Raw genomic sequence first — 46,352 nt, forward strand, 5'->3', positions numbered from 1 at the left:
AGATATAGAAAAATTACGAGAATATTTAAAAAACATGCCTAGTATTCCTACTTCTGATAGTGATTTTACTCCTAGTGCTCCTAATTTTTCTTTAGTTAATGATTCTATTCCTAGTGTTTCTCGTCCTTACTTATTTGATAAGGAGGGGTATATGGCTCATTTTTTATTACTTTTTTAAATTTACACACAATCTTAGACTTAACCTAATTTGTTTGTTTAATTTTCTGTCAAATGATTTTGAATTAGATTTTAATCTTTAGTTTTTAATATTAGAATGTATAGTATTATGATACCTTCTAGGGTATTATTTTAATCTTAGGTTGAAACATAATCATAAGATAATTTAGGAAATATGAATTAGTTTGAACAAAAGAAAAACTAAAAACATGTCAACAAACATTTTAAATCACTTACTAAAAGTAAGTAAAAACTTATTGTTGATAGACAATAAACGAAAATATTTATATAATATCTTCATAAACTAAATATAAGTTTACTACCTAATTGCTTTAATTTTAAGTAAATAGGTTTTTATTTTGAAAGGAACAAATATAAAATGAAATTGAAAGATATTAATAAAGAAATAGAAACAATTTCTAAAGAAATATATCAACTAACAGAACAATTAAACACTATTAAGAATAATAAAAACTTCAACTTGTGAAATACGATTATTCCTATTATTAAAACTAATATTTTAGGAGGCATCTGTACCTTTTTATATGTAACTACTACAGGATATAATATAAATTATATGCTTTTTATTTCCTATGACAGTTGTATCAATTCATTCCCTGATTACTATGACTTAAAATCAAATGCTGTTTTTAAAGAAACATTTAATACTTTTATGACTGGTGTTACATTTTCTGTTCCTTTAACGTTCGGTGTTGCTAGTTATAATTTTTATAAAACTTATAAAAGTTTAATTAGGAATGAAGAATTTTTTAAAGAAAGCGTAGCAAAAATTTCAAAAGAAATAAATATACGAACAGAAAAAGTTAAAACCTTAAACGATAAACTCGAAAAACTATTAGTTGAGCAAAAAGAACAAGCAACAATCACAGTTGAATCTACTGAAAACACAAACTCTTCCTTTGATTTAATAACTAAATTGAAAATTGAAGAACAACAAAAAAAAGATAACCATAGAAAAGAATTAAAAAAAGCTAAGATAACTACTAAGTTGTAATAATTATAACCTCAGATTTTATCAAAAAAAATGAGCAACTGCTCATTTTTTGCCACTAATTATAATCTTTAAAACGATAAATTATTAGGTGTTCTTGGAAAGGGAATTACATCTCTAATATTACTAATTCCAGTTATGAACATTAGTAAACGTTCTAGTCCTAAACCAAAACCAGCACTAGGAGCATAACCATACTTACGTAAATCAAAATATCATTGCAAATCATCACCTGCTATTTTAAATTGTTTCTTATTACTTAATAACTGTTCATAATTGTCTTCACGAACTGAACCACCAATTAACTCACCAATTCCAGGTACTAATAAATCCATAGCAGCTACTGTTTTTTGTTCAGGATGGTTAATATCCATAGCATTTAATTTCATATAAAATGCTTTAATGGATTGTGGATAATTAATAACAAATGTTGGTTGTTTGGTAATTTCTTCACATAAATATCTTTCATGTTCAGATTGTAAATCAATTCCTCATTTAATATCTTTAAACTCAAATTCTTTCCCTGATGTTTGAGCATTAATTAATAAGTCAATGACTTCACTATAAGTAATAACTTTAAAGTCAGATTTTGCACCAGCAACAACTTTTAATTTTTCAATTAATATTTGTCCCTTAGTTACTTGTTTCTGTTCTAATCAAGTTAGTTCTGGTAAACAATTATCTAGCACATCGTTAATCACACTTTTAATTAATTGTTGGGCTAATTTAATATTATCTTGTAAATTGGCAAATGTAAATTCTGGTTCAATCATTCAAAATTCAGCAGCATGACGAGAAGTATTAGAATTCTCAGCACGGAAAGTAGGACCAAAAGTATATACTTTTTGTAATGATTGGGCATAAGCTTCTGCATTTAACTGACCACTAACAGTTAATGACGCTTTTTGACCAAAAAAATCATCTTGATACTTGTTATTAGTAATTGTTGTTACGATAAAGTTTTCACCTGCTCCTTCAGCATCATTGGCTGTAATAATGGGACTGTGTAAATAGACAAAGTTTTGTTCATGGAAAAATTTATGAATAGCTCATGATACTTGGTCACGAATTTTAAACACTGCTAAAAAGGTATTAGTACGACCACGGAGATGGGCATTATCACGTAAAAATTCATTAGTGTGTTCTTTTTTTTGAATAGGATAATTAGTATCAGCAACATTATAAATAATAATATTAGTTATTTGTAATTCAAAGGGTTGACTTTTGCCTGGTGTTAATAATAAGTTACCACTAACACTAACAGCACTTCCAGTAGTAAGATTCGTACATGCTTTTCAATTTTCAATTTTCATATTATAAACTGCTTGTAAGTTATTAACAGAAGAACCATCATTTATATCTAAAAATCCAACATTTTTACCATTCCGATTAGAGCGTATTCACCCATTAATAGTTATTTGTTCTGGTAATTTTGTTTTTGATTTTTCATTAGTATTAATAAATAAATTATTAATGGTATAAATCATTGTGCTTCCTCCTTATAATTTTAGATAGTAAAATAATTATATATTAACTATTAAGAATAGTATATTAACTATCCTAATTATTTTTAATAAATGGGGAATTTAATAACACTAAAAGTAATTTGTAAAATTACTTTTCGTTTTTTAACAACAAGTTAATGTTATAATTTAGTTAACAATTAAAGGAGGTACATATTTTATGCATAAATTTTTAGAAATAATTAAAAAAGATGGCATGGAAGGAGTTAGTGAACCTTGGTGCGATAATGAAGGTGTAGCTATATTACCATTTGTGTTCCAACATAATCAATATTGATTTTTATTAATTAATGAAAAAAATCCTTTATTTGAAAATAAATTAGAAACAAAATACGGAACTTTAACTGGTGGTTGTAAAAAACAACAAACAGTTTTAAAAACAGTTATGGATGAACTAGTAGAAGAAACAGGTATTGATATTACATCACTTCATAAAGAAAACATTTATGCTGTTGGTAACTACTATGCTAATAAAACCTCTATAAAATTATGACATCTATATGCCATTGACATTTCTAGTTTAAACTTGGATTTAAAAGAAACTTATCTTGGTCTTGGTGACAATACTGATTATGAGCGCGGTATTAGTGGTAGTTTTGTTAATGAAAAAGAATTTGCTACCGTTAATGATACACTTGCACTAGCAATTTATGCCAAATTATGTTTAAATAAAATAATAATCCATCCACAAATTATGTAAAGGTAATAACTAAATGTTTAAAAATAAAAAAACAATAGTAAAACAAAAAGTAAAGAGTATTCAACAATTTTTATTAACTATTCCTCGTGATTTAAAAGCTATTCCTTTTTCGGCGCAAGTAGCCATTATTTGCTTAGGAATATTTATGGTTTGAAATACATTCTTTGATTTTAACCATTTTTTTAACCCTAAACAGTTTCCATCAATTTGGAAAATTATTAATAATAAACAAGCAGCAGTTTGAAAACAAGTATTACTAACGCTAAATGGAATGGCCGCCTTTACTAATATAATTTGTGTCATTTTAGTCGCATTAGGGAAAATATCTAACTATTTTTGAGGATTTATTGCTGTAACTGTATATGGGTTATTTGCTTTAGCATGAGATTACGTTGGCGATATGCAATTAAATTTATTTTTCTTTTTACCATTCCAATTTATTGGTTATAATTTATGAAAATTTAACTTAGATTCCCAGCAAGACATTATTTCAAAACGTCTTAATTTAAGAACAAGTATGGTAACAATTTATTTTTCCGTTATCTTAACTGTTTTCTTTTATTTTGAAATTCCTGAGTTTTCTCGTGTTGTATTGGGAACTTACGATTTTGAAGGAAAAAGCTGAACCAAATTATTACCACATGTTCTTGATTCTTTAACTAATGGTTTGAGTATTGTTGCCCAAATTTTAATGTTAATACGTTTTCGTGAACAATGAATTTTTTGAATTATTGTTAATATACTACAAATAACAATGTATTCTGGAATTGCTCATAGTACTATAGATATTAATGTATTAATTATGTGAATAGTAGCACTTGGTAACTCATGTTTTGGATGCTACCAATGATACTTTGTTCGTAGTCGTGAGAAATTAGAAACAAAAACTAAAAAGGCATTAAAATATGAAACATCAAAATAATTTGGAAAGGATAATATAAAGTTAATGAATAATAATTCTTATTTTTTAAATGATCTAAAAGATACCAAACAATTAGCTACAATAATTGCTAATATTGCCCAACCCAATTTAATCTTATTATTAAACGGAACACTTGGTAGTGGAAAAACGCAATTAACAAAACTAATTAGTGAAATTCTTGGCGTTAGCGATGTTATTACTTCGCCAACCTTCATTATTTGAAATCAATATACAACTAAACATAAATGAAACTTAATTCATATGGATGCTTATCGTTTAAATAATGTGACCCAACTTGATGAATACTATGAAATCATGGCTAATAATTTTATGATTATTGAATGACCTGATAAACTACCTATTAATTGACAACACCATATGCATATAGAAATTAATTTTACAATTACTAGCGCAACAAAAAGAATGATAACTGTTAATACTAATTTACTGACAAATAAAGATAAAAAACAACTAGAATATGACTTAAATTGCTTATTTACTATTAAAAATAGTACTATGTTATAATCTTTTTAGTTTTGAATTTTATTCAAACTAATTTAATATTAAGGGAATACCTCTAAGCGTTTATATAATGCTAGAGGTTTTTTATGTTCAAAAACGAAAAGGAGGAAAAATAATGAATGACATAGAAGAATCATTATTAGATACTAATAATGCAACTAGTTGTTTATCAACTAGTACTGTAAGAAAGCATCTTTCTAATACAATAAGAAAGTTATCATATGTAACATATACTGTTGGTACAGGACTTATAGTTTATGGCGTAGGTTTTTACATTTATGGGTTAATTGAAAACAAAGATGATGAAAATAAGAAAACTTTTGATGATTCTAGTTTAAAAGTATTTCTATCTGGAGCTGCAACAATTGTTATAGGTAAAGTATTAGAAGTCTCTGCTAAATTTTGTGATAATAGTAATAGTATTGAAAATAGATTGGATCAACCACTACCAAATGAAGATGCAACATCAGAAAACTCGTTTGAAATTATTGAAAACAACGAAATTCTATCACCATTTAGACATACAAGTAGAAATGATTCACCTCCACCATATGAATCACTAAACTTTCCAGATGAATTAATAAGGGCAATAATTATTCAAAGTGAACTATCAACACGTGAAGAAAACTCGTATGAAATTACTAAAAACAATGAAAGAAATACAAATAGAAATGAAACACCTCCACCAACATATAATGAGGCTATTAAAAATAATAGTAATAATGAAAGCAATTTTCCTGACATTATTATACATTCAGCAACTACAGAAGCATATACACAATCTCTCTAATCAAACTCTAAACAACAATTAATCATAAACTAAAAGTAGATACATAAATTGCATCTACTTTTTAATATATCTCTTACTATCAATTATAATGGAAAAAATTATTCATAATACTATTAATAGTATCTTGACTAATTAAACCATACAACTTATACTGTTCTAAAACAGTTCACGTATAATTATTATAATCAACGGCATAATAATTATTTAATAAGTATAATAATACAGCAAATAAAAGTACAGCACCCAATGCTACAGGACTAAAAGCATAAAATACTGTCATCTTACGATTATGATAACCAACAATGGAAGCAAATAATCACCCTAAAGCAAATGCCATCATTCAATATAATAATGTTACTACTTGTTGGTCAAAGAAAAATCAGAAGAATAGCATTAAAACAACAGTTATTGCAAAACGACTCATAATTGGTGTTTTAAATAATTTATAATTTCAAATGAAAGGTAGCATGGCTCCTAATGAAATTCAAACAAACACTCAAAATCCAGACATTATGTTATATTGATCAACAACACTTTGTAAAATCCCTGTCACGACCATAGCACCAAATCAAATAATAATTGATTTTCATCATCCGTAAAATCCTTCAACAAATCTTCCGATTCGGTAAAACATTAACAATGAGAAAATCAAATTAATAGGAACACCACCATTATCATTACCAGCAAATGGATAAATTAACCACCTTCAATATTCATGAGCACCAAAAATTAAATTATGATAATTAGCACCAAAAATTAATGCTTGTAAATTAAAGTTAATACTCAATCAAGCATCTTTACTAAAATTAATAATTATTAAAAAAGCAAAGTAAGTAACAATCGGAATAATAAATAAAAATCATGTTGCAGCTAAATTAGCATTAGTACATTTCTTTAAAGTATCACTTAAATAACGACGATTTTGAAAATTTACTTTTTTTCATTTTTCACTTAAATTAGAACCGCTACCATCAGTATTTTTATTATCATCGCTATCTTCATCATCACTACTATTATTTTCATTATTACTAATTTCTGATAAATCAACTTTAACTGATTTAGTAACACTTGGATAAAATTTAGCAATTTCATCTACTATTTTATCAGGAGTAGCAATAATTACATCAACAGCAGATGATGAACGATTTTCATTTTCATTATTATCATTTAAAATAATCATTAAAAAGCGAATTTCTTTAATACCATCTTTTTCTAATTGTTTATGTAATACTTCATAAACTTCATCTTTAATTTTAAAATGTTGGGCATTAAAATTATCTTCTTTAATAATTTTAATAATATGGTAAGTATTACTTTCTTTATTTGTTAAATAAACTTCACCTTTAATGTAGGGTTTTAATTCCTTAGGAACATTAAATGGAATATATCCTTGCTGACTAATGAAATAATCAACTAATTGTAGGCCTAGATTGTCTAAAATTTTCTCATCCATTATTTAACACTTTCCTTTCGTAGTAATTGTAATTTATTTTCAAAAAAATCGGGTAACTTACAATCAAAAGTCATTTCTTGTTTGGTAGTTGGATGAATGAAAGAAATCGCTTTGGCATGTAAGTATTGTCCAATATTAGCATTTTCCACTTTAAATTTACTATATAAAGGATCATTAACAATGGGGTGACTAATTCATTCAAAGTGGACACGAATTTGGTGTGTTCTTCCTGTTTCTAACTGACATTGCACTAAAGTATAGTTTTTAAATCTTTCAAGCACTTCAAAATGGGTTGTTGCATCTTTACTATTTTGTTCATTAACCATCATTTTTAAACGATTACTAGTACTTCTAGCAATTGGCGCTTTAATAGTTCCTGTTCTACCTTTAATTGTACCATGAACTAAGGCAATATAAATTCGTTTAATTTCATGATTTTTCAATTGCTGTGCTAATCGATTATGACTAATATTATTTTTGGCAACGATTAACAAACCTGTTGTTTGTTTATCAATCCTATGAACTATTCCTGGTCGTAAATTATTATCATTCACATCAATCTTTGCTTGAAATAAAAGTCCATTGACTAACGTATTATCTCAGTTACCAGCCCCAGGATGGACAACTAAGTTATTTGGTTTGTTAACAACAATAACGTCATCATCTTCATAAACAATTTCAAAGGCAATTTCTGTTGCTTGTAAACTACTAGGTGTTGCTGTTTTAATGGTAATAGTAATTTCATCATTAAGTTTTAATAATGTTTTAGTGCCAAGCACAATCTTATCGTTAATCGTCACTTGTTCATTAGCAATTAAGGTTTGAACAAAACTTCGTGAATAATGGTATTGTTCTAAAGCAGAAGTTAGATACTTGTCAAGTCTGATACTTGATGTTTCGTGATATGTTATTTTTATCACTTGCATGTCCTTGGTTGGTGATGGTTGTGAATCCGTAGTTAGTGATGTCATTGCTTTGTTCTCCATTTTTTTCTTGATAGTAGTGAATTATTGGTTCAATAATTAGTTGTAAAATAATAATGATAATGCCGATAGTAATAAACGTGTCAGCAGTATTAAAAATAGTATAGGGAGGAAATAGTTGTCATAATAAAAAATCGACAACACCACCATTATGTAAAAAGCGATCAATTAGATTACCCAAAGTACCAGCAATAATAAAACTTAGGCCTAGTGTTCTAGTTATTGATTTTGCAAATAACAATCAAATTATACCAGTAATACTAATTAAAAAAGCAAACGTTGTTAAAAAAATACGTTGATTCTGAAAGAAACTAAAAGCTGAACCGTAATTAATAATATATTTGAAATTAATAAATCCTGGTAAGAAACTATATTCTTGTCCTTGTTTCAAATCAGTTTGGACTGCAAGTTTAACCATTTGGTCAGTTACTACTAAGGCAATAATAGCAACTAAACAAATGATTTTGGTTAATCACTTTCAATCACGAGTTTTTAATTTATTTTTAATATTTATGCAAGAGAATTCCATAATTACTTCTTTCTAACAATTACTATTATTTAAGAATAACACTTCATAACAACGATTACAAACATCATCTTTAATTTCATCAACAATTAATCAACAACGGGGACATTTAGTACCGACTTTAGCGCTAATAACAATTGTTCATTCTTTAGTAACATCTGCTGGATGGGGGATAAAGTTCACATCACTAACAATTAACAGTTGTGCCATATCTTTAATCGAAATAGTTGTTAAAATACTATTTTTTTCGAGAAATGAAATAGTAACCATCGTTTCTAAAGCACTTTTTACTACTTTATCTTTTTTAGCTTCTTCAATCGCCTTATTGACATCGTTTTTAAAGGCAATAAAGTATTCTCATTTATCAATGATTCGTGGTTTTAGTTTTCATTCTCAACTCGTAGGAAACGGTTGACTATGCAATGATTGATTAGTAGTTGCTAGTTCTAAATTAAATAATGAATGAAAACTTTCTTCGGTTGTGTGTGGGAGAATGGGAGCTAAGAGTCCCATTAATATTTTTACTAGCAAAAACATTGTCGTTTGAACTTGTTTTCTTCTAATATCATTTTTATGGTTAACATATAAAATATCTTTCGTAAAATCACAATAGAAAGCAGATAAATCATTAGTAATGAAATTCAAAATTAATTGATAAATCGTATTAAATTCATAGTTTTGATAGTAACCATCAATTTTATTAACTAAAACATTTAATTTATTTAAAATGAATTGATCAACTTCACTAAGATTAACAATAAGTTCTTCAGGAATAGTATTATTAATTTTTTTAATATCTAAATCAAAACAGTTACCTAATAAGAACCGGAAAATATTTCTAATCTTACGATAGTTTTCACTAACTTGTTTTAAAATTTCTGTTCCAATTCGGGTATCATCTTGAAAGTCAACACTAGCTACTCATAACCGTAAAATGTCAGCACCATTAGTTTCACAAATTGTTTTAACACTAATAACATTACCGATTGATTTAGACATTTTATTACCTTTAGCATCGGTAACAAAACCGTGAGCTAATAAGTTTTTGTAAGGACTGTGACCATGAGTAATAACACCTGTAATTAAACTAGAATTGAATCAACCACGAAATTGGTCGTTTCCTTCCAAGTATAAATCAACTGGTCATGGTAATTTATGATTTTTAATAACAGCTAAATGAGAAACTCCACTATCATATCAGACGTCCATAATATCTTGTTCTTTATAAAAAATACCATTGGGACTGTCTTTATGTTTATAGTTAGGTGGTAATAAGTCTTTAACATCTTTTTCAAATCAAATATTTGAACCACTTGTTGCAAACAATGTTGCCACATGATTAATTAATTTACAATCCATAATTGGTTGCTTATTTTCACTATAGAAAATCGGAATTGGTAAACCCCAAGCACGTTGACGGGAGATACATCAATCAAAACGATTATTAGTCATTAAGAGCATCCGTTTTTTAGCCCATTCTGGTAAGAAATTAACACTATTAATATTTTTGGTAAGTAATGGCTTAATTTTTTCAATCGCAATAAATCATTGTAAAGTAGCACGATAAATAACTGGTTTTTTCGTTCTTCAGTCATGGGGATATTGATGTTTATATCATTTCATACCGATTAATGAACCATTATCTTTCAATCTTGTAACGACAATTTTATTAGCATCATCATAAAAGTTACCCTCAATTTCAGGGTCATTAATTTCACTAGTAAAGTATCCTTGGTCATTAATCGGGCATAGGATTTTAACATTATATTTTTTTGCTAAATCAAAATCTTCCTCACCAAAACTAGGAGCAATATGAACAACTCCGGTTCCATCACTTGTCGTTACATGTGGTCCATGAACAATTGGGGTTTTACGACCATATAATGGATGTGATGCTGTTAAACCAACTAACTGGCTACCAGTAATGGTTTTGACAATTTCAAAGTCAGTAATATTATTAGTTGTGATAAAACTTGTTATTAAATCTTGAGCAACAATAAATTGATGGTTATTAAACTTTAAAATTGTATATGTAACTTCTTCATTAACTGCTAACATTTGATTAACCGGAATAGTTCATGGGGTTGTGGTTCAAATTACTAGTGATGTAGGTAAAACAAATTGTTTTTTATCATCATTTAATAAAAAAGCAACATAGATAGCAGCACTAGTTTTTGTTAAATATTCAATTTCAGCTTCTGCTAAGGCACTTTCACTAGAAGGTGATCAATATACTGGGTATAAATTACGGTAAACTAAATTCTTTTCCACCATGGTCGCAAAAACTTTAATTTGCTCAGCTTCATAATTTTTATCATAAGTTACATAATAGTCTTGAAAATCAGTTAGTAAACCTAATGTTTTAAATTGACTAATTTGATTAGCAACTTGGATTTGTGCATAGTTTTGACATTGTTTTCGAAAATTACTAACAGTAGTAGTTTTACGGTTAATTCCAGAATTAGTAACTGCTGTTTCAATCGGTAATCCATGGGTATCCCAACCAGGAATGTAGGGAGCATAATAATTATTACTATTGTAATAACGAATAATTATATCTTTTAAGATTTTATTTAAAGCATGACCTAAGTGTAAATCACCATTAGCATAGGGTGGTCCATCATGTAAAATAAAAGTTTTACCAGAATTTTTATTCTTAGTAACTAGATTTTGATAAATGTTTTGTTCTTGTCAAAATTTTTGAAATAGTGGTTCTTTTTCTATTAAGTTAGCACGCATTTCAAAGTTGGTCTGGGGCATTAACAAGGTATCTTTATAATTTTTAGTCATTTATTATTCTCCTTTGAAATAACTAGTTATTATTTAGTGTCAACATTTAAGGTTGTTGATTAGTATTAAATAAATTATTTATAATGCTAATTATACTAATAATTTATTGTAGTTAGTATAATATTTACTTAATAATTTAATAATTTCTATTATGGCATCGGAATGGTTTGAAATATACTAAAACCATTTATAAATTTTTTAGTTTAACAATTAATGCAATTAACTCCATACTGTATTAATCAAAAATATAGAAACTAAATATTATCTTTGATATACTTTTTAGGTGATAAAGAAATTAGTTTTAAATTATAATAGGAATGAGTTGTTTTTATGGGAATTTTGTTTAAAAACAAAAAATTTTATTGAAATTTTGGTACAACTTCTTTTAGAAATAAACAATTGAAAGAAAATAATATTATTATTTTAAAAGAATTAAACTCATTTTGAAATAAATCATTATTTAGAAAATGGGATAATTCTGCTCAAGAACAATTTTACAAAATATTAATGGAGAAAGGAATTACTAAAGGAACAGCAAAAAATTAGATATGTTGATATTTGTCCTATAAATGCTTTAATTTCTTTACTACTGAAAAATGAAAAAATTTCATTTGATTTTGCAAAATATTTTTTACCTTTAATTACTACTAGTGAGAAGTATGACTTAATTAGTAAACTGAAAAAAATAAATTTGTCAGAAGAGTATATAAATGAAAAATTATCTGAATTAATTTTTTTAGAAGATAATTATAAAAAAATTGCTAAATATTTTGTTTCTGAAAAATGAAAAAATGTTAATCTTTTTTCAGAAGTTGTTATAGACAGAAAATCATCTACAGCCAGTTCCCAGTTTTATTTAGATTTGTATGAATCATTAATAGAATTTTATAAAACAGGTTCAACTAATGACATTAATAAAGTTTTTTTAAAGCATCAAGAATTAATTCAGTTAAAAAATGAAAAAAATTATTATATATATAAAAAGAAAAATAAATTTGGATTATCTTTCTAAAATTTCATGAGACGAATTTGATAATTATTTTATAAAAACACTACATTGTTTAAGAATAAAAAGTACTTTAGAAGATTATTTTGATTTAAATTGTTGACATCTAAGAATGACTGATATATTTAGTTTTGACTTAAAATTAATTTCTTTAGTGTCTAACGTAGAAAAAGTTTTTAGAATTATTGAGCCTCAATTTAATTTATTAAATGATTCTGAAAATTTAGAAAAAATGGTAGATATTATTAAAATTAATAATTGTTTTAAAAATATAAATAATAAAATTTTACAGTATTATAATATTAATGAATCTGGTTCAAATTCATTAAAAAAATTTGCTCAAATCATTAATGTTGAAAAAGAACAAAAATTTTTGAAATTTATTAATGAGAAATTTACAGATGAATTTTTAATTAATGTTATGACATTATTTGAAAATAGAAAAAATGATAGTAAAATATGAAAATATATTAGTGATGAAGCGACTATTCCAGCAATATATGAATATATTATTACAATAGTATGATGAAAAATATTAAAAAAAGAAGTTAATATATATGATTTACTTAAGAATAAAATAGACGCTGATTTTTTGCCTATTCATCATACAACAGGATTAAAGGCTGATATATTTTTTGAAATTGAAGGATTATATGATATACCTAAACATACATTATTAATTGAAGTAACACTCAGTGAAAACAAAGGTCAAAGAAAAATGGAATTAGAACCTGTTCATAGGCATACATTAGATCAAGTTATTAAAAATATTGATTTAAATAAAACAGTCCTTACTTATTTTATTTCACCTAATGTTGATACAATAATTTCTCAAATGTTTAGAAATTATTCAAAATTCCCAATAATTATTAAGGATAAATTGATAGAAGGAGTTAATATTATGTCGCTTACAAATCAGTTACTAATTAAAATATTACAAAAAAATATAAATTATAAATTTTTATACGATTTAACAATTAATACTATAAACAGTTCATATAATCAAAAAGACTGATTTAAAAAGTTTGAAAATAATATTTTTAGTTACAATGAAAAAAATATATAATCGCAGATACATGGGAGGAAAAAATAAAATAATTCCTCATATTATTAATATTATTAATATTATTAATAATTTAGATATTAATTTTTTAAGTTTTTATGAACCTTTTGGCGGAACAGGGGTAGTATCATATGAATTGGCTAAAAATTTTCAATTAAACTGTATACATTAATGATTTTTTGTTTTCAAATTTTACTATATATAATGCAGTTTTTAAATATAAAGAATGTGATTATAATAAACTAAAAAAATAATAGAAATTTTTAATTCAAATGATTATTTTGATAATTATTTTGTAACTAATTTTGGAAATAAGTTTTTTTCTAATAAAAATGCTAATAAAATAGGTGGAATTAGACAAAAAATTCAAGAACTTTATAAAGAAAAAGAAATTAACTACTATGAATTTTGTTCTTTGATAACTTCACTTATATATTCTATGGACAGAATCGCTAACACAGTAGGTCATTATGACGCTTATATTAGAAATGGAGTGTTAGATAAAAAAATATTTTTGGAGTTAGTTGAACCATTAGTCAATAACTCAGAATTTCTTATTTCAAATGTAGATATTACTTTAGAAGAACAATTACCTTATGCTGACATAGTATATTTAGATCCTCCATACAACTCTAGACAGTATAGTTCTGCTTATCATTTATTAGAGAATATTGCAGAATGAAAGAAAAAAAATGTAGTGGGAGTTGCTAGTAAAGTTAATTTAAAAAGGAAAAATAGTAAATTTTCTTTAAGTACAGCTAGAAATGAATTTGAAAAATTAATACTTAAAATTAATGCTAAATATGTAATTGTTTCGTATAATGATACATATAAAGAACAAAGAACTCGCTCTTCAGCAATTATGAGCAGTTCTGAAATTATCAATATTCTTAATAAACGAGGAAATGTTAAGCACTATGATATTAAAACTAATGCATTTAATACTGGTACAACATTAGATAAAAAAATAAATGAAAAACTATTTGTATGTGAGGTAAAAAATAATGAAAATTAAATCTCCATTAAACTATACAGGAGGTAAGTTTGCAATAATTGATGAAATTAAAAACTTTTTTCCTAAAGAAATTAATACTTTTTATGATGTATTTTGTGGAGGTGGAAATGTTTTGATAAATGTAAACGCTAAAAAATATGTAGGCATTGATAATAATTCCAAATTAATTGATTTATTAAATTTTTTAACAACTAAAACAAAAAATGATATTAATAAAATGATTACAGATATAGTAGAAGAGTATAATTTAACTAAATCATGAGAAAAAGGCTATTTGTATTATGGTGTTAATTCAAGTAAGGGACTTTCACTTATAAATTCATATAATTTCATAAGGTTACGAAATGATTATAATTTCTCTCAAAGTATAATAAAATTGTTAGTACTATTATTTTATTCTTTTAATAATCTTTTTAGGTTTAACTCTAAAGGGCAATATAATGTTCCTGTAGGAAAACGAGATTATAATAAAAATATTCAAAAGAATTTATATTTATTTATAGAAAGAATGTATCAAATAAAACCAACTTTTGTTAACTTAAATTTTATAAATTTAAAACAACTAAGTATTAAAAAAATGATTTTGTGTACTTTGCCACCATATTTAATTACTGAAGCTGAATATAATTTAATATGAACACAAGAACATGATAATGAATTAATGAAATTATGTAATTTTTTAAATAAAAAAAATATAAAATTTGCAATGTCAAATGTTATAAAACATCATGAAAAAACAAATATTAAATTAATGGATTGAGTTAAAAAAAATAATTATAATATGCACATAATTAACAAAAATTATAGTAATTCTTGTTATAATAAAAAAAATAAAAATTCTGAAAGTATTGAAGTTTTAATAACAAATTATTAAAATATAGTATAGTATACCGTAATATAACATTTATATGTATTTAAACATAAAGTAGGTTTATCCCTTTTGTATTTCATTCGTGCGCTGACAATAACAATATAATTGAAAACTTAAACTAAATGAATAATTTTTAAGATACAAGAGATTAAAATTAATAATCCAATTTTATAAGATGCCATCCAATATTTTACTGGGTACGTTAAAAACTAATACTAATCTTAATATTAACAAAACCATTCTAAATAAAACTACCACCAACTTAGCATATCAATGCTTTCATGGTTATAAAACTCATGATGAAGACTTATGAGATGAAATTGACCAAACATTAACTATTCATGTTGCTAACTTATTTGAACAAAATAAACAAACTGCTAGTGAAACACTACTGTCGTTTGCTTAAAAACATTAAGTGAATTTGTCATTAACAAAGTCCAACAACGATTAATTAAAAACCAAATTCAAGTCTTAACGCAATAAAAAGGAGAGAAACACAATGGTAAATATAATCCCAGTTCCCATATGAACAACACCCTACAAAAAGCAGTAGATTACTTTATTCTATCACTGATTTATTTGGATTTTCTGATAATATTATTGTTATTGGTGTTAGTGGTAATGAGGATAGTCTTAGTGATATTGAAATTGAAGTTCCTGTTTTATTCATTGGTGACTATTTTAAAAATAAAGTTTAAAAGAATTTGCATGAATGGGCTTTAATTATACAGTTGGAATAGAATTTATTGATAATTTTGCTTTATTTGCCAATATTTGTTGCTGAAATTTGTGCGTGAGCATTTGCTAAAATGACTAAAATTCACAACTCTGATAATAATGAGTTCAGTCTATACTTTAAAAAACGTAAATATCTAATTAAAAATATTTACGTTTTTTAAATTCAATTTTGTATGCTTCGAAACTAATTTATGAACAAATAAAATAATCAAATTTAACCTTGGTTTTCTACTTGTAAAATTATTACTTTGTAAGATTCTTTAATGCCTTTAACATCAACAGTTTCTCCTATTGTAGCATTCATAATTGAAATTGCTAAAGGACATTCATTAGAAATTCATCCTTCAAACGGGTTACTTTCAATACTTCCAACAATTTTAAACTTTTGTTGAGTTCCATCAACGGGTTTACCATCTTTACTTTTAGCAATAGTTACTCAACTACCAACACGAACAGCTTTTACGTTAGTGTTTTTACGATTTTGTTGTTCTTCAAGAATAACAGCATTATTAATAATAGCTTCTAATTCTTGGATTCTTGCTTCATTTTTAGCTTGTTCTTCACGAGCACTAGTATAATCAGCATTTTCAGATAAGTCACCATCGGCTCTGGCTGCTTTTAAACGTTCCTTAATTGATTCACGCTCTACTTCGACAATCTTTTTTAGTTCGGCTTTAATTTTTTCTAATCCTTGTTCAGTAACAATGACTTGTTTATTTTTGTTTATTTCACTCATAAAAATTCCTCCATTAATTATTAATAAGATAGTATGCTAACAACGTAGTTAATTATATCATAAGGGAATTTGGTTTTAAAAAAAGTATTCATAAAGAATACTTTTTTAAGATAAATTAATTGAATTATTTGATTAATTTTTCTTCAAGTAAAACATTATGAATAGCTTTTTTGACAGCTTCAGAGTCACCATTAATAATAATGAAGGCCATTTTATTAAGGTGTTTAACACCTAATCCAAGTAAACTAAGTACTGATTTAGCGTTACCTTCAACTTCATTACTTAAGTCTTTACCACTAACGAGTTTGCCATTTATGTCAGTTCCTGTAAGTTTACCATTTTCAATAGTAATATTCTTAGTAACATCAGCATTATCATTTAATTTTATAGCTTTTACTGTAGTTTCTTTAAACGCAGCAAGTTTACCAGTAATTTTTGATACTGGTCGTGCATGTAAACCAATCTTTGCTTCGTCAATAATTTGTACAGCATATATAATAGAATTCATTTTTACCTCCAGGTATGTTTAAAAAATAATTGTAATATAATCACAACTTATTTATAACACATTTTTTGTTTTCTTTTGAAAAAAATTTTATTAAAAAATTTTCTTTGATATTTAAAATATTCCTCCTTTAAGAGTAAATAATACTTTCATAGTTAATTATTGAAAAACTTACAATTAAATGTCTTAAATTTTTTAATAATTAATTACGCAATTTATAAAATATTGCGTATAATTTATATAATGTCAAAATTTTAGAACAATGGAGAATGTATAATGTCTGAACAAGAAAAACTAGTTGCTGACCAAAAAATTATTAATATTGCCGTGATTGCTCACGTTGACGTTGGCAAGTCAACATTAGTCGATGCTCTACTAAAACAATCAGGAGTCTTTCGTCAAAACCAAGTTGTTGTTGAACAAGTTATGGATAGTAATGAACAAGAACGAAGACGTGGAATTACTATTTATGCCAAAAACTGTTCTATTATGCACGGTGATGTTAAGATAAATATTGTTGATACACCTGGTCATGCTGACTTTTCATCAGAAGTTGAAAGAATTATGAAAACAGTTGACTGTGTAATTTTGCTAGTTGATAGTGTTGAAGGTCCAATGCCACAAACACGTTTTGTTTTACAAAAAGCCCTCGAACACAATTTGAATCCCATTTTAATGATTAATAAAATTGATAAAAAAGACCAAAGAATTGATGAAGTAAAAGATGAAGTTTTAAACTTATTCATGGAACTAAATGCTAATGATACACAATTGGACTTTCCAACACTGTATGGAATTACAAGACAAGGAATTTGTCAGTATGAGTTAGATAAACCAAGTGATAACTTAGAACCATTATTTGAAACAATTATTAAACATGCTAAAGTTTCTACGCTCATCAAAATTAACAAACCCTTACAAATGCAAATTAGCTCATTAGACTATGATAATTTTATTGGACGGATCGGAATTGGACGTATTTTTCAAGGTACGATTTCTGAAAACCAAGAAATTGTTGTTGTCGATGATTATGATTTAAAACGGAAAGCACGTATTAAATATCTGTTTGTTTACCAAGGTTTAAAACGTATAGCAGTTAAAACTGCCATCGCTGGTGATATTGTATGTGTAGCTGGAATTGAAAATATTACCATTGGTAATACTATTTGTGATAAAGATAATGTTAACCCCATGGATCCGATTACTATTCAAGCACCAACGATGTCAATGAACTTCTTAGTTAATAATTCACCATTCTGTGGTACAGAAGGAAAACTAGTTACAAGTAATAAAATCAAAGAACGTTTAACGCGCGAATTAGAAACTAACGTCGGATTAAAAGTTGAACAACTTGCTGGCAGCAATGCTGATGGTTTTAAAGTCTTTGGTCGTGGTGAATTACATTTATCAGTTTTAATTGAAAACATGCGTCAAGAAGGTTTTGAATTAGGCATTTCAAAACCAGAAGTTGTCTTTAAAAAAGATGAAAAAGGTCACACTACTGAACCAGTTGAAGAAATTACTCTAAACCATCCAACTGAATATAGTAGTACTATTATTGATAATCTAAATCGTCGTAAAGGTATTATGACTAATATGGACTCTGATAATGTTCGTGATAAAATTGTTTTCCATATTCCAACTAGAGGATTAATTGGATTTGGTCGTCAATATATTAACATTACTCGTGGAACTGGTGTAATGGTTCGTAGTTTCCTAGCTTATGAACCATTAAAAGGTGAAATTGGACATAGTCGTAATGGTGTGTTAGTAAGTATGGTGACAGGAATCACTTTACCTTATGCTTTAAATTCTTTAGAAGAACGTGGAACGCTATTTGTAAAACCACAAACTAAAGTGTATGAAGGTATGATTATTGGTTTAAGCAGTCGCGATAAAGATTTAGATGTTAACCCATGTAAAGCAAAACAATTAACTAATACTAGAAGTTCAGGTAATGATGAAGCAGTTCGTTTAACACCACCAATGTTATTTAGCTTAGAAGAAGCTTTAGAATTTGTTGATAATGATGAACTTGTAGAAGTAACGCCAGAAAATATTCGTATGCGTAAACGTTTCTTAACCGAAAATGAACGTAAACAAAATAGAAATCGTAAGTAATAACTTACGATTTCTTAATCTAATTATTTATTTTCTATTCTGTGCGTTTATAACGAGGATTTATTTAAAATACTATATTATTAGCATTTAATTAATAAGTTAAAAGTTCCTTGTGCTTCACTTGAAGTAATTGATAAATAAACATATTCTGCTATTAGTGTTTGTGATAAGTCAACATCAGCACCTGTTTGAAAACTATTATTAATTTCAACTGCTGTTACTAATTTATTAACATGAATATTTTTTAAGTCTAAATTAGTAACTTTAATAACATAGAATAAGATATCATTATGATATTGATCATTGTTAGTAAACATATCTTTAATTTGGTGACCATAATATGCAAATCCTAAATCAGGTAGTTTGATGTCTGAATTAAACTGATGGTCTGTATGATCTAACTCTGATTTTTGATAATTAAGGTCAGCTTCTAATCGAAAAGAACCATTATTTAATTGGTATTCATTAAAATTAGTAGTAAATGTATTCATTTCAACCGTTTTGATTTCAGATGTATTTGTTGTATATTTAGCAATAATGTTTACTTTATAATTGCCCTGACCAGCAGCAGTAGTTTGATAAGTTTCGCTTACCACTTGGCCACCACTACTAATAATATCTTTAACAACATGCATTAATACATTATTTTTGGCAGTTAAAGCTGTTGAAGTTAAAGATAAATCAACATTACTTAAGTCTCAAGTTAATACTCCCAATTCTGTTAATTTATTTTTTGTATTTGTTACAAATGATTGCAACAATGTACTAGCAACAGGTTCTGATTGAATTCCTAATGGACTAATTCCACCATATACTTTATCTGTTAATTTTAACATCTTGCTTTAATGTTTGCACATTAGTGTTGACATCATGAGTAGTATTAGCAACAATTCCAATACCTGCTGAACTGCTGACTGCTAATACACTTAACATTGATAATATCATAACTCTATACTTTTATTATAACTTTTTTTAAAAAGTAATTATTTTTTTGCTTAATTTTTAATTTCGTAGAAAAAAAATTAATTTATAACAATTAATACTCATCTCATGCTCCTTACAAAACATAGATTTTAAATAATAATTATTTTGATAATGATTTACTTTTTAAAAAATATAGTGTATCATTAATACGTTGTTGATTAATTCACAATTTTCTTTTAAGATATGATTGATAAAAATTTATCAAAGAGTTGTTAATGATGTCAAAGAAACAAGCAATCAAAATGAAATTACTTAACAACTTTTAATTTTAGAAAAAATTAGATGAATTAATACTTTTAAATATAAGTATATAAAATAATAATTAATTTAAAACCTAATATTTTTTAGAGTAACCCCTTTTTATTTTTACGAGGTTATTTTTCAAATTATATTTATCACTGTCTTTTCTAAATTTATCCAAAATTTACTTTTTAAGGAGAAAAAAATATATGAGTTTTACAGAACTAAACTTAAAACAAGAACTAACAGCAGCCATTGCTAAATGAGGGTACACAACTCCAACGGCAATTCAAAAGAAAACAATTCCTGTTTCTTTACAAAATAAAGATATCATTGGAAAAAGTCACACTGGAACTGGAAAAACCGCTGCTTTTGTTTTACCAATCTTACATAATTTAGATCTTAAATTATACCGTAACCAAGCAATCATCGTTTGTCCAACAAGAGAACTTGCCATTCAAGTTGCTAAACAAGTAAAGAAATATGCCTACTTTTTAAATGGTGTAAATGTCGCTTTACTATGTGGAGGAGCTAACATCAGAAATCAATTATATGATTTAAGAACAAGTAATATTGTTGTGGGAACACCAGGCCGTATTACTGACCACATTAACCGTGGAAGTTTACGTTTAAACACTATCAAAACCATTGTTTTAGATGAAGCTGATGAAATGTTAAAAATGGGATTCAAAAAAGATATTGATTTCTTATTTGAAAACTCACCAACTGATATTCAAACTGTGCTTTTCTCAGCTACTATGTCAAAACCAGTTTTAAAAATTGCTGATGACTACCAAAACAATCCAGTAAGTATCAGTGTTGAAGATGAATCATCAAAACTACAACAAGAAAATATTAGTCAATTCTACTTTGACTGTCGTAATACAAATAAAGAAACTGCTTTAGTTGCTTTATACCAAAATCTAAAGCCAGAGTTAAGTATTGTCTTTTCAAATACTAAAGCCTTCACTGCACGAATTGCGAAAGTACTTTCTGATAATGGTATTCAATCTGCAGTTATTAATGGTGATAAAAGTCAAAGAGAACGTTTAGAAGCAATGCGTCAATTCAAAAATGGAACTGTTAAAGTCTTAATTGCTACTGACGTTGTTGCTCGTGGAATTGATGTTAACGGAATCGATTACATATTTAACTATGATATCCCTCGTGAACATGAATATTATACACACCGTATTGGACGTACTGCCCGTGCTGGTGCCAAAGGAACTGCTATTACATTAGTAAGCAACAGAACACAATACAATGAACTTCAAGATATTCAATACTATCAAAAACATGATATTAAATTATTTAATAGCGCTGATTGAGAATTACCAAAAAACATTGTTTTAGCACCTGCTACGCAAAAACCAAGTTTCCTATCACGTGATAGAGGAGACAGAGGAAGAAATGATTTCTCACGTAGTAACAATGGTAACTCTAATTGAAGAAAAAAAGACCGTTACTAAATCTTTTAATTAAAATAAAAGTATGCTATACTTTGAGCATACTAAACTAAATTATATAACACCATTAAGTTCTACTTATTATTTTATTAATAATCAGAGCCTAATTTTATTTAAATATTAAGGAGTAGTGAAACAATATGGCAGATGGAACACAACAAAAACCACAAGAACAACAACCAAACAAAGAGTTGCTTAATAAATTAACTAATGAAGAGCAAGAAAAAAAAATTTCTTCACCAAAATCAAACCAAAAAAATTGATTTTTAAAATTTTTAGTACAAATTTTTTGTTTGCCAATTTATAATTTTTTTATAGTAAAGCCTTTTAATTATTTATACCCATCAAAAAAAGAATCAATTGAAAAAAAACCACCTATAAAATTAAATGTGGAAAATAAAGAAGAAAAAACTGATACAACTCTTGCTCAATCATGTACTCAAGCAGAACAAGAACAAGCTAATAATAATAATCAACCACCAACACTAACAGCATAACCTCTATTTAAAATACTTATTAGTACGCTCTAAATCTTTAATATTATCAATATCCCAATGACTATTAAAATCTAAAACATAAGATTTTAATATCATATGATGTTTTATACTATTATTAATTAAATACTTACCAACCATTGTTGTTTTCAACACTAAAACTTGCTCAGGATCATGTAAATCTTGACCAAGTTTTTTTGCTCATAATTTATTAACATATGATCACTCACCTGCTAATAAACTATTAGCATCATGCGACTTAATAATATCAATAATATTACCATCACTACTTAATTCATAAGTTCAATCATCTTTTTTATCATTATCATCACGAGTAACACCAACCATCACATTAGTATCAAACTCATGATTAAAGTGATTAATCGTACTAACCATATCACCAGAAATAATAAAAATATCACTATTACCATCAAAATACTTTGCTACTAATTTCAAAGCATAACCACTATCATAATCTAAATAATACTTATTATGAACTAAAGTTAAATTAGAATATTTAATAGTTAAATATTTAAAATCATTTGCTAAGTAACCAGTAATTACAATAATTTTTGTCAACTCGGGTACTTGCAATAAATTATTAATCGTATGTTCAATTAATGGTACATCATTAAATTTAATTAATGATTTATGAATCTCGTGAGTTAATGGGCGTAATCTCGTACCACTTCCCGCAGCAAAAATAATAGCAACTTTCATTAAAATACTCCTTTTACTTAATAACAAAATTAATAATTTTATTCATAACGAAAATAGTTTTAATTATTGTTTTGTCGTTTAATCATGGTTTAATTTTCTCATTACTAGTAACGATTTTTACAACATCTGCTTGCGATAAATCAACTGGTAATTGACAAGTATGTTTAGTTTTACCATTAATTTGAATAGCAACAGTAACTGTTTTAGCCACTAAAAACTTTTCATTATACGTAGGAAACTTACTATGATTAATGCTTGTTTTATTACCTGTAAGTTCCCATAATTCTTCACTTAAATGTGGAGCAAATGGATTTAATAATTTTAAGAAATTAAATAAATATTCTTGATAAATACTGCTTGCTTTGTAACAAGCATTAATAAAAATCATTAACTGGGCAATAGCGGTATTAAAACTTAAATCATTAATGTCACAAGTAACCTTTTTCACAGTTTGATGATAAATAGTATCTAATGTCATATCATTAGTACTACTAATTTTACTTTGGTATTCACTATCAGTGAACAAACGATAAACACGAGTTAAAAATTTATGACTACCAACAAGGCCACTAGCTAATCATGGTAACGATGCTGTTAAAGGTCCCATAAACATTTCATAAAGACGTAATGTATCAGCACCATATTCATTAATAATATCATCTGGATTAACAACATTACCCCGTGATTTCGACATCTTTTCATTGTTTTCACCAAGAATCATACCTTGATTTACTAGTTTTAAAAACGGTTCTGAAGTTGGTACTAATCCTAAATCATATAACACTAAATGTCAAAATCGAGCATACATTAAATGTAAAACAGCATGCTCTTGGCCACCAATATATAAATCAACTGGTAATCAATGTTTAAACCTGTTCTTAGCAACATTACTATCAAAATCAGCATAAGTACCATCATCATTTTTCATTATATAAGCTAAATAATATCAACAACTACCTGCTCATTGTGGCATCGTATTAACTTCTCTCATACCTGTAACACCATCTGTTCTTGTCACATGTAATCATGATTTACTTGCTTTAATTAAAGGAGCACTACCATCATTTGATGGCTTAATATTGGCCATTTTTGGCAATAATACTGGTAACTCGTGTTCTGACACAGTGCTAATAGTCCCATCTGCTCAATGAATAATCGGAAATGGTTCACCTCAATAACGTTGGCGAGAAAATAATCAATCACATAGTTTATAAGCAGTATGGGATTTACCTTGTTTTAATTTTATTAATTTATCAACAATTAATTTAGTAGCTTCCGTTATATTTTTACCATTAATAAAATCAGAATTAATATATTCACTAGTACCCGTAAAAGGATGAGTTGTATCAGTGGTTTTCATAATAAATGTAATCGGTAATTTTTTAGTTTGTGCAAATAAAAAATCACGAGCATCATGAGCAGGAACTCCCATAATGGCACCAGAGCCATAATGGTTTAAAACGTAATTTCCTACCCATACTGGGATTTTAATTTTTGTTAAGGGGTGAATAACGTAACTACCCGTAAAGACGCCTGTTTTTGAAGTATCTTCACTTTGACGCATTAAATCAGTTTTACTTTGGGCGTTTCGACAATACTTAGTAACTTCATTGCTGTACTCACTTGTCGTTAAATCATGAACTAATGGATGTTCAGGAGCAATGACTAAAAATGAAACACCAAAAATAGTATCAACACGTGATGTAAATACTGTAATTTTATGTTTAGTATTTTCTACTTGAAAATCAACTAGGGTCCCTACACTTTTGCCAATTCAATTCTTTTGTAATTCTTTAACACTATGTGGTCAATCAAGAGTATCTAAACCTTGTAATAATTGTTCAGCATATTTAGTAATTTTAAAAACTCATTGGCGCATGGGTTTTTTAATAACCGGAAAATTACCACGTTCTGAAACCATTTTACCATCAACATTTAATATTTCTTCATTAGCTAAGACTGTTCCTAATTCTGAGCAGAAGTTAACTTCTACATCTTTTAATTGAGCAAGACCCTTTTCATAAAGTTTAATGAAAATTCATTGTGTTCAACGGTAATATTGGGGTTCAGTTGTATTTACTTCTTTATTATAATCAAAACTTAAACCAATACTTTGTAATTGTTTGCGAAAATTATTAATATTTTGTAAAGTAAAAGTTTTTGGATCATGACCAGTATTTAAAGCATATTGTTCAGCAGGTAATCCAAAAGCATCTCATCCAATGGGATGTAATACATTGTAACCATTCATCATTTTAACTCGTGCTATAACGTCAGTGGCACAATACCCTTTGGGATGGCCAACATGTAAACCAGAACCAGAAGGATAAGGAAACATATCAAGTAGATAAGCTTTGGGTTTACTAGTATCATCAAGATAGGTTTTGAAAGTTTGATTTTGTAACCAATATTTTTGTCATTTTTTTTCAATTTTTTGATGATTATAATCCATGGTATTACTCCTTTAAATTGATAGTGTCAAAACATCATATTAACCATAATACCATAATGAATTAATAAGATGCAATTTTTTTATTGTAAAGAAATAAAATATGAGAAGGTCTTATTTGTAAACATATTCTAATTGATTATTATTGCTTATAATCAGTTCTTTAATTTTATCTTTCGTAGATTTATCAATAAATTCATTAATAATTTTATTATTATTTTCTTGATTTTCTGTTATTTTATTACCATATTCATCAAAATCATTAACTAATTTTATAAATAATTCATTTTGTAAATCTTCATTTTTAATGATATTAAATAATATATTTAATCTTTGAAACAAAGGTTCAATTTCTTTTGCTTTAGCCAATGCTTTTTCGAGTTTTCTTTTTTGTTTAGCATTAACTTTAATTAAATTACTAGATATAGAAAATTTATTTTCTATTTGCATTAAATATACTAAGCCATCTAAATATTTAAATACATCTTCAGGAATATTTTTATAAAAAATATAAGTATTTAAATATTGATTTAATAATTCTGTTGTACTTATACTTATAAATTTGTTTAAAATACTTTTTTTTAATTCATTATTAACTAAAATATCTTCTTTTTTATTTATTAAACTAACAATTATTTCTTTAATACCTATAGAAATAATTAATGTTCCTATTGCCTCAATTATCGATATTGTTATAAATAGTAAATAGAGTTATTCAATAAAAGGATAATTTCATAAAATAATATTGCACTTTGAACCACAGGAATCTATTTTTTGTAAAGTTTAACTTTACTTTTAAATATTGCGTATAATTAAATTATGAAATATTTAGGCATTGATTTAGGCAGTAAAACATTAGGTCTTGCTCGTGGTGAAGGAAAAATTGCTTTTAGTTGAAAAACTTTACGTTTCTATGAACATGACTTTAATGATGCCATAGCACAACTAAACACTGTAATAAAGGAATATCAGCCTGATACTCTTGTTTTTGGTTATCCTTTGAATATGGACGGTTCAATTGGTGCTAGTGCGCAAACTGTAAACAAGTTTATTGAAACATTTAAATCACAACAAAATAATGATAAACTAAATATTGTCTTACAAGATGAAAGAAGAACAACATACTCTTCGCAACAAATATTGATTAAAGCTGACGTGTCACGCAACAAGCGAAAAATAGTTAAAGACCAACTAGCAGCAGCAATTATTTTACAATCTTATTTTGACAAAATAAATCAACAAATAGTTTAGGTGAAATAGAAATGAAAAACAAAAAAATTAATTTAATCACCATCGCTGGTGGTAGTGCTTCTGGAAAAAGTACGGTTGCTGAAAAAATTGGTGAAGCTTGTGATAAAAAAATGTTGTTTTTATCGAAATGGATAACTACTATCATGATTTAAGTAAACTGACACTTGAAGAACGAAAACGTACTAATTTTGACCATCCTGATGCTTTTGATATGGAATTATTAATTCATGATTTAGAACAATTATTACTTGGTAATGCTATTGAAGAACCTATTTATGACTTTACAATTAATACGCGCAGTAAAGGAACAAAAGTCATTGGTCCTGGTGATGTTGTTATTCTTGATGGGATTTTTGCTTTAGAGAATGCTATTCTTCGTAAATTATCAACTATTAAAATTTTTGTTGATACTGATAGTGATACAAGATTGTTACGACGAATTAAGCGAGATGTTAGTTTCCGTAATCGTAGTCTTGATAGTGTTTTACAACAATATGCTTTAACAGTAAAACCTATGCATGATGCTTTTGTTGAACCAACAAAAAGGTATGCTGATATTATTATTCCTTTTGATTTTCATAATAGTGTGGCAATTGATATCATTGTTACTAAAATTAAATCAATTATTAAATAAATATAGTTAAAAGATTATTTATTTGTTATTGTTAAACCAATAGGTATAAAAATGCCACTATCACCAGTTGCATTATACGCAATATAGAAATAAACTTTTACATTAGTTTTAGGGTATTTAAAGAAACCATTTTCAACATAATCTGCATTTTTTGGTGTGTTATAAACTTGATCGTAGAAACCTAGTTTTTTAACATCAAATTGTTTTTGCATATCTTTAGATAGTAAAGCAGAAAGCAATTTATCATTATCTTTTTTAAAGATATCTGTTAATTCCTGAACAGCAGTATTATAATTTTCAGTTTTCTTAATAGAAAGTGGTAATGAATTTTCTTCAGTAATAGCATTTTTAATTGCATCTTGAATTTCAGAATCTGAATATTGTTTAACAGTTGTGAAAGTTACGTTAGTAGTTCCATCATATTTACCAATTCCTGCAACATCAGCACTAGTAATAGTAATATTAGTAATTTCAACATCTTTATTTGTTAAATTAATTTTGTCTACTTTATCAATAGCATTCATTACTTCAGCTACTGATGGCTTACTATCTGTAGTAATAATGTCGCCAAGAACTGTATTTTGAATAACAGTTTTAATATCAACTTTCTCTTTTGAAGTTGTAAATGTTACAGTTGTACTACCATCAAAGTTACCAATTCCCACAACTGTGGCATTCTTATCATCTTTAATAGTAATTTTTACATCTTGCTCTGTTAAATTAAGATCTTTATTAACACTATTAATAGCAACTAAAACATCTTTATCTGTCGGTTGTGTACTTGAGCTTGGACCAATTACAGTTCCAAGCTCTTTAGTTTTAATTAAAGCATCAATATTTTTTTCTACTTTAGTTGTAAATGTTACCTTAGTAGTTTCATCATATTTACCAATTCCTGCAACATCAGCACCAGTAGTAGTAATATTTGCAATAGTTACATCCTTATCTGTTAAACTTAAACTATTTACTTTATTAATAGCATCCATTACTTCAGCTACTGACGGTTTATCACTCTTATCACTACTGGGAACAACAATTTCTTTTAATTCCTTGGTAGTAATAATTTTATCAATATTTTGTTTAACATTAGTTGTAAATGTTACAGTTGTACTACCATCAAAGTTACCAATTCCTTCAACTGTAGCATTCTTATCATCTTTAATAGTAATTTTTACATCTTGCTCTGTTAAATTAAGATCTTTATTAACACTATTAATAGCAACTAAAACATCTTTATCTGTCGGTTGTGTACTTGAGCTTGGAACTGTAATTGGTCCAAGTTCTTTAGTTTTAATTAAAGCATCAAGATTTTTCTCTACTTTAGTTGTGAAAGTTACGTTAGTAGTTCCATCATAATTACCAATTCCTTTAATATCAGCACCAGTAATAGTAATATTAGTAATTTCAACATCTTTATCTGTTAAACTAATTTTGTCTACTGTATTAATAGCAATCAATACTTCAGTTGCTGACGGTTTATCACTCTGATCACTACTTGGAACAACAATTTCTTGTAATTCTTTGGTAGTAATAACACTATCAATTTTCTTTAATTGAACAGGATCATTACATGCAACAACTGATAAGGTTGTTGGAACAACTAACACGGTTCCTGCAACTAACATTAATAATTTTTTTAAATTCATATCCTTATATTCCTCCATAAAAACTAATTTATATTTACAACTTGTTTAATAATGAGAAAATAGTTTTAATTATAAATAAACCTCCTTTAATTTCTAAACCTATCATTTTCCCTAAATTTGCACACTAAAAGTCTAAATATATGTTGTAATTATAAAATATAAACTTAATAGTTGCAACTATATTTTAAGAAAAAATAATTTTCGAGTATATTTTAGTATAAAAAATATTTGAAAAATTATCTCATTACTTGCTTTCATATGACATTAAATTTTACTTATTACTCTTACTAATACCAAATGCAATTTTCCTTGATAAATTTCAACTTTTGCTTCCATTAAAATTACTTTATTGATTTGGAAATATTCTTGATAAATTTGATAGAGTTTATGAAATACAGTAACTGCAACAACCGTATTTTCATTTTGTAATTCTAAAAATGCCATTAGTTTTTGATTTTTAGTTAATATTGTTTTAATATTAATAATAATTCCATATACTCGTACATATTGATTAACATATTTATTAAGGTCTACTAAATCAACAGCTTTATTATTAACGTCTAATTGTTGTTGCCATAATGTTTTTGGATTATATTTTAAATATACTCCTAAGGCACGATGTTCATTAATACTATTATTATTTCAATCGTCTTCTCGTTGCAACATTATTGGTTTGGAAATTAAATTAAAGTTAAGAATAGTTTTCTGTGTTGTTTCATCTTTGATTTGCGCTATATTAGCATATTCTAAGGCGGCATTTAAATTTATTAATAACATTGTTCGATTTTGTTCTAAATCATCAAAGGCACCAGCAGCTATTAAGAATTCAATATTTTTACGATTTAAACCAATGAAAATAACTCGGGCACAAAAGTTAAAGAAGTCACGATAAAGTCCATAATTATTACGATCTTTAATAATTAAACTACATGCACCTTGACTCATTTGTTTAATAGCTTGTAAACTATAACGAATAGCCTGGTTATTAACATCAATTAGAAAATCAACACCTGAATACTGCACTGAAGGTGGTAAGATTTTAATGTTATATTTTTGACATTCATTTAAGTATTGCAACATTTTTTGGTCATTACCAATAACACTGCTTAGTAAACAAACCATAAATGGTAATGGATAATTAGCTTTTAAGTACACTAAATAATAGCTAATTAAAGAATAGGCAACAGCATGGGAACGATTAAAACCATAACCGGCAAATTTAGCAATATCATCTCAAATTTGTTTAATAACTTTGTGTTGATAACCGCGAGCAGTAGCACTCTTCATAAATTCAGAAGCTTGTGCTTTCATACTAGCATCATCTTTTTTTCCAATGGCACGACGAATTAAATCAGCTTTGGCTAGTGAGTAACCAGCAATCTTTTGTAAAATTAATAAAATTTGTTCTTGATAAATAACAATCCCATATGTTGATTGTAAAAAAGGAATTAAGTCGGGATGAACATAATTAGGTTTACTCTTGCCTAATTTACAATTAATATAATCTTGAATATAGTCTTGTGGTCCAGGACGAAATAACGATGAAGCTGCAATAATGTCTTCGAAACTATTAGTTTGCATTGCGATTAGAATTTGACGCATACCAGGAGATTCTAGTTGAAAAATACCACTAGTATCACCATTTTTAATAATAGTAAACGTTCTTTCATCATTTAACGGAATTTTTGATAAATTTAAATTAATAGAATAGTGTTCACTTACTTGTTTTAAAATATCTTGTAAAATTGTTAAATTACGTAACCCTAAAATATCCATTTTTACTAGTCCTAGGTTAGCAACAGTTTGCATAGGAAATTGCGTTTGATATATCCCATTAAAACCTAGTTGTAAAGGAACAGTGTCAACTAATGGTGTTTTAGCAATAATAATTCCTGCAGCATGGGTACTTGTTTGACGAGGAAACCCAAGAATTCTTTTGGTTAATGTAAATAATAACGGGTATTTACTAACATATCATTGTAGTTTAGCAGAATTCTTAATCGCAGCTTCAATGTCAAAATTATATTGGATTAGAACAAGTTTACTCATTTCATTAATGTCATCCATACTAATTTGAAAGACACGACCTAAGTCGCGAATGGCCATTTTGCTGGCAATAGTTTGAAATGTAACAATATATGCCACATGTTCTTGTCCATATTTTTGACGAATATATTCAATTATTTCATCACGTCTTGTATCTTCAAAATCAATATCAATATCTGGTAATGAAATTCGTTGGGGATTTAAAAAACGTTCAAAAATTAAATTATAAACAATAGGATCAACATCAGATATTCCAAGGACATATGCTACTAAACTACCAGCAACACTACCTCTTCCTGGTCCCACCATAATATTTTGATTTTTAGCAAATTTAACATAATCATTGACAATTAAAAAATAATCAGCAAAACCCATTTCATTAATAACTTGTAGTTCATATAAAATTCGTTTTACATATACTTGTGAAATTTCTTGACTTTGGAATCGTTTTTCTAACCCTTGTTTACACAATTCTTGTAAATATACAGGACTAGTTAAACCACTAGGACAAGGAAAATTAGGCAAATTTAATTCTTTAGTAATAAGATTAGTTTTAGGAAATTTAATATCACACATTAAAACTAATTTTTCAATGTTTTCGATAATTTCAATGGGATATTCTTTATGTAATTGGTCTTGAGTTTTAAAAATAAATTCCTTACTTTTAACTAAATCTTTTGGTTTTAATTGTTTTTGTTCTTTAATTGCTTTTAAGATTTGATAAGTACTATGTTGGTTTTCTTCTAAATATAAAACTAAATCAATGGGAATAATATTTTTGGTAATCCCTTTTAGTAATTCAATATTAACCATATCAGAGGGTACTAATCCAAAATAAATTAATTGATGGCCAGAAGCATTTAAAATATCATAAATATTTTTAATATAGCGGACATTTTGTTTATCAGCATGAATAATAACAATAATTTCGCGACCTGCAGTCAAGTATCTTTGTACTATTTCATTATTAATTGTTCCATTATTAGTACTAATAATTGTCGAAATAGTCATAAGTTTTTGGTAACCAGAGTAGTTTGTAGCCATTAGTGTTAAGTCTACTTTGATATTAATATTTTCTCAAGTACAATTTAAACCAATTAATGGTTGAATATCATTTTCAACACAAGTAGAATAAAAATCATAGGCACCATAAAGCATGTTTCTATCAACTAGTGATAGTGTTTTAATATTATTTTTTTTAGCAAAGGCAATATATTCTGAAATTTTAATGGTTGATGATAAGAATGAGCAGTTAGAACGAACATTTAAATTAACAGCATATTTCATATTTTTCCCTACATTCTAATATGTTTTATTAATATTCATATTAATTTTAACATTAAATTAAGGTATTAGGGTTTCTTAAGTTAAAATTTTTAGTTCAATAATTCTTGGGATTAGACGTAATTAAAAATGAAGATGACATACAAATTAATAAATCGAAAAAAATATTTATCATAAATAAGTACAAGGTATAAAGAAATGCAGATTTAAAATCTCTTATCCTTAATAATTTTGAATTGATCTTTTAATTTTAAGTTTTTTTCTTGTAAGTTTTTATTTTAATCTAATAAGTCATGATTTTGTTTTTCTAAAGTTGTAATAGTGTTTTTCATTTCTAAAAAATTATTTAAAGATAATGTAATTGCTATATTATAAGGATTGATTTCAATTATTTGCATTAACTTGCTTCCATAACCAATAATATAGAGTTCATTTTAATTAGGAAAGAGAAGGGGTAGAATTTTTAACAGTATTGTCAGAAGAACTACTATTACATTCTGTATTTGCCATTGTTTTTATGTAATCATTGTTACTTCGTGTTGTAGATTTAACTGCTGTTGATAAAGTTGAAGTTGGTAATTTAACATTTTTTGGCAATTTTTCTATTTTCTCTTTAATTTTATTTATTGCTCTATCTTTTCTTTGATTATGATTATAACAATCTAAACTAAAAAATAATAAAAATATATTTAAAAATTTTCCTAATTTCTCTGCTTCTAAGTTTTTTGCTTTATTTTGATAATACTTGAACTCAAAAATTTGAGTTCAAGTTCCACTATATTCTTTTATTTGTGACTCACATTCATTACTTGTGTTATTGGTATTACCCTTCTCTCAATTACTGTCTTTTTTAAAACTTTCATCTCTACTTATATCAACAAATGAAGTTGTAATAATATCAATTAAAAAAATACTACTTTTTAATTTAGGTTTAATACTATAAATTTTTTCCATTATTTGTTCACATCATTCATTGTAAAACACTTCATTGCATATATTATCAGTAATACCATTTTGTTTTTTATATTCATTTCATATAACGTTCCATATTTTCCTGTCTACTACTCGAACTTTTTCTTCTGCTTTAACACATTTATTGTCTATTTTATTACTAGATGTTTTAGTATCTACTAATAGTTGTTCAACTTTCTTTTTCTCATATGAGATAACAATTTTTAATTTTGATTTATATTCAGGGTACAGTTTTTGTCATTCATTATATATTACTTTTATGTCAGAGTCTTTCATTTTTTATTCCTTTTGGTATTTATACTTTCTCCTTAATAAAAATTAAAAACCCTTTAGAAAACTATAAAATTCTCAGGAGTTTTAGCAACTTATATTAAGATATATAAATTATAACACTTAATATTATTCTAAATTAAATAATTAATAATTTCGTTATTTATCCTACTGTTACTACTAATTTATTAACAACTGCTAGTTTTATTTCACTTGAATAAACTTTATATTTCATGTTTTACTCCTTCTGTATTAATTATTTTAATTATATTACAGATTGAAAATTATTTGGAGTAAACTTAGGTAACTTATGCCGCACCAAAAATAAATACTGTAATAATTTTATCATTTATATCCTTTAATTTTGAAATAGAATCAACAATTGTATTAACTAATATCCCCACTTTGAATACCATTTTTCCTTTGACAGTTTTCAATTTTGGTCATATTGTATGTCCTTCCATTTTTATCAAAAATATAGCTACATTTCTAATTTTTCAATGCTTTCAACAGTATCAAAAACAAGTTGTTCTCAATCAATTAATTGTTTTAATTGGTTTTCTAAATTTTCACATTCGTATAATTTTGGTTGTGTCACTGGATTCTTAGGAACAAACAAAGAACAGCAATCAGCAAATGGTAAAATCGATGTTTCATATGTACCAATTTTCTTAGCAAAGTTAATAATATCAACTTTATCTTCAGTAATTAAACTACGTAAAATTGGTAAGGCAGCAACATTATTAATCACATTAATACTTGCTAAAGTTTGCGATGCTACTTGACCAATAGCTTCACCTGTTGCTAAAGCAGGAAAGTTATGTTGTTCAGCAAAGATATTGGCAATGCGAACAAACATGCGGCGCATTAGTGTAATACGATAACTTTCTTTTTTAATATGGCTAATTTCATTTTGTAAATTAGTGAAATTACAAATATATAATTCTTTACTACCAGCATTATACGGTGCTAAGATTTCTACTAATTTTTGAACTTTCTTTAACGCAGCAGGTAACGTAAAAGGTGGTGTCGCAAAATGTAAATACTGAACTTGTAAACCACGTTTCATTAATTTATAAGCTGCCACTGGTGAATCAATACCACCACTTAGTAATAACACTACTTTCCCCGAACTACCAACAGGAAATCCCCCAGCACCATTAATTTTATTAGCAACTAAATAAATATCATTTTGATTAATTTTAATATTAATTTTTAAATCAGGATTAGTTACATCAACGGTTAATGACGTTTTATATAAAATGATAGGAGCAATAACTCTTGTAATTTCATCAGAACTCATTTTGAAAGTTTTATCACTACGAGTGACAAATAGTTTAAAGGTTTTGAAATTCTCTCTATCTTGTTGATTTACTAATTCCAGAACTTTAGTTTTTAATTGCGCAATATCTTTTTCAATTCTAAAAGCAGCAGATAGTGAACTAATACCAAATACTTTTGTTAAGATATTAATAATTGGTGATGTTAGGGCTAAATCTAAATCAGTAATTTCCATGCGGTCATGAAAATGAACAATTTTAATATCTTTAAAATCTTGTAAAATAATTTTAATATTGGTTTTTAATTGTTTAATAAAATCAATACGATTTTTACTTTTAGTTGTTAACTCGCCATAGCGAATGATAATAATTGGTATCATTGATAGTCCTCTTTTGTTATTTTATTCCATTAATTGCAATAATAATGTTAATGCTTGGTGATGATGATTGTTGTGCATATTGGTTTCAATATCATCAAATTTTGATTTTATTTGAAAATTAATAGCACGATGACGATTAGCAAATACTAAGGTAGCGTGTGATAATTTATGAATAGTAATTTCCATTTTAATTGATGTATACAATTGAAAAATTTTATTTTGTATATCATTAAACACTAATAATGATTGATTATTAACATCACTAATTTTAAATTTAACAATCGTATCATTAATTAATTGTTGTAATACCATAAAATTTTCATCATACTTTTCAATTAAATAGTAATAGTTTATATTATTTAAAATAGTATCAATTTGCAACATCATAGAATTAATTTTATTAATAATAATCTCGAATTTAATTTTGGGTTTATTTTGTTGGTTTAACAACTTATTATACTCCCTTAAACTATTAAAGACAAGGATACTGTGTTCAAATAATTCATTTAATATCATCAATAATTGATGATAACTAGTGCTTTTAATTGTTTTTTGGCTTTCAACAATTAATAAATTATCAAAATGATTAAAACTAGATAATTGTTTGTTAATAATAGTTGCTAAATCTTGAACCTTTTCATGATTAAAAACTACTTGTTGTGTTTTAGTAATAGCAATAATTTGACGATTAATATCGGCATATATTTCATTGAAATTAAAATTAATTGTTAAAAAATGAGTATAATTTTGTTTAAAAATTTTATAAAACGTTTGTTCTTTATTAATCTCACTATTAAAAATAGCAATTTTTTCTAAAATTTCACTAACTTGAATTTTAGCTTTTTTATATTGTAAATTATTAATTTGATTAATTGTTAATTTTAATTGTTCTTTAATCACAACTTCAAATTCTTGAAATTGTAATAATAAACTATCATCAATGTTAGTAGTTTGACATTTAGCTTTTAAAGTAATCATTTTTTCTTTAATTTCATCATTAACTAGATAATTAAGCTTTGGTAAATTAGCAATGATTTCTGCTAACGTAACGACAGCAAGCGCAATTTCTCCTAATAAACTAATTGTTTTTGGTAAGTTAGCATCACTAATAACTAATTCTAATTGATTAAACATATCATTAATAATTTTAATTACTGCTTGTAGTTGTTCTTCATTTAAATTATTTTGTAAAGTAATTTTAACCGTTTGGTCTTGTAAATAATTAAAGTTTTGTTTGAAAAATAATTGATATTCACGTAACAATTGGTCAATACTAATAAAGTAATCAATTTCTGTCGTTAATAATTGCATTTGATGTTTTAAAGTTTTACTGCGATGGTAAACTTTTTTCATTAATTTAGCTGCTTTTCAATATTGTTTATTTTTTTGTAATTTAATTGTTTGTTGATAATTTTTAAACAGATTTTTTAAATCTTTTTTTAAAAACAGATGATAACGACTAATTCAAATCCCTAACATGGGAGCATACTGTTCATTAGTAACAACCATTTGTTTAATTCGAATTAAGCGTTCTTTAATATTAACATTTTGGATATATTGAAGATTTTTAAAAGTGGAAAATTGTTTATTTTTATAATTACTTAATAACAATAAAAAACATGCTAAAAGGATAATAACAAGACAAAGTAAAATCATAACGGTAATAGTTATAATTTTTGCCACACTTAAATTATTAATATCTATTACCTTTAACATTTTGTTTGCCTCTCTCTTCTCTGCATTACCTTTGTTAAAATTATTACATATTAGTAGTATCTTATATTTTATTATTTATTTGCTAGGAGATGTTGTGAAATAATAAATAAACCATTTAGTAAAACTTGTGGTTCATCATTGTAGTTGAAATCAAAGTATGATTTTATTTCTGCAACCCCACCACCAGTAACAATAACAGGAAGTGTCATTTGTAGCTCTTGATTAATTTGATTAATGATTCCTTTAATCATAGTATTAAAACCATAACCATAACCAATTGATAACGCATGCAATGTCGTTGTTCCTAACATGGAAGCATAATGTTCTATTTTAAAATCACTAAGCAGTGCAGCATTAGCAATTAGGGCATTTTTACTAGCACTAATTCCTGGACCAATGATAACTCCTGCTAAAGTATTATTTTTAATAATAGTATAAGTAGTGGCTGTACCTAAACTAATGACAATAGCACTTTCATATTTAGCAGTAGCACCAATAGCTAGTGCCATTAGGTCACTACCTAATTGTGGATTATTTAATTTAATTTTTAATGGAATGTGAGCAATTAATTGGTAGTTAAGGATTACTGGTTGACAATGAAAAGTTGTTTTTACTAATGCTTTAAGTAATGGTAAACAACTAGGAACAACACAACTAATGATGGCATTGTCAATGATTAATTTATGATGAGTTTTAAATGCTGTTGTTAGTAACATTTTAGTATCTTTACCTTTAGTGACAATTACTGGCCATTGGTTAATGATTTTGTCATCATCAACAGTGGCAATTTTAATTAAGGTGTTACCAATATCTATCAATAAGGTTTTCATTATTGTAATTGTTGTGCCATTTCTTTAGTTGATGCTAATTCATCATATAAGGTACGAACTAAGTTATTTAGGTTTTCAATTTGCAAAAATTTACCACTACGAGCAATTGAAACTGCCCCTGTTGTTTCACTGACAATCACAGAAACAGCATCTGTTTGTTCAGAAATCCCAATGGCAGCACGGTGACGAGAACCAAATTGCGAAGATATTTTTTTATTAGTTAGTGGAAAGTAAGTAGAAGCACATTCAATACGACCTAAACGAATAATAACTGCTCCATCATGGAGTGGTGAATCTTTAATAAAGATTGATTGTAATAGCTGTGATGTTACTTCGCCATCAATTTTAACACCTAGGTCTGTATATTCATTTAATGAGACATTACGCTCAATAGTTACTAAAGCACCTATCTTTTCTTCTGCAAGTTTAATAATTGCTTCTGATAAGACGCTGGCTAGCATTCTTTTTTCTGAAGTTGCTAGTAATTTCATATATGATTTAGTTCTTGTTGTTCATCATGTTTTTTTACCGCGAATAAAAATAAACATTACTAGTAAAATTAAGATTATCAATAATAATGCAATTGTTACGCCAAATAAAATTCCAATTTCTTCAATTAGTGTTTTATTATAAGGAGTAACTACTGCTGCTAGATTAATAAATATATTTGTAAACATTGACTATAACACCGTGCCTTGCTAAAAATAAGTTTGTTACTATAATTATAAGATAAAAAATTAATTTATGATATTTTTATCATAAATTAATTGTAAATAAAGGTTTTGTTGGTTAGTAGGTTATAACTATGAGTACCTATTTTAGTTAGTTTTGTTTGAATTGGTGCTATTATGGCTTACAAATATCGTCGTAAATAAATGTCTAACAAAAATAAAGTTCACACTGATGTTGGTGTGAATTTTTATTTTTTTATAAAGTGCTTGGTGATATTGAAGGTAAAGTTTGTTTTGATAAGCTTGTTTCATTAAAGTTATTAACTTCAGATGATTGGAAGTCTTTAGTAAAAGAAGAATCTATATTATCCTCATTTAAATCATTTAGAGACTGTGATTTCTTACCATTAATTAAGGAACAGATAGTTTTTAATGATTCAATTTCAACTTTTAATTCTGTAGATTTTTGTTTTAATTCATTATATTTGTCATTAAGTTGTCTAATTGCTTCACTTTCTCACATTCCACATGTAATAAATTTAAGTGGTCAATACCATCATTTCCTTAGAACTTGTTTTTCTTGTTGAAAATTTGATTGAAAATTATTAATTTTTTCATTTAATTCTGCTAAAGTAGTTTGTTTTTGTTTAAATTTTGTTAAATCAGTTAAACTATTAATAAATTCTTTTTTTAGAAAGGTTACAATCTTTGGATTTAATTCATTTTTTTCTATTTTATCTTGAAAAATTTTTAACAACTCTATTATCTTTTGTTCTTTTGATAAATTATCACTATTAATTTCATGCGAAGTATCGCTAATTTCTTTAACAAGACTTTCTTTATTGGTGCTTATTCAATTTTTAACCTCTAAAAATTGTTTTAATATTTTTTTTATTTTTAAATAATTATTTCTATCAGCAACTATTAAAGCATCACCATTAACAGTGGCGCCATGATTTAATAAAAATTCAACTACGTCTTTATGACCCTTTGCAACAGCAACTAGTACTAAAACAGTTAAAACAGCAGGATTAGTAGGAATCATTAGCTCAGTAAAGTTTTGTACATTAACATCAATGTCAACGAATTTTAATAAAATATCAATTTTGAATTTTTTTTCAGCAACATGTAAAACCACTTCAACACTATTATCTGCAACATTAATAACAGTATCTGCAATTAACAATGATCTAACTTTTTCTAAATCATTATTTTTAACAGCTAATTTTAATTCAGCATTCATTTTTCTGTTCTCCTTTTAAAATTCAATTTCTTAATAAAAGAAACCTTTTGAAAATTTTATAATTTTCAAAAGGTTTTCACAACTGATATTAAGATATGCAAATTATAACACTAATATTATTCTAAACTAAATATTTTTTTTAATAATTTCAGTTATTTCACATACTGCTACTTCTAAATCATCATTAACAACAACATAATCATACTGATGTTGCACTTTAAACTCTTCTTTAGCTTTATTCAAACGCTTCTCAATAATTTCATCAGACTCACTAGCACGCATCCTAATTCTTTGTTCTAATGCTTGATATGAAGGAGGCATAATAAAAATACTCATAATATCCTTACGATGTTCATAATTTTTTAAAACTTGACTTGCCCCATCAACTTCAATTTCTAAAATCACATTATATCCTTGATTTTGTAAATTTAAAACATAACTCTTGCTAGTACCATAATAATTACCAATAAAATTGGTGTACTCTAAAAAATCATTTTTTTCAATATTCTTCATAAACGTTGTTTTATCAACAAAAAAATAATTAATACCATCTTGCTCTTTATTACGTGGTTGTCTTGTTGTCATGGACACTGAATAGGCTAAATTTAATTTTTTATTTTCAAAGAGTTTGCTAATTATTGCTCCTTTTCCAACACCACTTGGACCAGATAAAATAATTAACTTTCCTTTTTTATGCAACATGGATTATCTACTTTCTATTTTCACAAAATTGAATTATTTTAATATATATTTTACCGTATTTTTTATTAGATAATACTTTAAATTAGAAATTTAATTGTAAATTATCAAGTGGCACATTAGTTTCTAGCATAATAATCGCATTATCATTTAATAAATCATTATTGACAAAATAATCAAGAATTCACTGTTGACAAGTAATATTAGCAAATGGGGGATCAATCAATAAAATATCACACTTACTATTTAAAGTTTTGCTAAATGTTTGGTAATCTAAATTAGTTAATTTACTATCATTTTGTAAATTACAAGCTAATAAATTTTGTTTAATAATTTTATAAGCAGCAATATTAATATCATTGGCATAAGCAAATTTAGCACCACGCGATAAACTTTCAATAACTAAATTACCACTTCCCGTAAATAAATCAACCACAATTTTATTATCAAAGTCACAATAATTAGTCATAATATTAAAAATATTTTCTTTAATTCTATTAAGCGTTGGTCTGGTATCTAGTCCATCTAATGTTACTAATTTTTTACCCTTTAATTTTCCAGCAATAATTTTCATATTTTCTCCTAATTTTCGTTTTAATTTATAACAAAAGTAAAGTGATACATGATAAAGCATTCTTTATATTAATAATCAATGCAATTAATCAACAAAAATTAGTTAAAATTCACTATATAAATGTGGTGTAACAGCACAAATTGACCTATCACTACTTTTCTGCAAAATTAATAAATTTTCGTTTATAATAACTTTATCATTAAATTTGATAAAATCAAGTTTAGTTTATAATGTGAAAAGAAAAATGGAAAGATAATGAAGGGGAGTAAAATGTTAAAACTATTACAAAACGAAAAACCAGATAGTTCATGAATAACACAAGATACTACTAAAACATTGTTAGACACTTGTACTGAAGTTGTTTTACCGTTAACTAATAACGATAAAGATATTATGAAAAAAATGATTGATTGAGTAAAAGCATCACAAGATGATGAATTTAATGCCAACAATGTCATAATAGAAGCCATCGGAATTGCTGCCCCACAAATTGGGAAAAATGTTAATATGTACTATATATTACTACCAATTTCAAATAAAGATGGAACTATTACTTACTATGAACATGCTTTAATTAATCCGAAGATTATTGGTCGTAGTGAGCAAATTGCTGCTTTAAAAAAAGGTGAAGGATGCCTAAGTGTTACTACCAAACATCATGAAGGATTAGTACCCCGCAGTTATAAAATCAAAGTTACTGGTTTTGATTACTTGAAAAATAAAAAAGTTAATTTAACAATACGAGGGTATGAAGCTATTGTTTTTCAACACGAGCAAGACCATTTAGAAGGGAAACTGTTTTATCACCATATTAATAAGGAAAATCCTTGACATAGTAACGAAGAATGGATTATTATATAAGGTAGGACAATAATTTAACTTTATTAAAATTTTACTTTAATTATAATTTAACTTAATGAACATATAAATATTAAGCTCATTACTATTTTTATTTTGGTTTATTATTTGCTTGTATACTAATAAATATTTAAAAAGAAAGAACTCTATACAAAAGAGGAGGAATAAAAATGACTGAAGCACTTATTAAACCTACTCCACCATCGCCTAAAAAAGAAATAACTAAAATCTATGCACTTGGTGGTTTAGAAGAAGTTGGAAAAAACACTTATGTTATTGAACAAGGTGAAGAAATAATTATTATTGATGCTGGAGTAAAATTTGCCGATGCTACTATGCCAGGAATTGAAGCTGTGATTCCTGACTATAGTTATTTAAAAGAAAACAGACATAAAATTAAAGGAATTTTTATTACTCATGGTCATGAAGACCACATTGGTGGGATTCCTTATTTATTAAAAGAAATTAATGATATTCCAGTAATTTATGCTCCCAATTTAGCTGCTGCTATAATTCGTTATAAACTTAAAGATAAAGGTGTTAAATCAAAAGTAAGAATCGAAGTAGTAGATGGAACAAGTAAAATTAAAACTAACCGTTTTATTATTAGTTTCTTTGCTGTTAACCATTCCATTCCTGATGCTTATGGAATTTGTGTGGAAAACTCTAATGGAACTGTTGTCACTACTGGTGACTATAAATTTGACTGGACACCATTAGGTCACAAAGCCGACATTGATAAAATGGCACAGATGGGACAAAAAGGAGTAACTTTATTTTTAGCTGACTCTACTAATGCTGAAGTCCCTGGTTATACTATGACAGAAATGCTAGTAGTAAAACGAATTAGTGAACTATTTGTCAAAGCCAAAGGTCGTATCTTAATTTCTACTTTTGCTTCTAACATCCACCGTTTACAACAAATTATTGAAGTTGCTACTAAACATAATCGTAAAGTTATTGTTGTGGGAAGAAGTTTAGAACGAATTGTTACTGTCATTCGACAAATGGGACATTTAAAAGTCCGTGATAGTTCTTTTATCAAACCAGAAGAAATCAAAAAATATGATAATAACCAAATTGTTATTATTTGTACTGGTTCGCAAGGAGAACCAATGGCAGTCCTTTCAAGAATTGCTAACCGTGAGCACCATCAAATTAAAGTTGTAGCCGGTGATACTGTTATTTTCTCTTCATCTGCTATTCCTGGTAATCGTGCTGATGTGGAACGAGTAGTAAATAAACTAACAAGACTTAGTGCTATTGTTGAAGAAAACTCACCATTAAACTGACTGCATACTTCAGGACATGCTTCACAAGAAGAACAAAAATTAATGTTAAACTTAATTAAACCTTCTTACTTTATGCCTATGCATGGTGACTATCGTATGTTAAAGGTTCATAAAGAAACTGCAGTTTCTATTGGTATGCCTGAAGAAAATGTCTTTATTTGTGCTAATGGTGATCCAATTATTATGGATATGGGTAAATGTCATTTAAGTGATAAACGAATTCCTGCTGATCCCATTTATGTTGATGGTGGTAAAGATATGTCAGGAGTAACTACTGCTGCTGTCATTCGCGACCGTCAAATTTTATCTAAAGATGGATTAATTGCCATTGTCATATCAATTGATTCACAAAATAATAAATTATTAGCACCACCTACTTTTATTTCTCGCGGTTCATTCTATGTTCGGGATGCTGCACCATTAGTATCTGAAGCTATTTCATTAGTAACAAAAGCTATTAATGAAGTATTAAAAAGTGAACGTCCAACTTTTGGTACTATTAAAAATGCTGTTAAATCAACTTTAGCACCTTTTATCTTTAAGAAAAAAAGAAGAAATCCACTAATTATTCCTGTTATTTTAAATAAAAAATAAACTATATTAAAAACTAGTATTTGATAGGAGAAATACTAGTTTTTATTTTTTAGATTAAGGATTAAGTTTTATGAAAAAGAATTATTTATTATTAGCTTTTAGGATAATGGGATTTTAGGATTAAGTTTTTTTAAATTCCAACTTTTATTAAAGTTACATTTAGAGTTTTTAAATCTGCTTCTGTTGAAGCTAATGATAGTTGTTGCGTTTTATTTTACAAATCAAGTAATGCAACAATTATCAGAAGTCATTTCAACATATGAGTTTTATTCATTAACACCTCCTTCCTACAAAAGTATAAAACATAAAATAAAAAAACTTTAAAAACTATCACTGGTACGAATAAATTTTTTATTTGAAGTTTATGAATTAATTTCTTGCATAAGTTTGTCAAGTTCTTTAAAGTCTTCTTGCGTGAAGTCACCTAATGTTAACTCTTTATTAGTTCCAGAAGCATAATGGAACGTGATATTATTATCATTAAATACTTCAACAAAAAGTAAATTAATTTTATTTATTCATTGACCTTTAAACTTAAACATTATTTTTGTCATTCTAACTACCCCCTTTCTAAATAAAATATAAACCAAAAATTAACCCTTTGAAATAAAGTTATAACGTAGTTGAATAATTTCATAAAATCTAAAAAAATATTCTTGAATGATTCCAGCAGTATTCTTTGACCCACAATATCGCGGAGTATTAGATAAATTATCTTATGGTAATAAAGGTAAACGGCAAATTAAGCGTGCTAAATTAGAACAAATGAATGATGAAACTATTATTAGTTTCATTAAAAAAATTGATAATGTATTAATGGAAACAGGGCATTTATTCTTATGAATTGATAAATTTCATTTATGCCAAGGTATCCAACCATGAATTAACGAAACAGGGTTAGTAATTGTTGATATGATTGTTTGAGATAAAGTACGAATGGGAATGGGATATAGAACTAGAAAACAAACTGAATACTTGTTAATATTACAAAAAACCACCCATTAGAGCCAAAGATATATGAAAAACTAGAAATATTAGAGATTTTTGATCTGAAAAAATCAATGATAAATTTCATCCTCATCAAAAACCATTAGCTTTACAAGCTGAACTTATTACTGCTGTTACTAATGAAGGTGATATTATTTTAGACCCAGCAGCTGGAAGTTTTTCAACTATACACTCTGCTATAACTAAAAATAGAACATTTCTTGGATGTGATATCAAGGATAGTGAAACTAATGGCATTAATTAAAGATAGAAAAGAAAAACCAACGTACTAGTGGTGCTTATGACAGAATTTTCAACAATAAGAAATTAGGTAACCTGATAACGAAAGTACAAGCTACTTCTATTGCAAATGGTACTGAATTAGAAACAATAATATTAGCAAAAGCAAAAAACATAGTTGTTAATAATATTTTACAATTTGAGCAAATTTTAAAACGTCAGTTGCCAAATAAAGAAATTTTTATTATACCTAAAAAAATAGTAAAAAAATCTAGTGTTTCTAATAAAAAAGAACCTGATTTTTTAATTATCCAAAAGACAAGTGATGTTTTAAATATCATTGAAATAAAAGATGGTTGAGTTTTTGACACTAAAAAAGCTGCTGGTGAATATCAACAGTTAAAGGATTTTCAAAACGAAATATCAAAAGTTATAAGTTATAAAATAAAAATTTTTATGTGTAATTTTAATAACAATAATAAAGTAAACATCTTTAATGGTTTTAAGAAAAAAATACCTTTAGAACATATAATGACTGGTGCTGAATTTTGTCATTTAGTAAATATTAGTTATGAAGAAATATCTAATGAACGAAATAAAGAAGGAAACCAAAACTTTCAATACTTTATTCAACAATTACTACTAATAGATGAAGTTAAAATAGAAATACAAACACTTCTTTTACCTAAGAATTAATTTTTCTAATTATATTTTTTCCTATACTACATTTTTTTAAAATAGTATCTGTTATCCAATCAATGTTTAATGTTACTCTTATGGGAGTGTAACAAAAATCCGGAATTAATTATTCAATATTGTCTAATTATCATTTAGACGAGAAATAATTAAGAATTTTTATGTAATTGTAATTTAATAATACTCCTAATAATAAATAATTGCAATTAAAATGCATACTATAATTATTTTCAATAGTTTAGTATATGCAAGTCCATAACAAAAATGCTTACTAAACAGACATTTAATAAGTTTTTAAGATTTAATTTAAAAATTAGATTATGGTTTTAAATTAATTTCTTGACATTTAAAGATAATCATTTTCTTATATGTTTCAATACTAT

41 protein-coding genes and 2 pseudogenes are annotated in these 46,352 nt (G+C 26.5%); 21 read left to right on the forward strand and 22 right to left on the reverse strand.

The window, feature by feature from the left end; translation table 4 throughout:
- Positions 1-556: 556 nt before the first annotated feature.
- Positions 557-1,192, forward strand: a complete 636-nt coding sequence (locus tag RDJ14_RS00005; protein WP_308149314.1) for a hypothetical protein — start codon at positions 557-559, stop codon at positions 1,190-1,192.
- A 68-nt stretch (positions 1,193-1,260) separates the two neighbouring features.
- On the opposite strand, the gene asnS is transcribed toward RDJ14_RS00005, so the two are convergent.
- Positions 1,261-2,676 carry an asparagine--tRNA ligase gene (asnS, locus tag RDJ14_RS00010; protein WP_308149315.1) on the reverse strand — a complete coding sequence of 472 codons (1,416 nt, stop codon included), beginning with the start codon at positions 2,674-2,676 and terminating at the stop codon, positions 1,261-1,263.
- 196 nt (positions 2,677-2,872) lie between these two features.
- Between asnS and RDJ14_RS00015 the strand changes: the two genes are divergently transcribed.
- The 4 genes from RDJ14_RS00015 to RDJ14_RS00030 all read left to right on the forward strand — a co-directional run bounded on the left by RDJ14_RS00015 (position 2,873) and on the right by RDJ14_RS00030 (position 5,646).
- Positions 2,873-3,412 carry a hypothetical protein gene (locus RDJ14_RS00015; protein WP_308149316.1) on the forward strand — a complete coding sequence of 180 codons (540 nt, stop codon included), beginning with the start codon at positions 2,873-2,875 and terminating at the stop codon, positions 3,410-3,412.
- Between the two features lie 13 nt (positions 3,413-3,425).
- Positions 3,426-4,334 (forward strand): nicotinamide riboside transporter PnuC, encoded by a 909-nt coding sequence (gene pnuC, locus RDJ14_RS00020; RefSeq protein ID WP_308149317.1) that lies wholly within the window; start codon positions 3,426-3,428, stop codon positions 4,332-4,334.
- A 24-nt stretch (positions 4,335-4,358) separates the two neighbouring features.
- Positions 4,359-4,859 carry a tRNA (adenosine(37)-N6)-threonylcarbamoyltransferase complex ATPase subunit type 1 TsaE gene (tsaE, locus tag RDJ14_RS00025; RefSeq protein ID WP_308149318.1) on the forward strand — a complete coding sequence of 167 codons (501 nt, stop codon included), beginning with the start codon at positions 4,359-4,361 and terminating at the stop codon, positions 4,857-4,859.
- Positions 4,860-4,971: 112 nt separating this feature from the next.
- Positions 4,972-5,646: a hypothetical protein gene (locus RDJ14_RS00030; RefSeq protein WP_308149319.1), complete on the forward strand. Its 675-nt coding sequence runs from the start codon at positions 4,972-4,974 to the stop codon at positions 5,644-5,646.
- A 76-nt stretch (positions 5,647-5,722) separates the two neighbouring features.
- On the opposite strand, the gene RDJ14_RS00035 is transcribed toward RDJ14_RS00030, so the two are convergent.
- From RDJ14_RS00035 to ileS, 4 genes are read right to left on the reverse strand one after another with little or no spacing between them, the layout of a single operon-like run.
- The gene (locus RDJ14_RS00035; protein WP_308149320.1) at positions 5,723-7,099 is read right to left on the reverse strand and encodes a hypothetical protein; all 1,377 of its coding nucleotides are present in this window, start codon (positions 7,097-7,099) and stop codon (positions 5,723-5,725) included.
- Positions 7,099-8,025, reverse strand: coding sequence for an RluA family pseudouridine synthase (locus RDJ14_RS00040; RefSeq protein ID WP_374047449.1), 927 nt, complete (start codon positions 8,023-8,025; stop codon positions 7,099-7,101). The genes RDJ14_RS00035 and RDJ14_RS00040 overlap by 1 nt, the downstream gene beginning before the upstream one ends.
- Complete coding sequence (lspA, locus tag RDJ14_RS00045; protein ID WP_308149322.1) at positions 7,907-8,611, reverse strand: signal peptidase II; 705 nt, start codon at positions 8,609-8,611, stop codon at positions 7,907-7,909. The genes RDJ14_RS00040 and lspA overlap by 119 nt, the downstream gene beginning before the upstream one ends.
- A gap of 12 nt (positions 8,612-8,623) precedes the next feature.
- Positions 8,624-11,398 (reverse strand): isoleucine--tRNA ligase, encoded by a 2,775-nt coding sequence (gene ileS, locus RDJ14_RS00050; protein WP_308149323.1) that lies wholly within the window; start codon positions 11,396-11,398, stop codon positions 8,624-8,626.
- A gap of 330 nt (positions 11,399-11,728) precedes the next feature.
- Between ileS and RDJ14_RS00055 the strand changes: the two genes are divergently transcribed.
- The 6 genes and pseudogenes from RDJ14_RS00055 (at position 11,729) to RDJ14_RS00080 (ending at position 15,759) form a co-directional block, all read left to right on the forward strand.
- The gene (locus RDJ14_RS00055; RefSeq protein ID WP_308149324.1) at positions 11,729-11,944 is read left to right on the forward strand and encodes a hypothetical protein; all 216 of its coding nucleotides are present in this window, start codon (positions 11,729-11,731) and stop codon (positions 11,942-11,944) included.
- Between the two features lie 145 nt (positions 11,945-12,089).
- The gene (locus RDJ14_RS00060) at positions 12,090-12,410 is read left to right on the forward strand and encodes a hypothetical protein (RefSeq protein WP_308149325.1); all 321 of its coding nucleotides are present in this window, start codon (positions 12,090-12,092) and stop codon (positions 12,408-12,410) included.
- Positions 12,355-13,470, forward strand: a complete 1,116-nt coding sequence (locus tag RDJ14_RS00065; RefSeq protein ID WP_308149326.1) for an AlwI family type II restriction endonuclease — start codon at positions 12,355-12,357, stop codon at positions 13,468-13,470. Before RDJ14_RS00060 ends, RDJ14_RS00065 begins: the two co-directional genes overlap by 56 nt.
- Positions 13,471-13,480: 10 nt before the next feature.
- Positions 13,481-14,482, forward strand: a pseudogene (locus tag RDJ14_RS00070) (DNA adenine methylase).
- The gene (locus tag RDJ14_RS00075) at positions 14,472-15,356 is read left to right on the forward strand and encodes a Dam family site-specific DNA-(adenine-N6)-methyltransferase (RefSeq protein WP_308149327.1); all 885 of its coding nucleotides are present in this window, start codon (positions 14,472-14,474) and stop codon (positions 15,354-15,356) included. The pseudogene RDJ14_RS00070 and the gene RDJ14_RS00075 overlap by 11 nt, the downstream one beginning before the upstream one ends.
- Positions 15,357-15,528: 172 nt before the next feature.
- Complete coding sequence (locus RDJ14_RS00080) at positions 15,529-15,759, forward strand: hypothetical protein (protein WP_308149328.1); 231 nt, start codon at positions 15,529-15,531, stop codon at positions 15,757-15,759.
- A gap of 546 nt (positions 15,760-16,305) precedes the next feature.
- On the opposite strand, the gene greA is transcribed toward RDJ14_RS00080, so the two are convergent.
- Together greA and RDJ14_RS00090 are read right to left on the reverse strand one after the other, a co-directional pair.
- The gene (gene greA, locus RDJ14_RS00085) at positions 16,306-16,827 is read right to left on the reverse strand and encodes a transcription elongation factor GreA (RefSeq protein WP_308149329.1); all 522 of its coding nucleotides are present in this window, start codon (positions 16,825-16,827) and stop codon (positions 16,306-16,308) included.
- A 124-nt stretch (positions 16,828-16,951) separates the two neighbouring features.
- Positions 16,952-17,335 (reverse strand): hypothetical protein, encoded by a 384-nt coding sequence (locus RDJ14_RS00090; protein ID WP_308149330.1) that lies wholly within the window; start codon positions 17,333-17,335, stop codon positions 16,952-16,954.
- 273 nt (positions 17,336-17,608) lie between these two features.
- Here RDJ14_RS00090 and typA point away from each other — a divergent pair, with 273 nt between their 5' ends.
- A complete protein-coding gene (gene typA, locus RDJ14_RS00095; RefSeq protein WP_308149331.1) occupies positions 17,609-19,453 on the forward strand; it encodes a translational GTPase TypA in 1,845 nt (614 codons plus the stop codon).
- An 80-nt stretch (positions 19,454-19,533) separates the two neighbouring features.
- Here the strand turns inward: typA and RDJ14_RS00100 are convergent, their stop codons facing one another.
- Entirely contained in the window at positions 19,534-20,289 is a 756-nt protein-coding gene (locus RDJ14_RS00100) for a hypothetical protein (RefSeq protein WP_308149332.1), read from the reverse strand.
- Positions 20,290-20,886: 597 nt separating this feature from the next.
- Here RDJ14_RS00100 and RDJ14_RS00105 point away from each other — a divergent pair.
- Complete coding sequence (locus tag RDJ14_RS00105) at positions 20,887-22,146, forward strand: DEAD/DEAH box helicase (RefSeq protein ID WP_308149333.1); 1,260 nt, start codon at positions 20,887-20,889, stop codon at positions 22,144-22,146.
- 137 nt (positions 22,147-22,283) lie between these two features.
- Positions 22,284-22,640 carry a hypothetical protein gene (locus RDJ14_RS00110; protein WP_308149334.1) on the forward strand — a complete coding sequence of 119 codons (357 nt, stop codon included), beginning with the start codon at positions 22,284-22,286 and terminating at the stop codon, positions 22,638-22,640.
- A 3-nt stretch (positions 22,641-22,643) separates the two neighbouring features.
- Here RDJ14_RS00110 and RDJ14_RS00115 read toward each other — a convergent pair whose 3' ends face one another.
- The 3 genes from RDJ14_RS00115 to RDJ14_RS00125 all read right to left on the reverse strand — a co-directional run bounded on the left by RDJ14_RS00115 (position 22,644) and on the right by RDJ14_RS00125 (position 26,256).
- Positions 22,644-23,357 (reverse strand): sugar phosphate nucleotidyltransferase, encoded by a 714-nt coding sequence (locus tag RDJ14_RS00115; RefSeq protein WP_308149335.1) that lies wholly within the window; start codon positions 23,355-23,357, stop codon positions 22,644-22,646.
- A 13-nt stretch (positions 23,358-23,370) separates the two neighbouring features.
- The gene (gene leuS / locus RDJ14_RS00120) at positions 23,371-25,809 is read right to left on the reverse strand and encodes a leucine--tRNA ligase (RefSeq protein ID WP_308149336.1); all 2,439 of its coding nucleotides are present in this window, start codon (positions 25,807-25,809) and stop codon (positions 23,371-23,373) included.
- Between the two features lie 111 nt (positions 25,810-25,920).
- Positions 25,921-26,256: a hypothetical protein gene (locus tag RDJ14_RS00125; protein ID WP_308149337.1), complete on the reverse strand. Its 336-nt coding sequence runs from the start codon at positions 26,254-26,256 to the stop codon at positions 25,921-25,923.
- 369 nt (positions 26,257-26,625) lie between these two features.
- Here RDJ14_RS00125 and ruvX point away from each other — a divergent pair, with 369 nt between their 5' ends.
- Together ruvX and udk are read left to right on the forward strand one after the other, a co-directional pair.
- Positions 26,626-27,057 carry a Holliday junction resolvase RuvX gene (gene ruvX / locus RDJ14_RS00130; RefSeq protein ID WP_308149338.1) on the forward strand — a complete coding sequence of 144 codons (432 nt, stop codon included), beginning with the start codon at positions 26,626-26,628 and terminating at the stop codon, positions 27,055-27,057.
- An 11-nt stretch (positions 27,058-27,068) separates the two neighbouring features.
- A pseudogene (gene udk / locus RDJ14_RS00140) lies at positions 27,069-27,691 on the forward strand (uridine kinase).
- 14 nt (positions 27,692-27,705) lie between these two features.
- Here udk and RDJ14_RS00145 read toward each other — a convergent pair.
- From RDJ14_RS00145 to RDJ14_RS00190, 10 genes are all read right to left on the reverse strand, one after another.
- Complete coding sequence (locus tag RDJ14_RS00145; RefSeq protein ID WP_308149341.1) at positions 27,706-29,337, reverse strand: hypothetical protein; 1,632 nt, start codon at positions 29,335-29,337, stop codon at positions 27,706-27,708.
- Between the two features lie 264 nt (positions 29,338-29,601).
- Positions 29,602-32,670 (reverse strand): DNA polymerase III subunit alpha, encoded by a 3,069-nt coding sequence (locus RDJ14_RS00150; RefSeq protein WP_308149342.1) that lies wholly within the window; start codon positions 32,668-32,670, stop codon positions 29,602-29,604.
- Positions 32,671-33,105: 435 nt separating this feature from the next.
- Positions 33,106-33,915: a hypothetical protein gene (locus RDJ14_RS00155; protein WP_308149343.1), complete on the reverse strand. Its 810-nt coding sequence runs from the start codon at positions 33,913-33,915 to the stop codon at positions 33,106-33,108.
- 475 nt (positions 33,916-34,390) lie between these two features.
- A complete protein-coding gene (gene thiI / locus RDJ14_RS00160; protein ID WP_308149344.1) occupies positions 34,391-35,569 on the reverse strand; it encodes a tRNA uracil 4-sulfurtransferase ThiI in 1,179 nt (392 codons plus the stop codon).
- A 21-nt stretch (positions 35,570-35,590) separates the two neighbouring features.
- Entirely contained in the window at positions 35,591-37,285 is a 1,695-nt protein-coding gene (locus RDJ14_RS00165; protein WP_308149345.1) for a hypothetical protein, read from the reverse strand.
- A gap of 71 nt (positions 37,286-37,356) precedes the next feature.
- On the reverse strand, positions 37,357-38,103 hold the full coding sequence (locus RDJ14_RS00170; protein ID WP_308149346.1) for a type III pantothenate kinase: 747 nt from the start codon (positions 38,101-38,103) through the stop codon (positions 37,357-37,359).
- 11 nt (positions 38,104-38,114) lie between these two features.
- The gene (locus RDJ14_RS00175) at positions 38,115-38,792 is read right to left on the reverse strand and encodes a DNA integrity scanning protein DisA nucleotide-binding domain protein (protein ID WP_308149347.1); all 678 of its coding nucleotides are present in this window, start codon (positions 38,790-38,792) and stop codon (positions 38,115-38,117) included.
- Between the two features lie 250 nt (positions 38,793-39,042).
- Positions 39,043-40,029, reverse strand: coding sequence for an ankyrin repeat domain-containing protein (locus RDJ14_RS00180; protein ID WP_308149348.1), 987 nt, complete (start codon positions 40,027-40,029; stop codon positions 39,043-39,045).
- 126 nt (positions 40,030-40,155) lie between these two features.
- Positions 40,156-40,731 (reverse strand): guanylate kinase, encoded by a 576-nt coding sequence (gene gmk / locus RDJ14_RS00185; protein WP_308149349.1) that lies wholly within the window; start codon positions 40,729-40,731, stop codon positions 40,156-40,158.
- Between the two features lie 82 nt (positions 40,732-40,813).
- Complete coding sequence (locus RDJ14_RS00190; protein WP_308149350.1) at positions 40,814-41,302, reverse strand: RsmD family RNA methyltransferase; 489 nt, start codon at positions 41,300-41,302, stop codon at positions 40,814-40,816.
- Positions 41,303-41,572: 270 nt separating this feature from the next.
- On the opposite strand from RDJ14_RS00190, the gene def reads away from it, so the two are divergent.
- Together def and RDJ14_RS00200 are read left to right on the forward strand one after the other, a co-directional pair.
- Positions 41,573-42,163 carry a peptide deformylase gene (gene def, locus RDJ14_RS00195; protein ID WP_308149351.1) on the forward strand — a complete coding sequence of 197 codons (591 nt, stop codon included), beginning with the start codon at positions 41,573-41,575 and terminating at the stop codon, positions 42,161-42,163.
- A gap of 167 nt (positions 42,164-42,330) precedes the next feature.
- On the forward strand, positions 42,331-44,046 hold the full coding sequence (locus RDJ14_RS00200) for a ribonuclease J (RefSeq protein ID WP_308149352.1): 1,716 nt from the start codon (positions 42,331-42,333) through the stop codon (positions 44,044-44,046).
- A gap of 362 nt (positions 44,047-44,408) precedes the next feature.
- On the opposite strand, the gene RDJ14_RS00205 is transcribed toward RDJ14_RS00200, so the two are convergent.
- The gene (locus RDJ14_RS00205) at positions 44,409-44,600 is read right to left on the reverse strand and encodes a hypothetical protein (RefSeq protein WP_308149353.1); all 192 of its coding nucleotides are present in this window, start codon (positions 44,598-44,600) and stop codon (positions 44,409-44,411) included.
- 106 nt (positions 44,601-44,706) lie between these two features.
- Here RDJ14_RS00205 and RDJ14_RS00210 point away from each other — a divergent pair, with 106 nt between their 5' ends.
- The 3 genes from RDJ14_RS00210 (at position 44,707) to RDJ14_RS00215 (ending at position 45,969) form a co-directional block, all read left to right on the forward strand.
- Positions 44,707-45,051, forward strand: coding sequence for a hypothetical protein (locus RDJ14_RS00210; protein ID WP_308149354.1), 345 nt, complete (start codon positions 44,707-44,709; stop codon positions 45,049-45,051).
- 106 nt (positions 45,052-45,157) lie between these two features.
- Positions 45,158-45,298, forward strand: a complete 141-nt coding sequence (locus tag RDJ14_RS05205; RefSeq protein ID WP_374047450.1) for a DNA methyltransferase — start codon at positions 45,158-45,160, stop codon at positions 45,296-45,298.
- 197 nt (positions 45,299-45,495) lie between these two features.
- Entirely contained in the window at positions 45,496-45,969 is a 474-nt protein-coding gene (locus tag RDJ14_RS00215; protein WP_308149355.1) for a hypothetical protein, read from the forward strand.
- Positions 45,970-46,352: the final 383 nt, after the last annotated feature.

The organism is Spiroplasma sp. AdecLV25b (assembly GCF_030913225.1).
Classification (GTDB): domain Bacteria; phylum Bacillota_I; class Bacilli_A; order Mycoplasmatales; family VBWQ01; genus Spiroplasma_E.